This is a genomic window from Kribbella alba (assembly GCF_039529635.1).
GTDB classification, from domain to species: domain Bacteria; phylum Actinomycetota; class Actinomycetes; order Propionibacteriales; family Kribbellaceae; genus Kribbella; species Kribbella alba.
The window spans coordinates 1,670,823-1,727,274 of the sequence record NZ_BAAANE010000004.1 but is presented as its reverse complement, the minus strand read 5'-3'; the positions used below and the strand labels follow the sequence as shown (position 1 = coordinate 1,727,274).

The following is a 56,452-nucleotide window of genomic DNA, read 5'->3' as shown; positions in this document are numbered from 1 at the left end:
GTTGCGGGCGCTACCCCAGCTCGACGGCTTGTCGGTCATGTCGAACTCGATCTTGCCGCCGTTCGCGATCAGCTCATGCGGCAACGCGGTCGAGGTCCACTTCTTGCCGTTGACCTTGACGCCCTTGACGTAGAGGTTCTTCGCGCTGTTCTTCGGGGCGCTGACCACCAGCTTCTTGCCGCCCGGCAGGTTCACCGTCGCCTTGGTGAACAGCGGGGCGCCGATCGCGTACGACGGGGAGCCCACCTGCAGCGGGTAGAACCCGAGCATGCTGAACAGGTACCACGCGGACATCTCGCCGTTGTCCTCGTCGCCCGGGTAGCCCTGGCCGATCTCCGATCCCAGGTAGAGCCGGTTGAGGACCTCCCGGACCTTCTCCTGGGTCTTCGACGGCTGCCCGGCGAAGTCGTACATGTAGGCGATGTGGTGCGACGGCTGGTTGCTGTGCCCGTACTGGCCCATCCGGACGTCGCGCGCTTCCAGCATCTCGTGGATGGTGCCGCCGTAGCCGCCCGTGTGAGTGGCGTCCTCCGGCGTGCTGAAGAACTCGTCGAGCTTCTTCGCCAGGCCGTCGCGACCGCCGTACAGAGCGGCCAGGCCGGCGCCGTCCTGCGGGGCGGAGAACGCCATGTTCCATGCGTTCGTCTCGGTGTAGTCGTTACCCCAGTCGCGCGGGTCGAAGGTGCCCTGAGGGCCACCGGAGTTGCCCCAGACGCCGTCCTCATCTTTGCCCTGGAAGAAGTTCAGCGTCGGGTCGAACAGCGTGACGTAGTTCCGCGCCCGGTTCAGGTAGTACTTGTAGTTGTCCAGGTACTCCTGCTTGCGCGGGTCGTTCTTCTTCGCCTGGTCGTAGAGCGCCTTCGACATGTTCGCGATGCCGAAGTCGTTGATGTAGCCGTCCATCGACCAGCTGAAGCCCTCACTGGTGGTGTTGGCCGTGTAGCCGTTGAAGACGGAGCGGTCGAGTCCCTTGCGCCCGACGTTGTCCGTCGGCGGGCGAACCGCCGCGTTCTTCAGCGCAGCATCGTAGATGGACTGCACGTCGTCCTCTGTAAAGCCCTTGATCCCCTTGAGGTAGGCGTCGGCGAAGGCCACGTCCGAGCTGGTGCCGACCATCAGGTTGGCGTAGCCGGGCGAGGACCAGCGGGAGATCCAGCCGCCGTCCTTGTACTGCTGGACGAATCCGTTCACCAGTGCGGCGGCGTCGTCCTGCGAGAACAGGGAGTACGCCGGCCACACGGTCCGGTAGGTGTCCCAGAACCCGTTGTTCACGTAGGTCTGGCCGGACATGACCTTGGAGCCCGTGGTGGTCGGGGTGTCCACGCCGACCTTCGGGGAGACCGGCGACGCGTAGGTGATCACCGGCTTCTTCGCAGTACCGGTGTTCTCCGAGCCACTGTTCGGGTAGAGGAACAGCCGGTACAGGTTCGAGTAGAGCGTGGTCAGCTGGTCCGCGGTCGCACCTTCGACCTTGATTGTGCGGAGCTTGGCGTCCCAAGCGGCCTGGGCGGCGTCCTTCACCTTGTCGAACTTGCTGCCGGCCGCGAGCTCCAGCTCCAGGTTCTTCTTGGCCTGGGCGGTGCCGAGCAGCGAGGTCGCGATCCGGAGCTGGACCTGCTTCACGTTCGCGTCGAACATGAAGTAGCCGCCGACGTTGGAGCCGCCACCGTTGGCCAGCTTGCCGCTGGCGAGCACCTTCTGGTCGACCACGCCGTACACGAAGAGCCGTCCGGCTCCGGTGGACAGGCCGCTCTTCACGTCGCTGTAGCCGGTGACCACGCCGGTCACCGGGTCGAGCGTCAGGCCGCCGAGGTTGTTCACGTTGTCGAAGATCAGCGAGGCCTTGCCCGCCGGGAACGAGAACCGCAGCATCGCCGCGTGGTCGGTCGGGGCCAGCTCGACCGCGTTGCCGTTGTCGAACGTGACGCCGTAGTAGTACGGCCGGGCGATCTCGTTGTCGTGACTGAACGGCCAGGCCCGGGCCTCGCGGTCCGCGGTCGGGGTGTCCGCTGTCGACGGCATCACCTGGAAGGTCTGCCGGTCACCCATCCACGGGCTCGGCTCATGGCTGATCGAGAACGCCTGGATCTCCGGCTTGTTGTCCGCGTTGTTGCCCTTGGCGTAGTCGTACAGCCAGGAGGTCGACCCGGCGTTGGTCACCGGCGTCCAGAAGTTGAATCCGTGCGGTACGGCGGTCGCCGGGAAGTTGTTGCCGCGGGAGAAGCCACCGGTCGCGTTGGTGCCGCGAGTGGTCAGCGCCAGGTCGGACGGGTGCTTCTTCGCCGTCTTCTGGGCGGCGTCGTCGGGGTTCGTGGTCTTGCTGAGACGGATGTCGTCGATCCAGCCGCGGAAGTCTGCGGGACCCGACGGCTTGTCGTAGCCGACCAGGATCCGCGCGACCGTCTTGCCGGCGGCGACCTTGCCGAGGTCGGCCTCGATGTTGTTCCACTGGTTCGTGGACAGTCCCTTCGCGTCACCCTGACCGCGCGGGCTGAGCCGGAAGCCGTGATGGTCCTTGGCCTTCAGGTCGCTCAGGTAGGTGCCGTCGGTGAACGCGAGGTCCACGGCCGCGTAGGTGCTCGGGTAGCTCAGATCACCCTCGACGTGCTCGGGGAAGATCTTGTACGACAGCCGGGTGTCCTTGCTGACCTGCAGATCCACGTCGGCGATCTTGTTCCACGTGTAACCGCGGCCCTCGGCGGTCTGGTGCCCGGCGTACCGGAAGGACTTCACGCCGGTGAAGCCGGTGCGGGCGCGGGCGTTGTAGGCGCTGGTCGGGCCCGAGTCCAGCCGTGACTCGGCGACCTCGCCCGGAGGCGGCAGCGGAGCGCCGTTGGAGAGGTACCAGTCGGCCAGCTGCACGATGCCTTCGCCGTGGTTCTGCGTGATGTCCAGCTTGAAGAACTTGTACGCCGTGTCGTTGGCGAAGGTGTATTCCTTCGTCTGGAACCGGGTCTCGAAGTTCTCGTTGGTGCGGGTATCCAGCGTGGTCCAGGTGGTGCCGTCGTTGGAGCCGGACACCGTCCAGTTCTTCGGGTCCCGGCCGTCCGCGTCGTTCGCCGACGTCAGCGCGTACTTCCGGATCGTCACCGGCGCGGAGGTCTCGTAGGTCAGCCAGCCGGTCGGCTCGAACACCAGCCACTTGGTGAACTTGTCGCCGTCGGCTGCGTTCGTCGCGATCTCACCGCCCCCGGTGTTCTCGCCGTTGGCCTCGACCTTGGTGACCTTGTCCATCTCGCTGCCGCCGATCCCGGTCGGCGTCGGGCCCTGCACCCCGTCGGCGCGGGGTTTCCCGTCCGGGCCGGTCTCGACCACGTCGGTGTAGCCCGGCTGCGGTTGTCCCGGTTCGAAGGAGGTGAAGTAGGACGAGCCACCCGCAACCGCCTGCTCGGCGGCGGGCTGGGTCGCGGTGGCCTGAGTTGCGGTGGCCTGGGAGGCGGTGGGTGAAGAGGCGCTCGCTGACGTCATGGCAGACATTGTCACAACAAGCCCGAGAGACGTGACGAGCCCCAGAGGGCGGCGGAGATTCATCTACGCTCCTTGCACGGGAAGCCGGCGCACGACCGTCGGCCGTCCACCAGAGAGTTACGCGGCCCCGATGACAAGGTTGTCAGCCCGCGTCCGGGGCGATCCTGCCCACCACATCACGCCGCGTCAAGCCCTCGTCGCCCTGAGTTCGCACGTACCCCGTCAGGGGGTGGGAATGACGTACTCCAGGAAGCGGCGTGCCGCGGGGGTGGCGGCGTGGCCTCGGGGGAGGACCAGGTCTACGCGGCGGAGCAGAGTGGGGGTCAGGGGGATCAGGGCCGGGCGGTTGCGGGCCCCCGGGAGAAAGTCGAGCCCAATGGGGACCAGGGCGATACCGGCGCCGGCGGTGACGAGGTCGAGGACCATCGTCCACTCGTTGACCTCGCAGGCCGTTCGGCGGCTCAGGCCTGCTTCGCGGAAGGCGTTGTCGACCAGCACCCGGACGGCCCACTGCCCGGGAGGCTCGACGAATCTCTCGCCGTCCAGCTCATCGAGCGTGACCGTCTTGCGCCTGGCCAGCGGATGAGTCGAGGCGCAGGCCAGAACGAGCGGTTCGGCGAGGAGAGGCACGACCTCGAGCCCGGGCACTTGTTCGGACACCAGGGAGACCAGTGCGCAATCGAGCCGGCCATCTCCCACCATCTGCAGCATCTGCAACGCCGGGAGTTGGTGCACGGAGATGTCCACCCCGGGGTGATCCACTGCGAACGCGGCCAGCCAGGCGGTGAAAGGCAGGCTGTGCCCGCTGGTCTGCAGCGCGCCGATCCGTAGCGCACCCTTCAGCACTCCGTGCGCATCGTGGACCGCTTGCTGAGCCGCCGCGGCCGCGTCCAACGTACGCCGGGCCGCCGGCAGCAAGGCGGCTCCTTCGGCAGTCAGCCGCACCGGCCGGGTTCCCCGGACGAACACCAGAGCGCCGACCTCCTTCTCCAGCGCGCGGATCGAGGTCGACAGCCCGGACTGGACGATATGCTCCCGCGCCGCGGCCCGGGTGAAGCTGAGTTCCTCCGCGAGCGCGATGAAATGCCGCAGGTGCCGTAGTTCCATGACGACCAGTATCTCCGGCAGAGATGGAAACCATCTCCTCCAGGTCCTCGAAAGCTGGTATCGCTCCGGACGACGGCCTCGTTCAGTTCAGATGTCAGTACGACTTCTTTGATGAGAGGCCTCCGAGTGATGAGTACCGCCGCTCCATCCGCCACCGCCGCACGAGGCTTGCAGGTCCGGCACGCCACCGGGTTCTGGTTCGTCGCCACCGCATTCCTGACGCTGATGGCGTTCGGTACCGTACCCACCCCGCTCTGGCCGATCTACCAGGTGCGGGACCACTTCGGCGCGACCACCGTCACGATCGCGTTCGCGGTGATGGTGGTCGGCGCCGCGTCCAGCTTCCTGCTGCTCGGGCACCTCTCCGACCGGCTGGGCCGGCGACGCATCATCGCGCCGGCACTGCTGGTCGGGATCCTCTCGGCGGCCGTGCTGGCGGTCTGGCCCGCGCTGCCGGGGCTGATCGTCGGCCGGATCCTGACCGGCGTCGCCATCGGGCTGATGGCGTCCACCGCGACCGCCTACCTCACCGACCTCTACCACGAGGCGAAGCCTGAGCAGCTCGGCTCACCTGTCCCAGGGCTCGTGGCGACTGCCGCCAACTTGGGCGGCCTGGCGCTCGGCCCGTTGGTCGCGGGCGCACTTGCGCAGTGGGCCCCGGCGCCCGTGCACACGGCGTACATCGTCTTCGGTGGGCTGATGGCGCTGCTGCTCCTGCTGGTGCTGGCGAGTCCCGAGACCGTCGACACGGAACTGACGGACGAGGCCCGGCCGGTTCGGTTCGCGCTGCGTCCGGGTGGCGGGACCGCGTTCGCTGCCGCCGCGGCCGTCGGGTTCTTCGCTTTCGCTGTGATGGGCCTGTTCTCGTCCCTGGGGGCGATCATCGTGCGTGGCCAGCTCGGCATCACGTCGTACTTCGTCGCCGGGCTGGCGCCGTTCATCGCGTTCGCCGCCTCCGCGGTCGCCCAGTTGGCGCTCGGCCGGCTCACTCAGGGCGTCGTGCTCAAGGTCGGCACCCTGCTCTTCCCGATCGGGCTCGCGCTGACAGCTCTATCGCTCTACCGGCCCACCCTGTGGCTCATCCTGACCGCAGCCGCTCTCGCCGGCGCCGGCGCCGGCCTGCTGTTCAAGAGCGCGGTCACCCAGACGGTCATCGCGGCCGATCCCGCCTCCCGGGCGGGTGTGCTCGCGGCCTTCTTCGTGGTCGCGTACTTCGGCCTCGGGCTGCCGTCGATCGCCTTCAGCCTGGTCATCCAGCACCTCGCCCTCAGGCCGTCGATGATCGGCTTCGCCGCCGTCCTGTCAGTCGGCACGGTCGTTGCCGTCGGCGTCGCTCTGCGCTCCAATCTGCGCTCCTACAGGAACCAATGACCCGGCTGGTGCCCTGGCGGTTGGTGGCCCGGCGGTAGGTTGGCTGCCATGGACGGGTTTGCGGACAGGGTGCTGGTCACCGGTGCGTCCGGCTTCATCGGACGGGCGGTCGTCGCCGCTCTGCGGAAGCGGGACGTCCCGGTCACGGCTGTCGACCGGGAGCCGCCCGACCAGTCCTGGGACTCCGGCGTCGAGGTCGTGACCGGGGATCTCGCCGACCAACAGGTTTGCATCGCGGCGTTCGAGACCCGGCCGCGGGCGGTGATCCACCTGGCGGCGCTGACATCGGTGCTCCGCTCGGTGGACGCCCCGATGCGGACCTTCGCGGAGAACGTCACCATCACCCAGGTGCTGCTCGAGCTCTCCCGGGGCAGCGGAGTCGGCCAGTTCGTGCTCGCTTCCACGAATGCGGTGGTCGGCGACGTCGGTGCTTCCACCATCACCGCCGACCTGCCCCTGCGCCCGCTCACGCCGTACGGCGCGACGAAGGCGGCGGGGGAGATGCTGCTGTCGGCGTACTCGGGCAGCTACGGGTTGAGCACGGCAGCCCTGCGCTTCACCAACGTGTACGGGCCGGGGATGTCGCACAAGGACAGCTTCGTGCCGCGGCTGATGCGCGCGGCGCTCACCGGGACCGGCGTCCCCGTGTACGGCGATGGCCTGCAGCGGCGGGACCTCGTCTACATCGACGACGTGGTCGCGGCGATTCTGCTTGCCCTTGACAACGGGTTCGACGGCCGGGCGATCGTCGGGTCCGGTAGTTCCGTGTCGGTGCTAGAGCTGGTCGAAGCTGTCCGCTCGGTGACCGGCAGTCCGATTCCGGCCGAGCATGTGGACGCCCCTGCGGGGGAGATGCCTGCTGTAGTCGTCGACGTGTCCTCCAGCGCCGGGGCACTCGGCTACAACCCGACCGTGTCATTGGCGGACGGGCTGTCCCGGACCTGGCAGTACTTCCGCGACCAGTGACCCACGTACTGCGAAAGCACTGGCTGCTCGTCGTCTTCCTGGTGGCGGGAACTGCGTTGCGTGTCCTCGCGACGATCGCCTACCGACCGGCGATCATCTATGCGGACTCGGTGCACTACCTGGCGAACATGAAGGAGCTGAAGCCGGACCAGCTCAACCCGATCGGCTACGACCTCGTACTGCGGCCCCTGGTCGACCTGGGCGGTCTCACCTTCGTGGTGATCGTCCAGCACCTCGTCGGCCTTGCCCTGGGAGTCGCGCTCTATGCGCTGGCCAGGCGCCTCGGGGTCTACCGCTGGCTGGCTGCGCTCGCGGCGGCCCCGCTGCTGCTCGACGCCTACCAGGTGCAGATCGAGCAGAACATCATGGCCGAGACCACCTTCGACGCACTGCTCGTCGGCATCCTCTGGTTGCTCCTCGGCTGGGGCGTGCCGGGGTGGAAGCGCGCGGCCGCCGTGGGGCTACTGCTGGGAGCCGCCTTCGCGGTACGGGCGATCGGCATGACTCTGCTTCTCCCTGTGGTGCTTTACCTCGTGGTGGTCGGCTCGGCCTGGCGTCGGCGGAAGGACTGGCCACGGCTCGTACTGCGTACCGGGGCTGCTGTGGCCGGGTTCCTCGTCGTGTTCGGGGCCTATGTGGGCTACTTCCACGCCGAGACCGGCCGGTGGGGGTTCACCGGTGCCGAGAACCAGGTGCTCTACGGGCGGACCGCGGTGGTTGCCGACTGCTCCAAGTTGCCGCTGGACGCGGGCACCCGGTTGTTCTGCCCGACGGAGCCGCTCGGCCAGCGTCTGGGCGTCGACAAGTACGCGCACAACCACTACGGCGATCCCAACTGGCCGCCTGGTCCCCTGCCACCGGGAACGACCAAGCAGCAATTGGCCACGAAGTTCGCCAAGCTGGTGATCGCCCATCAGCCGCTCGACGTCACCAAGGCCGCGCTGACGGACTTCCTCAAGGGGTTCGCCCCGACCAGGACCACCTCGCCGGACGACGTACCGCTGGAGCGGTGGCAGTTCCAGCTCACTTATCCGAACGGTTCAGACCAGCAGACCGCGGACGCGGCGCGCCAGTACGGTGGGACCTCGCCGTACGTGCGGCATGATCCGGCGGCAATCCTCCGGGCCTACCAGCTGAACGGCGGCTACACGCCGGGCCTGGCGCTGGGGATCGCCGCGTTGATCGGTCTCGCCGCAGCTGCCGGGCTCGGCCGGGCCAAGCGGCGGTCCGGACTCCGCGCAGCCGCGCTTCTCCCGGCTGCAGCCGGGATAGTTCTGTTGCTGGGATCTGCCGCGTTCGAGTTCTCGTGGCGCTACCAGCTGCCGGCCTTGGTGTTCTTCCCGTTGGCCGGAGCCATCGGGCTGACCGCCATGCTCGGGCCCGACCAGGCCAGGCCGGCTCTGAAGGCTTATCCGGACGACGTGGACTCGAAGGCGCTGGACGACTTCCGCGAGCGGCACGGCGAACCAGCCTTCGCACCGCTCGTCGTGGTCGTTGCCGCCTACAACGAAGCTGGCGGCATCGGCCCGGTGCTGGAGAACATGCCGAAGACCTGCGCGGGCCTACCTGTCGACGTGCTGGTGGTCGTAGACGGTGCCCAGGACGACACTGCGGAGATTGCCGCCGCTGCCGGCGCGTATGTGTGCAATGCGGCAACGAATCGTGGGCAGGGCGCCGCACTCCGGCTGGGGTATCAGCTGGCCGCGCAGGGCGGCGCGCAGTACGTGGTGACGACTGACGCGGACGGTCAGTACGACAACTCCGAGCTCGACGTGCTGATGCGGCCGATCCTTGAGGGCAAGGCAGACTTCGTCACGGGGTCACGCCGGCTGGGCCAGGAGGACGCCGACAGTCACCTGCGCTGGCTCGGAGTACGGGTTTTCGCTGTTCTCGCCTCGATCCTGACGCGGCGGCGGTTGACCGACACCTCGTTCGGGTTCCGCGCGATGCGGGCCCCCCTGGCGTGTTCGGTGACGCTGCGGGAGCCGCAGTACCAGTCGTCGGAACTGCTGCTCGGCGTACTGGCGAGCGGCGCGCGGGCGGTGGAGCTGCCGATGACGATGCGGCGGCGCGGCGACGGGACGAGCAAGAAGGGCCCGGGCCTGGTGTACGGCGCGAACTACGCGCGGGTGATGACCACTACCTGGTGGCGGGAGTACGTTCTCCGGCGTCGCCCGGTGCTGCGAACACGAACCGGTCGAACAGCACGAACTTCAGGATGAACGTGAAGCCGTTGGCGGCCAGATAGGCGGTGCCGGCAAGCAACGTCCGCCAGGAGTGTGTCTCGGTCATGTTCCGGATCCACGCGTCGGCGACGGTTGTCAGGAACGAGATCACCACCAAGGACCCCAGCGTGATCGCTACGTAGGGCAACAGCTCGCGGGTCGGGTGGGCCGGTCCGGTCCGGCCCCACGCCCAGCGACGGTTGAGCAGGTAGTTCGGCACCGCGCCGGCGGCGAAGGCGATCACGCTGGCCAGGGTCGCTGGAGTACCGATCCAGTAGCAGACCAGGAAGGCGAGCTGGCTGATCGCGGTGGCTACGACCGATGACGCTGAGTAACGGAGCAAGACCTGCACCCGGCCATTCTGCACCTCCGGGTGATCGGCTGGCTTCGAGGTCGGCCGATCGCGTAGTTTCGAGGTGGTTCCATCGGACGGATTCACAGCCAATTCCCAGGCGCGGAGTGGAACTCATCACGTTAGAACCGCGCTGAACAGGATAGGAAAAGAGTGAAAGTCCAACAGTCCAGCTAAGGGAGACCCTGCTCGTGCGCGTACTCGTCCTGGGCGGTGACGGTTACCTTGGGTGGCCGACGGCGCTGCATCTGTCCGACTCCGGTCATGAGACGGCGGTGCTCGACAACTTCGCCCGGCGCGGCTACGACCGTGAGCTCGGCGTCCAAAGCCTGGTCCCGATCGAGGACCTCGACACCCGGATCGCCGCCTGGGAGGAGATCTCCGGACAGCACATCGCGGCCTACGTCGGCGACCTGCTCGACGCCGACTTCGTCTACCGGGTACTGCGGGAGTTCCAGCCCGAGGCGATCGTGCACTTCGCCGAGCAGCGGGCCGCGCCGTACTCGATGATCGACCGGCAGCACGCCGTCTACACCCAGCAGAACAACGTGGTCGGCACCCTCAACCTGATGTATGCCATGGCCGAGATCGACCCGTCGATCCATCTGGTCAAGCTCGGCACGATGGGCGAGTACGGCACGCCGAACATCGACATCGAGGAAGGCTGGCTGGAGGTCGAGCACAACGGGCGCAAGGACCGGATGCTCTACCCGAAGAAGCCCGGCTCGTTCTACCACCTGAGCAAGGTGCACGACTCGCACAACCTGGAGTTCGGCTGCCGGGTCTGGGGGCTTCGCGTCACCGACCTCAACCAGGGCGTCGTTTACGGCCAGCAGACCCCGCAAACCGCGAGGGACAGCCGGCTGGCGACCAGGCTCGACTACGACGCGGTGTTCGGCACCGTCCTGAACCGCTTCGTCATCCAGGCGGTGCTGGGCGAGCCGCTCACGGTCTACGGCGCCGGTGGTCAGACCCGCGGGCTGCTCGACATCCGGGACACGGTCGAGTGCATCCGGCTCGCGGTGGAGAGCCCGGCCGACGCGGGCGAGTTCAGGGTCTTCAACCAGATGACCGAGAGCTACTCGGTCAGCCAGATCGCCGAGAAGGTGGCGGAAGCCTTCCCGGGACCGGTGCAGGTGGACCACCTGGACAACCCGCGAGTGGAGCAGGCCGAGCACTACTACAACGTGAAGCACACCGGCCTGGTCGGCCTCGGTCTCCAGCCGCACCTGCTGTCGGAGACCCTGATCGAATCGCTCATCGACATCGTTGCCGCCAACAAGGACCGCGTCGACGTCGACGCCCTCCTTCCGACCGTGCGCTGGCAAGGCGGCCTGAAGACCACCTGACTTCGGCCGCCGGCCCCTACCGGGTGGCGGCGACGAGAAGAGTGGGGAGTACTGCGAGGAAGCGGTCGCGCTCGCCGCGATCGGCCTGCTCGGCGAGCCACGCGTCGGCATCGTGCTGCGTGATCAGCGCCTTACCGACCGCGGCAGCCGCGGCCGCTTCCAGTTGCTTGACCATCAGCCGGTGGTCCGTGATCACTTCGCTGTGTACTACGACCTCGGCGTCGAGGAATCCCTGGTCCAGCAGGAGGTCGCGGTAGCTCCGGGCCACGCGCGGCGCGACCGTACGCCACTCGAGCCCGAGCAGAACGACGTCGGCCATGTCCTGGTCGCTGCTGTCCAGCATGAGGAAGCCGTAGTCCTGACCAGCGAGCACGATCCGTCCCCCCGGCCTGAGCACGCGCCACGCCTCAGCCAGCGTCGGGAGGGGATCGGCCAAGAGGTGGAGAAGGCGAGCCGCTCGGTACCCGTCGACCGACTCGTCCTCTAGCGGCAACTGGTCCGACCGTGCCACGTGAAACACCGCGTCCGGCGTACGGGCCTGGGCTGCGGTGATCGCGTCAGAGTCCGCGTCGATACCGATCACCTTCAGCTTGTCCTCGGCCAGTTCGGCCACGGCATGACCCGCACCGCAGCCGACGTCGACGACGGTGTCGCCCGGCGCGAGGGCCAGTAGCCGGATGGACTCCGCCCGGAGTGCGGCGGCGTCGGGCCGTTGCTCGATCCGGTCCAGGAAGCTCAGGTCAGCCATGCACACCACGGTGCTACTTCAGGTGCACCTGAAGTCAACCTCGCAGGTTCGTCACACTTTCGCGGCCGCCCGCGTCAGGCTGGGTGGCGGGGTGGTCCCGCAGGTTGTGGAGAACGGAGATCGTCGTGAAGTTCGGTAAGACCGTTGTGTACGTGGAGGACGCGAAGTCGTCGCTGGAGTTCTTCGAGAAGGCCTTCGGCTTGAAGGGGACGTACCACGACCAGGGCTTCGGAGAGGTCGAGACCGGGGGTGACACGAACATCGCGTTCGCGGACTACGCCGTCGGCCAGAGCCACCTGCCGGAGAAGTACACGGTCGGGAGGCCGGACAAGGTCGCCTTCGAGCTGTCCTTGGTCAGCGACGACGTCGAGGGTGTCTTCCGGCGGGCCGTCGAGGCCGGCGCGGAGTCGCTGAAGGAGCCGGAGAAGACGCCGTGGGGGCAGATCTCGTCGTTCCTGCGGCTTCCGGACGGCACCATCGTCGACCTCGCCTCGCCGGTCGCCTTCTGATTCACAGGTGGCGGTCACCGGCCGGTGACCGCCACAGAGGTCAGTCCATCGAGACCTTGTCGAAGGTGGTCGTGGTGAAGCGGACGTCGACGCCCACCTCGTCACCGACCGCCGGCGGTGCCACCGAGGACGGCAGGAAGAGCATGCTCGCCTGCATGTGCGGCGGCTCGGCGAACCACCGCTGCTTGCCCTCGATCGTGAACGGCGACAACGCCATCCCGGCCGCGTCCAGGCTGCCCTTGGCCATCGCGATCGCCCGCTGCCGCACGGTGGCCGCCGCGGTCGGGGCCTCCAGGCCGACACCGTGAGCGGTGCCACCCGACACCACCAGGATGTGGCCGTCACCCGCCACCCGGCGCTGGCGATACCCCACCCGCTCGCCCCGGCGTACGGAGTGGACGTCCAGGACGGTGGCCCGCACGGTGAACGAGCCGCGGTCGCCGAGCCAGAGTGCGGTGCCCATCCGGAGCTTGACGTCCTCGCCCAGGTCGGCCAGCTTCTGGGGCGGGACGTGCGATACCCAGAGGGTGCCGGGCCGGACCGCCCGTGCGGCTTTGGCGAGTTCCTGAGCCTCCCGGATGTTGGCGGACGTGCCGCCCGCGCCCATCGGGAAATGCAGGGACCAGCCCTCGAACCTGATCCGGTCCAGTGCGTTCAGCAGCATCGTGTGCCGCAGTTCGCGCGCGCCGATGCCGTGCCGGTGCATCGAAGTCTGTACCTCGATCAGCACCCGGCTGCCGGCCGGGATCGAGACAAGGTCGGCCAGCCGGCTGACCGTGTGGATGATGTTCTTACCCTGCGGGACCTCCAGGAAGGGCCGCCACGGTGACAGCACGACGACATCGTCCTTGAAGTCCGGCGGGACCTCTAGGTAGGTGCCGACCGCGACGGTCTTCGCGCCGAGCGCGCGCGACTCCGCCAGCAGTCGCGGGTTGCCGAAGCCGTACCCGTTGCCCTTGGCGACCGGGACGATGTCGGGGTTCCACGTGGAACGGAGGTGGTCGCGCCATCGATCGGAATCGATGTGCAGGATCAGGGGCATGATGTCATCGCCGTCTCATGTAGAGGTCGAATGCGGTGTAGAGCGCCTTGTTCAACGGCAGATCCCACTCACCGACGTATTCGACGGCCTCGCCGCCGGTGCCGACCTTGAACTGGATCAACCCGACGTGCGGATCGTTCGGGTCCAAGGTGTCGGTGATGCCCCGAAGGTCGTACACGGACGCGCCCGCTGCGAGCGCATCCGACATCATCCGCCACTGGATCGCGTTGGATCCACGGACGTCTCGCTTGGCGGTCGAGCTGGCACCGTAGGAGTACCAGGAGTGCTCGCCCACCCGGACCCAGATCGTCGAAGCGACCAGATCGCCCTCGTGGTAGGCGTTGTAGAGCCGGAAGTCGCAGCAGTCGGCCGGCTGGTTCGCCATCGCCGCCTGCATCTTGGTGAAGTACGGCAGCGGCCGGGGGGTGAAGTGATCCCGCTCGGCCGTTTCGACGTACAGCGCGTGGAAGGCCTTCAGATCCTCCGGCGTGCCGAGGGTGACCTCGACGCCGAGCTTCTCGGCCTTCTTGATGTTGCGCCGCCACAGCTGGTTCATGCCCTTGAGCAGGTCGTCCGGGGTCTTGCCGGCCAGCGGCACCTGGAACACGTACTGCGGCTGTCCCGCGGCGAAGCCTTCGCCGATCCGGGGGGCCTTCCAGCCGAGCGCCCGCAGCTGAGCTGTCACGGTCGCGCCCGACGGCTCGATCACGTCGGGCCGGACATCGCCGAGCTTGGGTTGCTGGCCGCCGGCGATCGCGTCCTTGATGGTCTTGGCCGTCCAGCGCCGCGTCGCCACCGGCGGCCCCATCCGCAGGCCGAACGCGCCCTGCTCCTGCACGTGGGCGGCGAGCGGACGGAGGAAACGGCCGAGGTCGATCGCATCCCAGTCGATCACCGGGCCCTCGGGGAGGTAGGCGAGGTAGCGCTTCACCTTCGGCATCTGCCGGTAAAGCACGAGCGCGACGCCGACCAGCTCACCCGGAGCGGCCGGATCGAACCAGCCCAGCGACTCGGCCTTCCACTCGCTCTTCACCGCCCCCCAGCCCGGCGTCTGCAGGAAGCTCGCCGCCGGTTGCACCGCCACATAGGCAGCGTGCTCGTCGGCGGAGATGGTCCGGATGCTCAAGTCACTCACGGTCGGTCAGGTTACCGGCCCACGGCGCCAGACCCCAGCGGGCCGATCAGATCGTCCGGTCCGGAACGACGCCACCGCCGACCTGACCGTGGCGGTGGCGCATTCTTCACCGGTCGAGCATTTCCAGGGAGATGTCCCACAGTCGGGTGGCGGCCTCGGGGTCCAGGGCGTGCGCCGCGACGCCGTCGCCCGATGCGCCAGGCACGTTGCCGCCCTCGTCGCCAGGCGCATGGGGCAGCGCCTCGTTGCAGTCCTCGAAGTAGCGACCGCCGACGCCTGCCAGCAGCGGGGAGACCGCGAGCAGGACCGAGGTGGCGGCGCCTTGCTCCACGGTCTTCCATGGGTAGTTGTCGAAGATCTCCTTGAGCCAGGGGTTCGCTTCCGGATCCTGGTGTCGCTGGAGCGCGGTCCGGATGCCGCCGGGCATCAGCGCGTTGGCGGTGATCCCGTCAGGCGCCCAGCGCTTGGTCGCCTCGACCGCGAAGAGCACGTTCGCCGTCTTGGATTGCCCGTACGCCGACCATTCGTCGTACGGGCGGTTCTCGAAGTGGATGTCGTCGAAGACGATCCCCGAGCGCAGGTGCGCGCTGGAGCTCACGGACACGATCCGGGCGTTCCCCGCGGCGGCCAGTGCGGGGTGCAGCCCGAGGGCGAGACCGAAGTGGCCGAGGTGGTTCGTGGCGAACTGGTGCTCCCAGCCTTCGGGGGTGCGGTTCAGCGGTTCGGCCATCACGCCCGCGTTGTTGATCAGGAGATGCAGCGGACCTTCCCAGCTCGCGGCGAACGCTGCGACGGACGCGCGATCCGCGAGTTCGAGCGGCGCCACGAAGACGCCCGGATTGCCGGTCTTGGCGCTGATCCCGGCGGCGGCCTGTCGGCCGGCCTCCAGGTTCCGGACGGCGAGGGTCACCTCCGCGCCGGCGGCTGCCAGCGCGCGGGCGGTCTCGACGCCGATGCCCGACGCGCCGCCGGTGACGACGGCTCGGCGACCGCTCAGGTTTGCGTCCGCGATCACCTCGTCCGCAGTGGACTCGCGGGTGAAGGGGGTGGTGATTCGGCTCATCAGAAGTCCTGTTCCGGGGTACGAGCTAAGCTGAACCGGAGGATCCTCCGGTAAGAGGAAGTTAACTGGAGGATCCTCCGTTTATCAAGCGGGCGCCGGGGTCGGCTAGGTTTTGGGGTCCGGAGCGACCAACATTCGGGCCAGCGCGATCAGGAAGGAGGGGCGGGGATGACCGCGACAGGGGATCGTCCGCTGCGGGCGGATGCCCAGCGCAATCGCGACCTCCTGCTGTCCGCTGCGGTCCGGGCCTTCTCCGAGTGCGGGCTCGACGCGACCCTCGACGCGATCGCCAAGAAGGCGGGCGTCGGCATCGGGACGCTCTACCGCCACTTCCCGACCCGGGAGGCGCTCGTCGAGGCGGCCTATCGGAACGAGCTCGCCGTGGTCTGCGACGCGGCGCCGGAGCTGCTCGCCGCGCTGCCGCCGGCTGAGGCGACCCGGGCCTGGATGGATCGCTTCATCGACTACATGACCCGCAAGATCGGGATGGCGGACGCGCTGCGGGCGGTGATCGCGTCTGGCGCCGATCCGTACGCGCACAGCTTCGAGCTGCTGGTAGGCGCGATCCAGCCGCTGCTGGAGGCGAGCGCTGCAGCTGAGGAGATCCGCTCCGACGTCGCGCCGGGCGACGTACTGATCAGCCTCAGCGGCGTCGCCCTGGCTGCAGGCTCGAACCGCGAACAGGCCGGCCGCCTCCTCGACCTCCTGATGGACGCCCTGCGCTATCGACCCCCGGTCACCTGACGGGATTGGAGCCTGTCGCGGATCACGTAGAGGATGCGGAGGCAGCTTCGTCGACGAGTTCGGCGTACGGGATCATGCGCCAGCCGTAGCGAGCTGTTCCGGTCCGGCCAGCCGGTTTATCGGGCGACCCTAGGCTGGCCCGATGAACAGGGTGGCGTTGGTGACGGGGTCCACGTCGGGGATCGGGGAGGCCACGGCCCGACGGCTCGCGGCGGACGGGCTGACAGTGGTGATCCACTCGCGCAACAGCCAAGACGCCGGGCTCAAGCTGGCCGAGGAGCTTGGCGGGACCTATCTGCGGGCCGACCTGGCGAACGAGGACGAGGCCGCCGGACTGATTCCCCGGGCTCTCGCCGCGCACGGGCGACTGGACGTACTGGTGAACAACGCCGGCATCAGCTGGCCGGTTGCGCATGCTGAGCTGGACGGCCTGAGCGCCGCGGACTGGCGGCGACTCCTCGACGTGAACCTGATCGCCCCATGGCTCCTTTGTACGGCGGCCCTGCCGGCCCTCAGGGAGTCGCGCGGCTCCATCGTCAACGTGACGAGCCATGCCGGAGTGCGGCCGAAGGGCAGCTCGATCGCCTACGCCGCGAGCAAGGCCGCGCTGAATCACGTGACCAAATTGCTCGCGGCCGCGCTCGGGCCAGAAGTACGGGTGAATGCGGTCGCGCCCGGGTTGGTCGACACGGCGATGACAGCGGACTGGACCGCTGCGCAGGAGCTGTGGAAAACGTCCAGTCCGATGCGGCGTGCGGCGCAACCGTCGGACGTGGCCGACCTGATCGCGGCGGTCCTCCAGAGCTCGTATCTCACGGGCGAGGTGATCCTGCTCGACGGCGGTTTGAACCTGCGCTGAGCCGTCTGTATTTGCCGCTGGTCTCCCGGCGGCAGGCGAATCTGGCCGTGCCGCTGGCCGGTGGCAGCAGGCTGATTCAGGGTGACGGGTTTTGTCGGAGGCTCCTTCTACGATCGGGCGATGCCGTCATCGTTGGGTCCGGACTTCAGTCGGCTGTGGACCGCCTTCGCCGTCAGTGCCGCGGGAAGCGCGATCGGTTCAGGGGCGTTGCCGCTGGTCGCGGTGCTAGTGCTCGACGTGAGCACGTTCCAGGTGTCGTTGCTGGCCGCGTTGTCGGCGGTGGCCGGCGCTGCGATCGCATTGCCGTCGGGCGACTTCATCGAGCGGCGCCACAAGCGACCGGTGATGATCACCGCGGACCTGGTCCGGTTCGGGGCGCTGCTGAGCGTTCCAGTCGCTGCGGCGGTGGACCTCCTGACCTATGCCCAGCTCTGCGTGGTCGGCGTCCTGCAGTCCGCCGCGCTGATCGCGTTCACTGCGGCAAGCGGCGCACACCTCAAGGCGTTGGTTCCAGCCGATGGTCGAGCAGAGGCGACCAGCCGGTTCGAGTCGACCACCTGGATCACCCTGAGCGTCGGGCCGCCGATCGGTGGCGCGCTGGTCGGACTGGTCGGCGCGACGGTGACGCTGGCCATCGACGCGATCTCCTTCCTGCTGTCCGCCTTCGGTATCCGCCGGATCCAAGAGCCTGAGCCGGTTCTCGTGCGGCGCAACGACAAGCCCGACATCACCGCGGGCTGGCGGTACATCCTGCGCCATCGCGGATTGCGGTCGTTGTTTTGGAACTCGCAGCTTTTCGGCGGTCCGGTGATGATGGTTTCGCCGCTCCTCGCAGTGTTCATGCTTCGCGATCTGCACATGAAGCCCTGGCAATACGGCCTGGTCCTCGGGCTGCCGTGTCTGGGAGGCGTGCTGGGTGCCTGGCTGGCGCCGCGCCTGACCCGTCGCTTCGGCCTGCACCGGATGCTCATCGTCTTCGGCGTACTGCGCACGCCCTGGTTGCTGTTGTTGCCTTTGGCAACGCCAGGGGTGGACGGGGTCCTGCTGCTGACCCTCGCCGAGCTGGCGTTGCTGGTCGCCGCCGGTGCCTTCAACCCGTCGTTCGCGACCTACCGGATGGAGGTGACCGAGGACGGTTTCATGGCCCGCGTGTTCGCGTCGTGGTCGATCACCTCGCGATCCGTGCAGCCGGCATTCATGGCCGCCGGCGGAGTGCTGGCCGGTCTCACCAGCCTGCGGGCCGCGATGTTCATCGCCGGCGGGTGCTGCCTGCTCAGCGCCTTCGTACTGCCCTGGCGTTCGGCTAGACCAGCTCCATTGCCTGAGCCAGTCTGACCAGGTTGCCCATCACGCCGTCGTTGTCGTCCATCCCGTCCAGATAGGCGATGGCTTCGTCGGGCGGCAGGACCAGCACCTCGAGGACCTGCTCTCCGTGGTCCGGGTTGGTCGGCGCCTGATCGATCACCACATCGGCGACCACATTGATCCAGTACGAAACGGGATGCGGCAGGTGTGGGCGGTAGGGCTCGGGCCTGCGGTGGTCGGCTCGGTGCGCGCCGAGCCAGGTCATCGGCCCGACCAGCCGCGCCCCGGCCTCCTCGAGCAGCTCGCGCCCGGCGGTCTCCTCGATCGACTCATCCGGCTCCCGCGTACCGCCGGGCAGGAACCGCCACCCCAGATCGTTGGCGCAGACGACGATGCCACCCTCGGTCCGCGCCACCACGTGCACATTGCTGATCAGCTCATCCGGCGGCTCGTCCGTACTGAACCGCACATCAAGATCTCCCCACCCCCAAAACCCCGGCGCGAACAGCTCAGGTACCCGCTCAGCCCAAATCTGCATCCCCCGATTCTGCCCGCCCACGCGTCCACCCGCTCGCGGCAGACCACTCAAGGGCAGCCGTCAGTTCAGATGCGCGCGCAGGTAGTCGATGTCCGCCTTCTGCCCGTGGTCGCCGTTCGGTGTCTCCACCACGACCGGCGCACCCGCCGCCTTCACCACCGCGACGATGTCGGCCGGGTCGATCTCGCCCTCCTCGAAGTTGCTGTGCCGGTCGGCGCCGGACCCGAACGGATCCCGCGACCCGTTCGCGTGCACCAGATCGATCCGCCCGGTGATCGCCAGCACCTTGTCGACCACGGACCCCAGCTCTTCCCCGCCCGCATGGAAATGGCACGTGTCCAGGCAAAAGCCGACATTCTCCAGGTTCGGATTCCCCGATGCCTGCACCGCCTCCCACAGCCGCGCGATCCGGTCCAGGTGTCGCGCCATCGCGTTGTCGCCGCCGGCCGTGTTCTCGATCAGCAGCGGCACTGGCAGTTCGGCGCGCTCGATGCACTTGCGCCAGTTGTCGAACCCGGCCTCCGGGTCGTCGCCCTTGCCCACGTGGCCGCCATGCACGATCACACCCTTGACGCCAACCTCGGCCGCCAGGTCCAGCGTCTGCTGCAGCAGCTTGCGGCTGGGGATCCGGATCCGGTTGTTCAGCGTCGCCACGTTCAGCACGTACGGCGCGTGCACATACAGGTCGACGTCCTCCGCTTCCGCGCGGGCCTTCAGCGCCTCGGCCCCCTCGGAGTAGGAGACTTTCGGACCCTTCCAGCCCTGCGGGTCGCCGAGGAAGAACTGGACCAGGTCCGCACCTCGGTCGGCCGCCTCGGCCAGCGGGTCGTCCTGATCGACGTGCGCACCAAGTTTCAAGCTCATGAAGTCACCCTATGACCGCCTGCCGACAGTTCCGAAACCCGTGTCAGGACCAGCCTTTCGAGCGTGTCACCGGCCGGGCGTCGACGGTCGGTTGCTGCACCGGCCGCCCCTCGAACTCCGTGGACAGCACCACGTGCGTGTTGATCTCGCCGTGCTCGCCGAGCCGTTCGAACAACCCCTCCAGATGACGCATGGACGCGACCCGGACCCGCAGCATCGTGCAGGAGTTGCCGCTCAGCTTGTGGATCTCCAGTACTTCGGGGAAATCGTCGGACTTGGTCGTCTTCAGCAGGCATCGGCCCGTCGTGCACCGCATCTGCACGAAGGCGGACAGCGGCTGACCTGCCCGCGCCGGATCCACCTGTGCCTTGTAGCCGACGATGACCCCGGACTCCTCCAGCCGACGTACTCGGTCGGCAACAGCAGGCGGCGACAGGTTCACCCGTCTGCCCAGCTGGTTGTACGACAGTCGCCCGTCAGCCTGCAGTTCGGCCAGGATCTGCCAGTCGGTGGAGTCCAGGTTCCGCTCCTGAAAGGTCATCTCCCCAGAACACCTTCGATATCGGCCCTCCACAAGAACTGACGCCTTACTTCATGCATTCATGACTGCGGCTGGCCTTTCTAGCGTTGATGGCATGTTGATTCCAGTCCTTCTCTCCGCCGCCGTGATGACTGCCGCGATGGGTGTCGCAAGTGCGGTGAGCACCGTCCTCATCGCCGGCCAGCTGAGCCCGGCTGTGGCGGGGCTACCCAACACCGCCGGGGTGCTGGGTACTGCGATCGGCGCCGTCGTGATCGGGCGGCTCACTACCTGGGTAGGCCGGGCACAGGCGCTACGACTGGGGTACGCCGTGGCTGTGGCCGGCGCAGCTTTGACCGTGCTGGCTGCTGTCGGTGCACCCGTGGTTCTGTTGTTCGCCGGCATGCTCCTGCTCGGCGCCGGAAACGCGGCCGCTCTGCTATCGCGGTACGCCGCCGCCGACGCGGCTACGCCAGCACGTAGAGCAGCGGCGATGAGCACAGTCGTCTGGGCCAGTACTGCGGGCGCTGTAGGCGGGCCGCTTCTTCTGGGACTGGCCCAGGACACCGCCCAGTCAGCGGGCCTACCTCCGCTCTCCGGCGCGTTCCTGCTGACAATTGCCGCCGCGTTCGCCGCGGTCCTCACCTCCAGTTGGATCCGGCCGACCAAGGCCGGCCGGGTTGACCGGCAGGAAGTCGAACCACGTCAAGCAGTTCGTAGTACGACATTGCTTGCGGCGGCGGTGATGCTGGTCGGGCACCTGGTCATGGTGGCCCTGACGACCTCCGTGCCGGTGCATGCGCATCACTACGGGCACGGATTGGGCGCGCTCGGCCTGATGCTGTCCGCCCACAGCCTCGGCATGTTCGCCTTCGCGCCCGTGACCGGCTGGTGGATCGACCGCTCAGGACCGCGGCCGGCGATGCTTGCCGGGTTGGTGACCATCACTGCGTCCGCCCTGGTGATTGCTGGACCGGCCGGGATGACCTTCGCGCCGGCGCTGTTCCTCCTGGGCTACGGCTGGAACCTTTGCTACCTGGGCGGCAGCGCGTTGCTCAGCCGGGCGGGGCAGGCGCGACTGGAAAGCAAGGTAGAGGCGTGGGTCTGGGCAGTCGCCGCACTGGCGACCGCGGCGTCGACCTGGCTCTTCGCTGAAGGTGGCTTTGCCCTGTTGTCAGGAATCTCGGTCGTGCTTGCCCTACCGCTGCTCGTAGTAGTCGCTCGTAGTCGCAGTGTTCCCCCGGTGGAACCGCTCCAGTGCCCCCAGGAGCTGTCTAGCCTCGCGTGATGCCCACGCCCGAACCTGGCTGAGGGGTCCGCGGCGGTGGCGGCGGACCATGTGGACAAGGACCTGCGACGGCGATCAGAGTCGGTTCGACCAGCTGGGTCGGCAGAGCCGCTCCGGCCAGGGCGAGGCATACGATGACGAGATGCCTGTGCCACCTGTGTCTGCCGCGTCTGAGCGGCGTGGGTGGCTGGGGCGGTTGCTGGGACGCAAGTGACGTAAGTGACCGCGAAAACGCCGCAGCAGACCTGTGGATAGTGGTCAAGAGGACGTCCGAGCGCTGGTATTCTGTTTGTGTTGCCCGGTCCATCGACCGGGCTCCTTGCTTGACGCCGACGGCGATTGTCGGCGTGGAGCACACCGCATCGCCCTCCTGCCACGGAGAGACCGTGGCCGCCAAGTCCGAAGGAGGTGGAGTTCGCGCATGCGTCGTTATGAAGTCATGGTGATCCTCGACCCTGAGCTCGAAGAGCGCACCGTGGAGCCGTCCCTCGACACGTATCTGAACATCGTCCGCAAGGAAGGTGGCACGGTCGAGAAGGTCGACATCTGGGGCCGTCGCAAGCTGGCCTATGACGTCAAGAAGAAGTCCGAGGGCATTTACGCCATCATCGACCTGACTGCCGAGCCGGCAGTCGTGAAGGAGCTCGACCGTCAGCTCACGCTGAACGAGTCGATCCTGCGCACCAAGGTCATCCGTCCGGACCAGCACTGATCTCTGGGGTCGTCAGCAGCTTCAGTGTCGGTGCCGACCGCTACTGATAGCTGTAGACACAGCCACACCCGAAAGCAGGAGGAACGGCAATGGCAGGCGAAACCGTCGTCACACTGGTCGGCAATCTTGTCGACGACCCTGAACTCCGGTTCACCCCGTCCGGTGCGGCCGTCGCGAACTTCCGTATCGCGTCGACCCCGCGGACGTACGACCGGCAGTCAGGCGAATGGAAGGACGGCGAGTCGCTGTTCCTGAGCTGTTCCGTCTGGCGGCAGGCCGCTGAGAACGTGGCCGAGTCGCTGCAGCGCGGCATGCGCGTGATCGTGCAGGGCCGGCTCAAGTCCCGCTCGTACGACGACCGTGAGGGCAACAAGCGCACGGTCTTCGAGATCGACGTGGACGAGGTCGGTCCCAGCCTGCGCAGCGCCACTGCCAAGGTGACCCGGGCGATGCGCTCGGGCCCCGGCGGCGAGGGCGGCGGCAACTTCGGAGGTGGCGGCGCTCCCGGTGGCGCCCCCGCTGGTGGTTTTGGTGGCGGCCAGGGTGGCGCGTCGCAGAACGACCCCTGGGCAACCCCGCAGGGTGGTGGCGGCCAGGCCGCCCCACAGAACGACCCCTGGGCAGGTCAGTCCGGCGGCGGCTCGATGGAAGAGCCTCCGTTCTGACCTGAGCAGGGCATCAATCAGTCAGAGTGACCATTCCGGCACTTGTGCCGGGCTTTCGTAGTAGGAAGAGAGCACCACAATGGCCAAGATCATTCGGAAGCCGAAGAAGAAGGTCTGCGGCTTCTGCAAGGACAAGGCAACGTACGTCGATTACAAGGACACCGCGCTGCTGCGCAAGTTCATCTCGGACCGCGGCAAGATCCGCGCTCGCCGGGTGACCGGGAACTGCGTGCAGCACCAGCGCGATGTGGCCACCGCTATCAAGAACGCTCGCGAGGTGGCTCTGCTGCCGTACACGAGCACCGCTCGCTGAGGGAGGTCTGAGACATGAAGCTCATCCTGGCGCAGGAAGTCGAGGGCCTCGGAGCCCCCGGCGACATCGTCGAGGTCAAGGACGGCTACGGCCGCAACTACCTCGTGCCCCGCGGTCTGGCCATCGGCTGGACCCGTGGAGCAGAGAAGCAGATCCAGTCGATCAAGCGGGCGCGTGACGCCCGGGCGATCCAGGGCAAGGAGCACGCGAGCGAGGTCAAGAACCAGCTCGAGCAGCTCGGCGTCCAGCTGGACGTGAAGGCCGGCGACACCGGTCGCCTGTTCGGCTCGGTCACCCCGGCGGACGTCGCCGGCGCGATCAAGTCGGCGGGTGGCCCGTTGGTCGAGAAGCGTGCGATCACCATCGGCTCGCCGATCAAGACCACCGGTTCGCACCAGGTCTCGGTGCAGCTGCACCCGGACGTCGCCGCGACCGTCCGGCTCGAGATCGTCGCAGTCTGAGGTTCGTTCCACCCAGAAGGTCCGCTCTCCCCGAGGGCGGACCTTCTGTCATTCCCGGCCGACGACTGCTCGCCGTACGCCGCCGGTCAGGCCCGCCCGGCTCAGCCCTTCCACCGGGCTCGGCCGTTCCACCGGGCTCAGCCCTTCCACCGGGCTCGGCCGTTCCACCGGGCTCAGCCCTTCCACCGGGCTCGGCCGTTCCACCGGGCTCAGCCCTTCCACCGGGCTCGGCCGTTTCGCCGGGCTCAGCCCTTGAGGGGTGCGGGCCAGCTCAGGGGGAGAGGATCGCCGACCCCATCGATCCCTGACTGAGCGACCCTGGGCCACTCGGTCGGACCTGGATCAGGCTGACCGCCACTCTTGTCAGTCGGCTTCTGGACTGACGGGAAGTCCGGCGGCGTCGGGTCATCGTCGGCCGCCTGTGCCAGTGGCACATACAGCACGGCGGCCGCCAGCACAGCAGCCCCCACTCCGCCGGCCGCTGCCGCGCCTCGACTCGCCCGGTTCACTTCTTGTCCAGGGCGTACAGCACCGAGGAGTGGACGACGATCGCGTGATTCCCCGCGATGCCCCAAGGTCGCGCGGTGCCGGCCCCGAGCGCGGTCGGCTTCCCGCCCGGCACGATCGCGACCAGCCCGTTGCCGGCCTGTCCGAAGATCGTCAGCTGGGAGATGGACTGTGGCTGGAAGCGTTCCAGCCGCACGGTCTTCCCGCTGGCGAAGTTGATCAGGCATTCCCCGTACGCCGCGACCTTGCCGGCCTGGTCGGGCACCCATTTCCAGCTCGTCGCGTCGCCGGTGGTCGTCCGGGGGCAGGTGCCGACCACAGCCCCGGTCGACGTCGAGTTCACCGTCGGGATGACCTCGTCGGCCTTCCCGGTGTTCCACAGCACGACCACCCGGCCGGAACTGGCTGCGACGATCTGGTTGATTCCCTTCGCGCCCGTCGGCGGCTTCAGGTTGAGCAGCGCCAGCTCCTTGCCGGTCTGACTCCAGAACAGCGGACCGGCGTACCGGGCCATCAGTGCTTTGTCGCCTTCGGCGAGCAGCATCGTGGACAGTCGGGGCTGGTTCTTGACCGGCTGGAGCTGACCGCCGCTGACCAGGCTGGCGCCCGCATTCCCGGGCAGCACCACCAGTGGCGACGTGCCGAAGAACTGAACCGTCGCGGAGCTCGGTAGCTCGATGGTGGTCGGCGGAGCGGCTTCACCGGCCCAGTACTCAAGGGTGCCGGGGGCGGCGATCGCGACAACCCGCTTGCCGTCGACGGTGGTGTAGGCGGGGCTGCTCGACTGGTCGGGCACCTTGTCCTGCCAGAGCACCTTGCCGTTGCTGTCGAACACCGCGATCTTGTTGTCCCGCGTGACGACCGCGACCTCGCGACCGTCCGGTGACACCGCGGGGTGGGTGCCGTCGGCGATGTCGACGGTCCAGGTCGCGTTCGCGGTCCAGCCCGGCGGTACGGGTCGCGCGGCGAACTGGTCCGGTCCGACGGTTGGCGCGGGCAGGTCGGGCAGTTTGGATGCCACCTTCGGCTTCGCCACAGTGTTGCCCGGGTCCTTCAGGACCAAGAAGTAGAGCAAGGCGCCGCCGACCAGGACCACGGCGAGGGCGGCCGCCGCGATGATCATCCGAAGAGATCTGCCGGTCCCCGTCGTCTCGATCTCCGCTTCAGCGGTCTCCACCTGGCCGTCCGGATGGATGATCAACGGCCACGACTTGCCGCTGGATTCGACCGCTGTGGCCTTCACCGGTCGTCCCAGTTGGCCGGCTCGCTCGGCCACCAGAGTAATGGCCGCCTGCCGCGGGTCGCGATGGTTCACCTGATGGCTGCGGCCGGCGATCTTCACCTCGGCGTTGCGCTCGTCGTACAGCCGGATCGTCACCTTCGGCCAGGACGGGATGCCCTTGTCAGCCACGGTCAGCCCTCAACACAGCCCCAGACTCCTTGCTTCTCGGTGTCGACGCCGCCGCGCGGCCTGCTCGGAGTCACAGACGGTAGCCCGGCCAAGGTCATGATGCCTGGTCCGCTGACCCGGAAGCGATGTTATCCACAGGCAATTCCGACGCGGTCGGGCCTGTGGATAGTCCGACGCAAGCGAAAGTGGATAGCGAGACAATACTGATGGCAACCGCTTGGAAACGCCGCGAGACGAGGGGCAATGACGCAGCAGCAGAACTCATGGACACGGCCGGTGGCGCTTGGTGTGGCGCTCGAGCAGGGGCAACCGGCAGCAGCTCAGCAGCCGCTGCGGGGGGCCGCTGCTCCCCAGCCGGGTGTGACCGAGCCACTCGAGCACGAGCGGTTGCCGAAGTTCGCGATCCCGGCCGCTGACACCCTCTGGTGGGTCGGCGTGCACGGCGGTGCGGGTGAGTCGACGATGGCGCAACTGCTGCCCGGCAGCCGCGCGGCAAAGCATCGCTGGCCCATCCCACCACCACCCGTCCCGGCGTCGACTGTGCTGGTCGCTCGCACGCATGCGTACGGTCTGCGCTCCGCTCAGCGGGCAGCGGCCGAGTGGGCGTCCGGAGCGGTCCAGGGGGTCCTCGTGCTGGGGCTGGTCCTGGTCGCGGATGCGCCCGGCCGACTGCCGCGGGTGCTCGACGACTTCGCCGACATCGTGGGCGGCGGGGTGCCACGAGTCTGGGACGTGCCGTGGATCGAGGAGTGGCGCCGTGGCGAGGAGCCTGGCCCGGAGAACACGCCCGACGAGGTCTTCGAGGTCCTCGAGTCCATCTACGCCCTGCACGGATCGAACCCCTCGACCTTCCCGACCCAGTACTGAGAGGAATCCAGCATGCTGACCCGAGCGATTCTCCTGATGGCCCCGATGGGCAGCACACCACCACCAGGTGTGGCCGACAAGTTCCAGACGCTGCTCGACTGGGTGACGTGGATCGCCTTCAGCGTCTGCATCCTCGGCGTCGTCATCGCGGGCGCGATGATGGCACTGGGCCAGCGGCGCGGCGAGGGTGGCGAACACGCCGCCCGCCTGGGTTGGGTGTTGGCCGCCTGCATCGTGATCGGCTCGTCCTCGATGCTCGTCAAGGGCCTCGGCGGCTGACCGTGGCGGCGTTGACCGGCGGAGCGGCGGGGGACCGCAGTGGCGGCGGCTGATCGCGCCGCGGCCGCCCCGAGGACCTACGGGAACTGGCGCAGACCGGCATCGGCAGGCATAGCCGGTCTCGGCGCTCTCGGCACCGGACTGATGCTGGGCGGCCTGGTCCTGATCCTGATCGCCACCATGACCGGCGGAGTCCTCGGCGCCGTGATCAGCGCCGGCGGGGTGGGCGGGTGCCTGCTGTTGATGGTCACCAAGGACAAGCACGGTCGGTCCGCGGTGCAACGGATCTCGAATCGTCTCGGCTGGGAGTGGGCGAAGATGGCTCGGCGCAACGACTATCGGTCAGGCCCACTCGGTCAGGCTCGGTGGGGCAGATTTCAGCTCCCTGGACTCGCGGCTGCCTCACAGCTGAGCGAGTTCCAGGATTCCTACGGGCGGCCCTTCGCGCTGCTGCACTATCCGAGCACCAGGCACTACACCGTCGTCATCAACGCCGAGCCCGACGGAGCCTCGCTGGTCGACGAGGAGCAGATCGACGTCTGGGTTGCGCGATGGGGCCAATGGCTTGCCTCGCTCGGTCATGAACCGGGCATCGTGGCTGCCTCGGTGACAGTGGAAAGCGCCCCGGATACAGGGATCCGGTTGCGCCGCGAGGTCGCTCGCAACCTCCGGCACGATGCGCCGCCGATCGCCCGGGCGATGCTGGCCGAGGTGGTCCAGACCTATCCGGAGGGTTCGGCTCTGCTGACCGCTCGCGTTGCGCTGACCTTCAAGGGCACCGATCGCGGCGGCAGGAAACGACCGGACACCGAGGTCGGTCGTGAGCTCGCGGCCCGGCTGCCTGCTCTGACCCAGTGCCTCAGTGCGACCGGCGCCGGCGCGGCCCGTCCTGTCACGGCGCAAGAGCTGTGCGAGGCGGTGCGGATCGCCTACGACCCGGCCGCCGCGGTGTTGATCGACGAAGCGCGGAGCCACGGCACCCCGCCCGAGCTCGAGTGGCCTGATGTCGGGCCGGCCGGCACCCGGACATTCTGGGACAGGTACAGGCATGACACGGCCTGGTCCGTGACCTGGCAGATGTCCCAGGCGCCGCGAGGCGAGGTCTACTCGTCCGTACTGGCGCAACTGATCGCGCCCCACCCTGACGTTGATCGCAAGCGCGTCACCTTGCTCTACCGACCGCTGGACGCGGCAACCGCGGCCCGGATCGTCGAGGCAGACAAGCGCAACGCTTCCTTCCGCGCAACCAGCTCGGCGCGTCCATCCGCGCGCTCCATGGCTGAGGCCCGGGCTGCCGACCGGACCGCGCAGGAGGAGGCTCGCGGCGCCGGCCTCGTCAACTTCGGCATGGTCGTCACCGGGACCGTCCTGACCGCGGAGAAGATCCCGGACATGATCGCGGCGATCGACAACCTCGCCGCAGGCGCCCGGGTCCTCCTGCGCCCCGCGTTCGGCTCCCAAGACTCGGCCTTCGCCGCAGGACTCCCACTGGGCATCGTCCTCTCCAGCCACCTCTCCGTCCCGTCCGCGATCCGGGAGGCCCTGTGACTAGTCGTGGCGGGGAGCCGCCGCGCGGTGGCAGCCGGCCGATGGCGCGTGGCTGGACCGGCCCAGGCGGTGGCTATTCGAGCTACCTCCAAGCACCGGACGAATGGCGCGGCACCACCGTCCAGGTGTGTGGCCTCTGGCCGTTCGCGGCAGGCACCGGCAGCCCCATGATCGGCGTACCGCTCGGCCGGAACATCCAATCCGGCTCCACCCTCTGCTGCGACCCCATCAACTGGTTCACCCGAGCCAAACTCATCTCCAACCCGTCGGCCTTTGTCCTCGGTCGCCCAGGCTCGGGGAAATCGACCGTGGTGCGTCGGATGGCGTTGGGGCTTGCTGGGTATGGCGTTCAGCCGTTGGTGCTGGGAGATCTGAAGCCCGACTACAAGGACCTCATCGAGGCGCTCGGCGGTCAGGTGATCGAGTTGGGCCGCGGACGCGGTCATCTGAATGTCCTCGACCCGGGCGAGTCACGGAAGGCCGCGCTGCGGTTGACCGGCAGTGCGCGGCAGGCGATCCAGGCCGACGCCCACGGTCGCCGCCAGACAATGGTCTCGGCGCTCATCTCGATCATGCGGTCGGCACCTCCGTCGGACCGCGAGGAGACGATCATCGACGAGGCCCTCAAGGTGCTCGACGAGCGCCACGAAGGCACGCCGGTACTGCGGGACCTCCTGCAGGTGATCCAGGAAGCGCCGGACCGGGTCCGGGACGTCGCCCTGGACCGCGGCAACCTCGAGCGCTATCGGCAACTCACCGAAGGCCTCGAAGCCTCGCTGATCGGTCTGGTCGGTGGTGGGCGGCTGGGCGAGATCTTCTCGGAGCAGACCGATCACCCGATGGCGATGGACCGGCCGGTCGTGTTCGACGTGTCCAACATCGACGACTCCGAGACGAACCTGCAGGCGGCCGTGCTGCTGGCCTGCTGGTCCTACGGCTTCGGTGCGGTCGCCGCCTCGCAGGCCCTCGCTGATGCGGGCCTGGAACCCCGGCGGCACTACTTCGTCATCCTCGATGAGCTCTGGCGTGTGCTCCGGGCCGGGCGCGGCCTGGTCGATCGGGTCGACGCGCTGACCCGGTTGAACCGGCAGCGGGGTGTCGGCATGGCGATGATCTCCCACACGATGTCCGACCTGCTCGCGCTGGAACATTCCGAGGACCGGATGAAGGCCAAGGGCTTCGTCGAACGGTCCGGCATGGTGATCTGCGGCGGCCTGCCGCGCGCGGAGATGGAGAACCTGACCGCGGTGGTGCCCCTGTCCGACGAGGAGCAGAACATGCTCATCGGCTGGCAGGACCCGCCCGCCTGGGACCCAGCCACCGGCGTGGAGGCAGCACCGCCTGGTCGGGGCAACTTCCTGGTCAAGGTCGGCGGCCGCCCGGGCATCCCGGTACATGTCGGATTGACCTCGGTCGAGCGCGAGGTCAACGACACCAACAAGCTCTGGAGAACCGGCGCCGACGGCCGGCCGTTGAAGCTGGAGATCGCCGACGACGGCAGTGAGGAGATCGTCGAGGAGTACACGCTCGACGCGCCGGCGACGCCGCTGCCCGACACGCTGATGCCGCCGTCTGACGCCTCGGCGATGCCGTCCGATGCCTCGGCGATGCCGTCCGATGCCTCGGCGCCGCCGCCGTCCGGCGACTTGGCGACGATGCCGCCCGAGGAGCTGGCGACGATGCCGCCGCCCGACTCGTCCACCCGCGTAGCTGCTAGGACGGGAGCTGAGGACTAGTGGCCCAGGGCAAGAGAAGTACAGGCCCCGGCGGTCTGTCCGCCGAATCGCTGTTGCTCTTCATCGGCATCGGCCTGTTCGCCGTCGTGGTCGGCGGCATCTGGACATCACTCAAACTCGCCGCCGCGACCGGCAACAGCCAACCGGTGAACGTCAATCCGATCGACGCCCTGACGGACCTGATCGATGGCACGCTCCGCTGGTCCGGTGCAGCGACGGGCGCGTTGATCCTGCAGTTGCTTGTGCTGGGTCTGCTTGCCGGCGTCGGCTTGTCCGTGGTCCGCCGACTGCGGAGCTCCGCGTCCAGAGTGGATAGGTCAGCCCAGCTGATGTCGAGCCGCCAGGACGTCCGCAAGCTGACCCGTGAGGGCGCCCGGCAGATCGCGGATCGCCTCGGTGTCGGTCACGCCGGCCCCGGCGTACTGATCGGGCGAACCGTCCGGGACAACGTCGAGCTGTTCGGTTCGTGGGAGGACCTGCACGTCGATATCTGGGGTCCACGGGCGGGCAAGACCACCGCCCGCGCAGTACCGGCGATTCTCGACGCGCCGGGTGCGGTGATCGCGACCTCGAACAAGCGAGATCTTGTGGATGCCACTCGTGATCCGCGATCGACTCGCGGCCCGGTCTGGGTGTTCGATCCACAGGAGGTCTGCGGCGAGGAACCGAGCTGGTGGTGGAACCCGCTCAGCTACGTGACCGACGAGGTGAAGGCACGGCAGTTGGCGGAGCACTTCGTCGCGGCGCAGCGTTCCGAGAACGCGCGCACGGACGCCTTCTTCGATGCCGCCGGCACCGATCTGCTGGCCGGTCTGCTGCTCGCGGCCGCGGTTGCGAAGCGCCCGGTCACGCAGGTCTACAGCTGGCTCGCCGACCAGCGGAACGACGAGCCGGAGCGCATCCTTCGGTCCGTTCCCGGGCTGCATCTGTCCGCCGACGCGCTCTCCGGCGTCATCAACGCGCCCGACAAGCAACGCGCCGGCGTGTACGGGACTGCCCAGCAGAGCGCGCAGTTCCTGCTGAACCGCAAGGTCACCCGATGGGTCGTCCCGCACGGCAACCGGCCGCAGTTCAACCCGCACGAGTTCGTCCGCGAAGGCGGCACGCTTTACAGCCTGTCCAAGGAAGGCGCCGGTACTGCGGGCCCGCTGGTCACTGCTCTGACGGTGGCCGTGGTCGAGGCCGCCCAGGACTACGCGAAGAGCTGTCCGGGCGGGCGGATGCCGAATCCGTTGCTGGGGGTGCTCGACGAGGCGGCGAACGTCTGCCGCTGGAAGGACCTTCCGGACCTCTACAGCCACCTCGGCTCCCGCGGCATCGTGCTGATGACGATCTTGCAGTCCTGGGCGCAGGGCGTGGAGTGCTGGGGCGAGCGGGGCATGGAGAAGCTCTGGTCAGCGGCGAACATCCGCGTGTACGGCGGTGGCGTGTCCGACGCGAACTTCCTCGAGCGGCTCAGCAAGCTGATCGGCGACTACGACATCCTGTCCAGCTCGGTCACCTACACCAAGGGCGAACGTGGGATCAGCAAGCAGACCCAGCGGCACCACATCATGGAAGTATCGGACCTCGCCTCGATGCCGCCCGGCCGGGCGGTCGTGTTCCCGTCCGGAATCCCAGCCACGATGGTGAGGACCGTGCCGTGGATGGGTCGCCCCGACGCTGATGTGGTGATGGCATCCCTCGCCCGGCACGATCCGGCGGCCGCCAGTTCTTCGGTTGCACCGCAGAGCGCATGGATCGCCGCCGGTCGTCCACAACCTGGGGTCTTGCAGGCCGCCGGGCCGGTGCCTGTCTGGGAGCAGAGCGAGGAGCAGCAGCGTGGATGGTGAACAGGAGCTCTTCTACCCCCACGTCGCCGCCTTCGTGGAGGACAAGCTCATCTACCTCTACAGCCGGCGCCTCGGTCAGCAGTTCGTCTGGTGCCCCGAGTGGTTCCGGCACGCCGAGGCGCTCAGCCGGCTCGACGCGATCTGGCGAGCCTGGGAAAACCTCCGCCTTGATCCCGCGACCGGCATCTCGGTCTGGTGGCGCGACCATGCGGACCCACAGATGTCGGCGCTGCTGGATCCGGACGGTCCGTTCGCGGCCTGCCGTGGGCACCACAGCGAATACCCGATCGCCCCGCTACCCGTGGAGCAACCGCCCGCCGGCCTCTTCTTCGACCAACGCCGGCCGAACCTGCGCGGAATCTGACTCCACCCAAGGAAGAGCCCGTACTGCGCACAGGCGTACGGGCACATTTGAGCCCGGACTCGCCGACCGCGAACCACCCAGTCCGGCGCTGACCTGCTCAGCGGCGACTGAGGTTCCCTGGGAGAGCGGCTAGCGGACGGCGCCGGTCACTAGCCAGGCGTCGCGGCGCTCCCTTAGCAGCAGCGTCAGCAGCCGCAGCAGCATGAACCCACCGAACGCCCACCACAGCGCGACCACCCCGCGGTCGAACCACAGCACGCTGAGCGCCAGCGGCACATAGAGGACGAGCGCGATCACGCCAGCCACGGCGAGGTAAGGCCCATCGCCTGCACCGATCAGGACGCCGTCCAGGACGAACACCACGCCGTTGATCGGCTGCCAGATCGCAGCAACCAGCAGTACTGCGCCGAGGGTGCTCCGCACCTCTTGGTCGGCCGTGAACCAGGGCACGTACAAGTCCCGCAGACCCCACAGTGCGAGTCCCCCCACGAAACCCGACGCCAGGCCCCACCACATCATCCGGCGGGTGATCACCCGCGTGCTGTCGACGTCACCCGCGCCCAGTGAGCGGCCGGTCAACGCCTGCGCGGCAATCGCGATCGCGTCCAGCGCGAGCGCGAGGAACGACCAGAGCGTGAAAGCGACCTGATGCGCGGCGAGTGACGTCGTACCGAGGGAAGTTGCGACGAACGTGGCCAGGACGATCGCCACCCTCAGCGTCAATGTGCGTACGACGAGGGGTATGCCCGCTTGTGCGGAGGCGAGGATGCCTGGGCGGTCCGGTCGGAGTTTGGCCCCGTCTCTTCGAGCTCCGCGAACTACCACTGCAACTAGCGCGACCCCGGCCGCTGTCTGGGCGATCGCGGTACCCAGCGCAGAGCCGGAGATGTTCAGGTCGAGCCCATAGACGAGCAGAAGGTTCAGCCCGATGTTGGCCAGGTTGGCGGAGATCGCTACGACCATGGGTGTCTTGGTGTCCTGCAGACCGCGCAGTACGCCGGTAGCGGCCAGCAGCAGGAGCATCGACGGGATGCCGAAGCAGGAGATCCGCAGGTAGGTCACCGCATAGTCCGCAACATCCGGCGACGGGTTAAACGCAGCTGTAGCCGCCGGAGCTAGCAGTAGACCAGCAATAGCCAGTACTACGCCCAGCAACAGCGCGAGCCAGAGTCCGTCGATGCCCTGCGCGAGTGCCCCCCGATGATCGCCCGCGCCGATCCGCCTGGCCACCGCCGAGGTGGTCCCATACGCCAGGAAGACGCAGATCCCCACCAGGGTCTGCAGGATCGTCCCAGCCACCCCGAGCGCGGCCAGCTGTGGAGTACCGAGATGGCCGACGATCGCCGAGTCCGCCAGCAGCATCAGCGGCTCGGAGACAAGCGCGAAGAATGCCGGGACGGCCAGCCTCAGGATCTCCCGGTCCTGGCTACTCACGCCGGCCGAGTCGGTAGCCGGTAGTACGGCCTGCCGGCGCGGCCCTTCGCCGGCGTTCTGGTAATGGGCATGGGCTTCATTGTGCCTGGCGGCCCCTGTGCACAGAGCACCGGACCTGTGGGTATCGAATCTTTTTCTTCTCCACAGTTGTGTGCAGACAAAACCGCAGGTCAAAGCAGGGTTGCGGAACTCTTTCCGTAGATATCCACAGGGATATACCCAACCTGTGCACACCTGTTCGCGGGGTTTCCCACAGCTCTTCCACAGGGGGTGTGGATGACCGGCTACCCGGGTTCGGAGCAACGGGCGTACGGTCGCGTGACTGACACCGTCCGCCCGCAGTCTCGGGGGCGAGTCCGCCTGCGGATGATGCCAGCGAAACTGTCGGCACTGCCGGTTACGATTCGATCAGGTGTTCGAGTGGTGATGGATCCGGGGCCGGCTGCGGGCAGAGTCCGGGGTGCGATTCGGGTGTGGGACGAGGAGGTCGGACGAGTGAGCGTTGCGGAGTTCCGCGGGGGACAGGACGGCGGCCACGAAGAGCGCCGTCCGGAGATGGGCTTCGACCGCACCCCACCCCAGGACCTTGCGGCCGAGCAGTGCGTGCTCGGCGCGATGATGCTCAGCAAGGACGCGATCGCCGACGTGATCGAGACGATTCGCGGCACGGATTTCTACCGTCCGGCCCACGAGATCGTCTTCGACGCGATCACCGATCTCTACGCCCGCGGTGAGCCGGCCGACGCGATCACCGTCGCGGCCGAGCTCACCAAGCGTGGCGAGATGGCCCGCATCGGTGGCGCGCCGTACGTTCACACCCTGGTCGCCTCCGTCCCGCTCGCGGCCAACGCCGGGTACTACGCGCACATCGTCCGGGAGAAGGCGATCCTGCGCCGCCTGGTCGAGGCCGGCACCAAGATCGTCCAGATCGGCTACGCCGGCGAGGGCGAGGTCGACGACGTGGTCGACCAGGCGCAGGCCGAGATCTATCAGGTCACCGAGAAGCGCACCACCGAGGACTATGCGCCGCTGAAGGACATCATGGAGGGCGCCCTCGACGAGATCGAGGCGATCGACTCCCGCGGCGACGCCATGGTCGGCGTCCCCACCGGCTTCACCGACCTCGACGAACTCACCAACGGCCTCCACCCCGGCCAGATGATCATCATCGCGGCGCGCCCGGCCATGGGAAAGGCGTTGGCCCTGGACACACCCCTGCCGACACCCACCGGCTGGACCACGATGGGCGAGGTCGCCGTCGGCGACGAGTTGATCGGTGCAGACGGCCGAGCCACCAAGGTCGTCGCCGCCACCGAGATCATGCACGACCGCCCCTGCTACGAACTGACCTTCTCCGACGGCACCAGCCTCACCGCCGACGCAGAGCATCAGTGGGTGACTGAGACCAGAGCATCGCGAAAATCGCGCTGGGCGGCGGAGAACAACTACAACCGGGCCCGCGACCAGCGCCATTTCGCCGCTGTGCGAACCACCGCCGAGATCGCAAGGACGCTTCATTGTGCCGGATCGGAGCAGCGGATCAACCACTCGATCCACAACGCTTCTCCGCTCGATCTGCCGGATCAGCCGCTGCCCTTGGCCCCCTATGCTCTGGGCGTCTGGCTGGGTGACGGACATTCGGCTTCGGCGCGGTTCACGTCGGCGGACCCTGAAGTGGCGATGTTCATCGAGGCCATCGGTCTGGTGGTTCGGAAGCAATCCGGTCTCAACTACTCGATCCAGTTCGCCAAGGAGGCCCGACCCGCGCGATCCTGCGTTGTCTGCGGTGTGACCTTCGTGCCGAGGTCGGCTGAGGTTCGCACCTGCGGTCAATCTTGCGGCGGCAAGGCGCGTTTCCTCTCGGCTCCGATGGCGGCCCCGACGTGCCCTGACTGCGGCGGCCTCTATGCCGGGGGGCTGCGGTGCCAGTCCTGCCATGAAGATCACGGCACCGTTCAGGCCGTTCTCCGCAAACTGGGAGTCCTCGGTGACAAGCACATCCCGGCCATCTACCTGAGGGCCTCCGAGCAGCAGCGACGGGATCTGCTGGCGGGTCTGATGGACACCGACGGGACGGTCAGCCCGACGGGCAGTTGCCAGATCACTTTGACCAATGAACGACTGGCACTAGATGTCTACGAGCTGATCGTCAGCCTTGGCTACAAATGCGGTCACCGGAAGCGCGCCGTCAACGGCAGGACGGCTGCCTCCTCGACTGGCCACGTCCTCACCTTCAGCACGGTCGATGACGTCTTCAAGCTGTCCCGCAAGATGATCGTGCACAAGGAGCGTCGCCCTGAGTCAACGATTCGCATCGGCAACCGTCTGGTCAAGCAAGCTCGACTGGTCGAGAGCGTTCCGATGCGCTGTGTCGAGGTCGACAACGACGATCATCTCTACCTTGCTGGTAAGGCGATGATCCCCACGCACAACTCGACGCTGGGGCTGGACTTTGCGCGGTCGGCTTCTATCAAGCATGGGCTGACGTCGGTGATCTTCTCGCTGGAGATGAGCCGGAACGAGATCACCATGCGGTTGCTGTCGGCCGAGGCGAAGGTGCCGCTGCACCACATGCGCAACGGCAAGATGACCGACGAGGACTGGGCCCGGCTGGCGCGCAAGATGGGCGAGGTGTCGGAGGCACCGCTGTTCATCGACGACTCCCCGAACCTCACCATGATGGAGATCCGGGCGAAGGCGCGCCGGCTCAAGCAGCGGCACGACCTGAAACTGATCGTGATCGACTACCTGCAGCTGATGACGTCGGGCAAGAAGGTCGAGTCCCGCCAGCTGGAAGTCTCCGAGTTCTCCCGCTCCATCAAACTGCTCGCCAAGGAACTCGAAGTCCCGGTCATCGCCATCTGCCAGCTCAACCGAGGCTCTGAACAACGCTCCGACAAACGCCCCATGGCCTCCGACCTCCGCGAATCCGGGAGCTTGGAGCAGGATGCCGACGTCGTCATCCTGCTTCACCGCGAGGATGCGTATGAGCGGGAGTCGACTCGGCCCGGCGAAGCGGACTTCATCGTTGCCAAGCACCGCAACGGACCGACTGCTGACGTGGTGGTCGCGTTCCAGGGTCACTACTCGCGCTTCGTGGACATGGCCCACGACTCCTGAGGCGTTGAGCTCGCAGTCCGGGTCAGTGCCCGTCCGTGAGTTTCTAGACGGTCAGGTGGAAGCCGGCTGCGAAGTTCAGGGTGACGGCGGACATCAGGTACATCAGCCACAGCCCGGTCACCACGCGGATCAGGCCGAGGATGGGTTCGAAGAGGTCGGCGCCGAGTGCGATGAAGAAGTCGGTGACATAGATCGCGGCCAAACCGATGAACAGCAGGCCGACCGGCCAGTCCCCGCCATGGAAGAAGACGGTCGCGCCGAGTGCGGACAAGACCGTGAAGGCGACCGACATGCCGACGTTCGGACGCGGGTCGTTTCCCCGGTAGCGGTTCCAGCCGAGTGCGAACCAATGGATGCCGTACGCCGAGAACGCGAGCGCCGCCATGTAGAGGATCTTGTCCGAGGCGAAGACCTGGAACCAGGTCAGGCCGACGAACAGGATCAGGCCGGTCACCAGCTGGCAGAAGCCTGGCATCCACAGGCCCCAGACGCCGAGCGAGCGGTCGACTCGTTCATCCCGCTCGGGAAAGCCGAACAGTTCCTGCGTTCCCCAGATCAGGTAGCCGACGCCCAGGCCGAAGAAGCCCAAGGCAAGCGGCGGAAACTGCGAAGCGGCGAAGGTGACACCCACCATGGCCTCCGGTGATCGGATGTTCGGTGGCGGCGGAACGAAGGGCGCGCTGGAAGGCGACCGTGAGCTGCCGAGCTGCCGAGCTGCTCAGCTTCGGGGGATGCTTGCCTCGCGGACGACGTCGAGGGCGCGAGTCAGGTCGTTGAGCCCGACGCGGCCATCGACAGAGGCCGTGCGCGCCCAGTACTCCAGGTCTGACGCGACCGCTGTGGCCGCCATGCGGCCGGCTTGCTCCGGGGTCAATTCGTCCTCAGCGTCCATGCGACTCATCCTTGGGGTGGCGGTTTCTGTTGGGGGTTCAACCAGCAGGGTTTTTGCCCATGAGTCCAGCGTCGCGCGATCCCGCGGCCACGGCATCACCGGTGGCGGCAGTCGTATCTCCGTGGTGACTGCAGTAACCGGATTCCTGCTAGCCGGTATCGCTAGAGCCAGTCTTTGCGCCTGAAGGCGATGTAAAGAGCCGTGGACAGCCCCACGATGAGGGCGGCCGAGGTGGCGAAGCCCGCTGCGGTGCCGAAGCCGGGGTAAGGAAGGTTCTGACCGTAGAAGCCGGTGATCGCCGTCGGTACGGCGATGATCGCCGCCCAGCCGGTCACCTTCTTGGTGATGACGTTGAGCCGATTCCCCTGGATCGCCAGGTTGGTTTCCAGGATGGTGGCGACCAGATCTCGCAAACTCTCGGTCCACTCGGTGACCCGCAGCACGTGGTCGTAGACGTCCTGGTAGTAGGGGGTCAGCTCCTCGGTGACCAGCCCTACATCGCGTCTCATCATCGTATTGACGACCTCGCGCATCGGCAGCACGACTCGACGCAGTTCGACCAGGCTCTTGCGCAACTCGAAGCTACGACGCTGGACCTCGACGTCGTGTGGCCGGTCATCGAACAGCAGCTCATCAAGCCCCTCGATCTCGTCGTCGAGGGACTGCACGGTGTCGAAGTGACCGTCGACGATGAGATCCAGTAGACCGTGGACGAGTGCGCCGACGCCGTGCTTGGTCAGGTCCGCGTTCTCGTCCCACCGCGACAGGAGTTCGTCGATCGGGAAGTCGTCGTTCCTGACTGTTACCAGGGCCGCGGGGGTGATGAAGGCGGCGATCTCGCTGGTGCTCAGCTGTCCGGAGGCTACATCGAGATGCACCGCGTAGGCCGTGAGGAAGTGATGGCCGAGGTAGCGGTCCAGCTTCGGCCGCTGCCGGCCGCCGGTGGCGGCCTCGACCGCCAGCGAATGCAGCCCCAGCTCGTCGGCCACGAGCTGAAGCCCCTCCAAGTCACGGGCGTAAAGGTCGACCCAGACCGCTGCGGAGTCTTCTGCCACGTGTTCGGAGACGTCGTGCAGCGGGAAATCCTCTTCGGTGAGGACTCCGTTGCGATAACAGCGGGTGCGCGGCATCCGTCAGTCGTTGACGGTACGTCTCGACGGCCGTGCGTCTTCCAGCCCACGTCGCTTCGGCTGCGTGCCGGCGCGGAGTACGAGCAGGCTGAGGCAGGCGAAGAAGGCGTACAACACGAATGGAAGGCTGCGGCGCAGGTTCGGGCTGCCGTTCACAGCCTGCGCTACCAAGCCGGACCCGACTGCGGAGATGGCGAGGAACGCGCCGGCCAGCACGATCAGGCGAAGGCGTCTGACCCGGTTCGCAAGGCGGCCGGCAGACGGGAAGGCGGCGAACCGGCGTGGCGGCCAATGGTGGATGAGAGCCATGTCAGAGTTCCTTCTGCGGTCGGGTGCCGTCAGCGATGAGGCCGGGTGGAGTGGGCAGTGCGGATCTCGTGGTTGCCGCCTCACGGCGACGGATCGCCTGCCTGGCCACGAAGAGGGCACTCAGGCCCAACAAGATGACGACCGTCAGTCCGACGTCGTAGGCGACGTGATACGCCAGCGTGCTGCCGGGAACAGGCAAGTCGCCCTGAGCCAGGCCGCTCCATAGTTGGGAAAGGGAACCGGTCCGGAGGGCGTGGGGAAGGTTCAACACGGTCAGGACGATGCCGTTGATGCCATCGAAAGCCGCGTGCAGCATCGCGACGAGAAGAAATGCGGCAACGGCAACGAGCCGCGCCGATCGGCGGCGGGGAGCGGCGGGCGCCTCGGCCCGGAGGAGGGTCAGGTCTGGCGAGGAGGTGGGGACTGCTCCGCGTCTGCGCGAGCGGCGCACGGCCACCCAACCGGACGGGTAGGCGGCGAACCAGGCAGCCGCCGCTACCGCAGTCCATACGCCGTGGCCGAACGGGGCGAGGACCGCTCGCAGCACCTCTGTGTCGACCAGCGAGGCCAACGAGAGTCCCTGCGGCGTGAGCATGGCGTTGAAGGCGTAACCAGCTGACTCGAGTGCCGCGAAGCCGAACCCCACCGATGCGCCGAGCACAAGACCGCCACGGACTGTCCGGCCGGTTAGCATCCGGGCGCACCACAAGAGGGCAGCCAGCTTGGCGGCCTCCTCGATCAGCCCGACCTCGTAGTACATCCCGAGGTTCTGATGGACGACCAATTGTTCCAGGGCGGCGGCGGCAAGCAGGCCCCCGAGGCCGCCCACCGTTGCGGCGCGCACGACCATCGTCGTGCTGACCTGAGGCACGCCGCCGGCGAACCGGTGTTCCCAGGCAACAATCAAGCAGGTGACCGGCACCAGGAAACTGCCGATCAGAATGACCGCCGGCACGAGGGTCAGATCGCGGGTGAGCTGGGTGACCAGCACCGCCGCACCCCACATCATCAGGCCGATCCGAAACACCCGCGGCCAGAGGAAACGCGGGTTCACCAAGCGGTTCAGTCCGCGCCGGAGGATTTGCCGCCCGGTCAGCGCGGTCAGACGCACCGAGGGCGGCTGGGTGACAACCGCTGCGACCATCGGCGATACCGCCATCGCCGATCTGCCGGATGCTGCCCAGGCGACCTGCCGTCGGGACTCTTGTTCATCCCTGGCGTGGCGGGCTTCCGGCTCCATGTGTTCCACGATCGGCGAACGGCCCGACCTGCGTCTTCACGGCCAGCGGCCAACTCCACTACCTGCTAGCAGGCCTCCGGGCCTGCGGCTGCAGCCCTCGACGAGCCCGGGGCTCTGGGCCGCAGGAGGCTACGAAGCCGAACCAGTCGAGCCGGCTTCTCTGGCTCGGCGCGGCCTCGCTCGCGGTCGGCGTACTGACCCGCGGCCGGGACTGATCACCGCCTGATCACGGCCTGGTCACCGCCTGACAACCGCCCCGGACGAACGGAGATCGACTGCCGGTCGACCGAGCGTCCGGGTCAGCTCGGCGAGGTCGTACAGCGAGGTGGGGCCGCCTTCCTCGTACGCCGAGAGGTCGAGCGCCTCGCCGCGATCACCCAGGGTCGCGGCGAGCGCGTCGCGCACCGCGAGCGGACTCGGCATCCACTCGGAGACGGCGTTGAGCTGGCGGAACCCCGGGCTGAGGTCGAGCGCGCGTTCGACCAGCCCGAGGACGTCCCGTACGTCGATGGTCGCCAGGCTGCAGAACGGTAGGTCGATCCGGCTGAGTCGATCGGCGTCGACGGGTGGCGTGTCCTCCGGTACCACGACCCCGAGCCGGAGGACGGTCATCGCCAGGTCGGGGTGAATGCGCTGGAAGTACGCGCAGACCTCTTCCATCAGTGCCTTCGACAGGCCGTAGGCATCGCGAGCGTCGCACGGGTGGTCGGCTGGGATCGGCAGTTGCCTAGGGAGGAACTCGGGCGAGAGGCAGCCCGCCGCGGCGATCGAGCTCGCCACCACGAACCGGCGCACCCCACGGTCGACGAGATACCGCAGCAGCCGTCGCGTCCCGATCACGTTCACCGCCAGCCCGGCCTCCTCGCTCGTCCCACCGGTCTCTGCAGCGAGGTGAACCACCGCGTCGATCTCGTATGCGTCCAGCTGCGCGAGATCCTCGTCCGACGTGAAATCACCGAGCACCGTCGCGCCAGGCTGCCCGGCCGCAGCGGCAACAGGTGGCCGGCGGGAGAGGGTGACGATGCGATGCGTGGGCGACAGGTGCTGGGTCAGCCGCGAACCGACGAACCCGGATGCACCAGTGATGAGGATAGTGGCCATGTCACCCGAGCCTACGGATCAGGACGAGGAAATATCGGCCGTCTCAAACGAGGCGGCCGATGGTCGCGGGCGTCCTGACCTCGGCGAGCGCGGCGGCATGAGCGGCACCGAATCCCTCCGAGCGGGCGGCGATCCGGCCGCCTGACACTCGGATCGCGTACTCGAGGTCGTTGCCGACCACCTGGGCACCAGCAGCCGTGGCGAATTCGCCGGACTCGTCGTGCACGAGCTGCAGCTCAGGGAGCGCCGACGACGGAAAAGCTTGCCTTAGGCAACCAGACAGTTCCGCAACGGTCAGCCGCGCCAAGGGTCCGAGCTCCGCGGGCCGCGAAGAGACGAGCGCGACAGTCACCGCGGTGCCCGGCGACACAGCTCGTACTGCGTCCTCGGCTGCGGCTAGGCGGTTCAGTCCCAGTACGACGAAGAGGCCATCCGGCCCGAGTCGAGCCGGTGTGTTGCGGAGGGCGTCGACGACCGGAGGTGGAGCCCACGCCTCGTTGTCCGGTCGGATGGCGGGCAGGGTCGGAGGTCGCTGCCAGTGGTCGTCCAACTCGAGACTCGCCAGTTGAGCGCAGGCCTTCGCGACGGTGATGGGCTGCACGAATCCCGGCGCGGCGGCGGTCAACTGCCCCGCACCCTGCAGAGTGCTCAAGACGACCTCCGCCAGGCCGACGAGCCGACCCCCTTCCACCCGGGTCGGCCTAACCGGACTCGAACCAGCCGAGCCGACCCCGCCCGAGCTGACCCCGCCCGAGCTGACCCCGCCCGAGCTGACCCCGCTCCAACGGCTGTGAGCCGGATCGGCCTGGCGCTCGCGATTCTCGGGCTGGAGGCGCTCGAGCGTCAGCCCGAGGAGGATCGCGTTGAGTTTCATCAACTGGGCGTACTGCCAGCGCGTGTCGTCGTCAGCAAGAACCTCCGTCGCGAGCTCCGCTCCGAGCCGATATCCCCCCTGCGTGGGAGTCGCGAGCTCCGCTCCGAGCCGATATCCCCCCTGCGTGGGATCAGTGTCATCGCCGGAATCGACGAGCCGCCCGAGCCAGACGTCCGCGAACGCAGCAAGTGCTTCCGCGCGACTCACTCCCGGCTCGACGGCCGCGGTGCGAGGGTGCTCGGCGAGGTCGGCCAGTACGGACAGATAAAGGGCGCGCTTGCCGGCGAAGTTCGAGTAGATCGCGCCCCTGGTCAGGTCGGCGCGATCCGCGATGTTGTCGATCTTGGCATCGCGGTAGCCGCGCTCGGCGAACTCGGCCCGCGCGGCGGCGAGAACCTTCGCCCGGGTTTGCCCCTGCGCCTCGGCCCGGGTCAGTCGGCTCATCCGTCTCCCTCGATCACCAACTCAAGATACCTTGACCATCCAGATGTTGTTACCATCTGGATGTCATCATCATCACCTGAGGAGAACGGCGGTAGAGACCGTGGCCGACGGCCTGCTGAAGTGCACGTTCTGCGGCAAGGATCAGCAGCAGGTCAACAAATTGATCGCCGGCCCCACCCCTTTGTGCATCTGCGACGGCTGCGTCAGCCTCTGCAACGAACTCATCGCCGAGGAGGACCTGGGTGATGAGTTCGAGGAGAACGGCCCGAAGAAATTGCCGAAGCCGCGGCAGATCCATGAGTTCCTCGACCAGTACGTGATCGGTCAGCCGCACGCGAAGAAGGCGCTCGCCGTCGCGGTCTACAACCACTACAAGCGAATCCACCAGGACCCTGCCCAGTTCAAGAGGCCCGGCTCCGACGAGCCGGTCGAGATCGGCAAGTCGAACATCCTGCTGATCGGGCCGACCGGCTGTGGCAAGACGCACCTTGCGCAGACCCTGGCCCGGATGCTCGAAGTGCCGTTCGCGATCGCCGACGCGACCGCGCTCACCGAGGCCGGTTATGTCGGTGAGGACGTCGAGAACATCCTTTTGAAGCTGATCCAGGCCGCAGATTACGACCTGAAGAAGGCCGAGAGGGGCATCATCTACATCGACGAGGTCGACAAGATCGCCCGCAAGAGCGAGAACCCGTCGATCACCCGCGACGTGTCCGGCGAGGGCGTGCAGCAAGCGCTGCTGAAGATCCTCGAAGGCACGGTTGCGTCGGTCCCACCCCAAGGCGGCCGCAAGCACCCCCAGCAGGAGTTCCTCCAGTTCGACACCTCGCGGGTGCTGTTCATCCTCAGCGGCGCGTTCGCCGGTCTGGAGCAGATCGTCGAGCAGCGCACCCGACCGACGAGTATCGGATTCGGCGCAACAACCGCAAGGAGGACGAACGCCGAGGTGTTGCCGCAGGACCTCCTGAAGTTCGGCCTGATCCCCGAGTTCGTCGGCCGGCTACCGGTCCTCACCACGGTGGCGTCGCTGGATCTGGAGGCGCTGACCAGGATCCTCACAGAGCCGCGAAACGCGCTGCTGAAGCAGTACCGCAGGCTCTTCGAGCTGGACGGCGTCGAGCTGGAGTTCACCGCGCAGGCCATCGAGGCGATCGCCGAACTGGCCTTGCTGCGCCGCACCGGAGCTCGCTCACTGCGGGCGATCCTCGAGGAGGTCCTGCTTCCCGTGATGTACGAGGTGCCGAGCCGCGACGACATCGCCCGCATCGTGATCGACCGCGACACCGTCCTCGGCAACGTCAACCCGACCCTCATCCCACGCGACCAGCCCCGCAAACGCGAACCCCGAGACCGCTCCGCCTAGGCATCTCGCCGGCGAGGGCGGACGGGAAACTGCTCGGCCGTCGGTACGACCACCTCTATGTCGATCGGCCTGGCGACAAGACCGGGCACGGCAGTCTTGCCGACGTGCTCGATGTGATGTGGCAAGTCGCCCAGGTCCGGCTCGAGCCGCGCACGGATCCGTTCGAACCACGCCGGCCACAAGACGTCGTACTGGAGCACCCCAGCAGCGACGCTCAGAGCCCCGGGGCTCACAGGTCTGTCGCTCACAGGTCTGTTGCGCACAGGTCCGGCACCCGTAGGTTCGCTGCTCACAGGGCGGCCGTGACGTCGACCTCGACCAGCTGGCCGGGGAAGCCGAGTTGGGCGACGCCGAGCAGCGTGCTGGCGGTGTTGAACGCGGGTGTGAGCGGGGAGTCGTTCAGCTGGGCCCAGACCGCGCTGAGATCTTCCCGCGCCGAGCTGACCACATAGATGACAGTCCGTACTACGTCCTCCGGCCGGGCGCCGGCCGATTCGAGCGCGGTCAGAATGTTCTGGATGACCTGGTCGGTCTGGCCCGCGAGCCCGCCTTCCGCGAGGTCGCCCGACTCCCGCAGCGGGCACTGCCCGGCGAGGAACACGAGTCGGTCCGCCTCGACCTTGGTCACGTGGTGATACCCGGGTGTCGCATGCAGCCCGGGCGGGTTCGTACACTCGATCGCCATGCCCCGAGGCAACGGCACCGGCGACCCGGCGTCAACTGGATATTTCGTTGCTCCACAGCGGGAACATCCTGCGCTTGCCGCCACCAACGCGGTCACCCCTGCGCCGTCGGTCGGATGACGAGCTCGTTGACGTCGACCTCTGCGGGCTGGTCTATCGCGTAGTTGATCGCGTCGGCGATGGCCGTGGCCGGAATCGCAATGTCCATCTGGCCCCGGACTGCCGAGCGGACGTCTGTGTCGTTGATGCCGTCAGTCAGCTCGCTTCGGGTCAGGCCAGGACTGACCACGGTCACCCGGATGTCCCGGCTCTCCTGCCGGAGACCTTCGGAGAGCGCTCGTACGGCGAACTTGGTCGCGCTGTAAACCGCCGCGGTGGGATCGACGCGAAGCCCGGACACCGAGGAGATGTTGACGATGTGCCCGCTGCGCTGATCGCGCATGATCGGGAGCACGGCCGCGATGCCGTGCAGGACACCGCGGAGATTGACGTCGATCATCTGGTTCCATTCGTCGACGCGCAACGCCTCGACCATCGACAGCGGCATCACGCCCGCGTTGTTCACCAGTACGTCGATCCGCCCGTGCTGGTCGTGTGCCGCAGCCACGAACTCCTGCATGCTCTCGAGGCTGGTCACGTCCAGTTCGCGATGCCCCGAGCCGATTTCCTTGCCGATCGCAACGAGGCGGTCGATCCGCCGTGCGCCGAGGAAGACCTGATGACCCGCGGCGGCCAATCGTCTGGCGGTGGCCTCGCCGATTCCACTGCTCGCGCCGGTGACCAGGACAACTTTGCTGTTCATGCCGTCGAGCATGGTGCCGCGGCTGCAGCTGAGGCAGGCCGGATCTTCCTGGGTGCGGCACAGCTAGGGTGTGAATTCCCGAATCACCGAGCGTCGGTTGATCATGCCGGCCGCGGAGGTGTCGAGCCTGCGGTGGCGGGGTCGTCGGTTGATGAACGCTCGAGGAGATGCCGGCGGAGGAAGGACAGTTCGGCTTCGACAGCTTGCTCGTGACCACCAAGGAACGGCTCGTAGTGACCGCCGGGCATGCGTACCAGCTCCGCCTGCGGTGCACGGCCCGCAGCGGCGACAGCGGGCGCGGCCAATGCGGACTGGTCCTGATCGCAGACCAGCACCAATAGCGGGCACTGCACCTGAGCTGCGTAGCGACCAGGCTTGTAGGAGGTTGCCGCTGGCACCGATCGAGCCGCGACTGCCTGCTTCCAGTCCGGGTACTTGTTGCCGGGATTGAGGGCCTCATCACCCCTGAGCGAGTCCGGGGTGGTCAGCAGCGCGACCGTCCCCGGCTTGCCGACGAGTGGTACCAGCAGGGGATCGCGCCCTAGCAGGCCGCCAAGCGCGTCGAGGATTATCCGGCCGGTGAGCCGCAGCATCGCGAGCGGCTTCTGGTAGCGCGCCGCGTTCCGGGTTGCCGCCGGGCCGTCGGCATTCGGCGTCTGCGCGATCGCCGCGGCGAGTCGTGGGTTACGTGCCGCGACCTCGAAGACATAGCCGCCGGAGAGGGAGAAGGCCCAGACAGCAAGCTTGTTCGGGTCGACGCCGGGCAGCGTCGCGGCGTACTCGACAGCGGCCTCCAGGTCGGCAACCTGATCCCGGATGCGCGCGACCTGGCGGGGTCGGCCGCCGCTCTCACCCAGCCGGCGATAGTCGAACGCGAGGACCGTGAACCCGGCCTCGTTGAACCGCCGCGCGAACAGTTCAGTGCCCGGCTCCTTCGTCACCCCGAACCCGCCGGTCATCACCACGCACCCGCCGTTCGTCCCCGGATAGTGCCACCCCACGCACTCAACGTCCCCGCTGGCGAACCGCACCTTCCCGCGCTGCACAGCCATACCCCACCAACCTCACCTAGTGTCAGCAGACACCAAAAGTGAACCACGCGGTTCGCAATCTGTCCACGGCCCCCTCGCGTGCCACCGCGGCACTCGAGGGGTGCTGTCGGCCCGACCCGATGCCGGGTTCTTCGACCGATAGCGGCTTCATTTGGCGCCAGTCGACGAAAAGGGCGACAGCTATCACCCACAGCTCGGCCGAGGGCCGCTGAGGTGTGGGTTGTGGTCAGGAGAGGGCGGACTCTTCTCGGTCCAGGGCTCGGGTCAGTGCTTTGAAGCCGGCTTCGATCCCGGCGGCGTCGCCGCTGGTGCGCCATTCGATCAGGAAGCCGCGGAGGGTGCCGAGGATCAGCTCTGCGACCTCGAACTTGCGCTCGACGGACCAGTGCTCCGGGCAGGCCGCCAGCAGGGTCGGCAGGTACTGCTTCGACGCCTCTCGCGCCAGATCCGCGTAGTGAGCGGGGTCGTACATCGCCAGACCAATCGCCTGATCGAGCACCCAGGACTCCGGACCGACAAGAACCGGCCAGACCGCGCGCGCCCAGTCGCCCAGCGGTCGGCGATCCGCTCCTGGGGTCGACGCTGTCGCCGCGGCCAGGGCGTTCCAGATCCGTCGCTCGCGCAACCGGAGTACGGCCCGCGTGAGGAGATCCTCAACTCCGTCGAAGTGGTAGAGCAGCACCTTGTGCGTAGTACCGGCCGCCCGCGCCGCACGACGGAGTGAGAAGTCCACCAGCCCGTTGACGCCGAGATCGTCAGAGACCCGCTCGAGGAGTTCCTGCCGCCTGGCCTCACCACGTGCCGACCCCGCCGACCGCCGGTAGCCGGCCCGCTCCGATGGACCGGCCTGATCCGATGGACCGGGCTGATCCGATGGACAGGGCTGATCCGATGAAGCAGCCGACTCCGGCTGAACCTGCTGCCCCGGCGAGCCCTGCTGCTCCACCGTGCCCGGCCGCGCTGATGAGTCCGTCGGTCGTTCGTAGGCCGTTGGTTTTGATGAGTTCTGCTCTGCCGCCCCGTCCACTGCGCCAGTATCCACGGCCGCCACCCGGTCCGTACTACGCTCAGGTGGGTGAGCGAGTTGGGCGAGTTCCTCCGGGCCAGGCGTTCGCAGGTGAGTCCGCGGGATGTTGGCATGCCCTTGTCGGGTGGTCGCCGCGTCGCGGGGCTGCGCCGGGAAGAGGTCGCCGTCCTTGCCGGGGTGAGCGCCGACTACTACACCCGGCTCGAGCAGGGGCGTGAGCGAAACCCGTCCGGCCAGGTCATCGACGCGATCGCCAGAGCTCTGCTGCTGACTTCCGACGCCCGGTTGCACGCCTACCGATTGGCCGGGCTGCTCCCGAAGCCGGAGACTTCGAGGCAGTACGAGGTGGACCCCGGGTTGCTGGAACTGATGGACGCGTTCCCGACAGCCGTTGCCTACATCATCAACCGGCGACTCGAGGTCCTCGCCTCGAATGCGCTCGCCGATGCGCTCCTCGCCTCGCTGGCGGATCCGCAGAACATGGTCCGCACGCTCTTCCACGATCCGGCCGCCCGGGAGCTCTTCGCGGACTGGGAGAACATCGCGCGCGATTCAGTGGAAGCTTTGCGGCTGGCGAGCGGGGAAGACCCCGATGTCGCCCTGCTCGTCGACGAACTCAATGCCGGCAGCAACGAATTCGCCGTGCTCTGGAAACATCACGGTGTCAGCAGCCTGGGCAGCAAGGTCAAGACGTTCAACCACCCGGATGTCGGCCGGATCACGCTCACCTACCAGACCTTCGACGTCCAGAACGCACCCGGCCAGTTCCTCCTGGTGGGAACAACCACCCCTGGGAGCAAGGACGCGGAATCCCTTGCTCTCTTAGGTTCCCTGTACGCCGAGGCGCCCGGCGGCGGCACTCCCAGCGCGCACAGCTGACCGCGACCTGCCGGCACTGTGAGGGTATGCCCCGAGTCCGGGGGTGAGCGCAGTACGGGTTCAGGTGAAGTGGCGGACGTACCTTCTTTGCCAAGGCGTTTCGACGGCGTGGTGGTCGTAGTGGTGGCGTACGAAAGCGACTGCCTCCGCAGCGGGAACCCCGTCGAGGACGGAGATGCAGGCGAGGGCTGTGCCGGTCCGACCGCGTCCTCCGCCGCAGGCGAGTTCGACTCGGTCGACGTCCGCTCGTGTCAGCGCCTCCGCGAGCACCGTTCGGGCCTCGCTGCCGTCGCTGGGCAGCCGGAAGTCGGGCCACTTGAGCCACCGGCACTCCCAAGACATGGCGGGCGGCGGCTTGCCCAGGAGGTAGACGCCGTAGGTGGGCTCCAGACCCACGGGCTCCGGCTGCCTGAGTCCGCGGCCGCGAATCAGCCGTCCGGAAGGAAGCCTGAGTACACCCGGCCCAGCCGGATCCCACCCCGCGGTCATCCAGCCACCGTAGTCCAGCCCCATCCGGCGCGAGAACTGCTTTGCCCCGGAGTCACCTTGGCCCCGGAACGGAAGACCGTCCCGGGGCCGGGTGCGCAGTACGCGTCGAGCCTGGAAGCCGTACTGCGGGCTGCGTGCGAGGTGTCAGGCGGTGAGGCGCGCCTCGGTGGACTTGGAGAAGAGGTGGAGCTTGTCGGCCTGCGGTGCGAGGTGGACGATGGCGCCCTTCTCGCTGTGCATCCGGGTGCCGATCCGGGCGATGATCTGCTGGTTCAGGCTGGTGTGTTCGGCGGTGCCGTAGAGGTAGGCGTCGGAGCCGAGTTCCTCGATCACGGCGACCTTCACCGGCAGACCTTCGTCGGCGAGGTGGAACGCCTCCGGCCGGATCCCCAGCATCAGCGTCTTGTCGTCACCGGCCTTGGCCAGCAGGGCGCGCTCGATCGGTACCACGTAGTCGCCGATCCGGGCGCCTCCCTCGGTGATCTCGGCCTCGATCAGGTTCATCGCGGGCGAGCCGATGAAGCCGGCCACGAAGAGGTTCTTCGGGGCGTCGTAGAGGTTCAGCGGGGTGTCGACCTGCTGGAGCAGGCCGTCCTTCAACACGGCGACCCGGTCGCCCATCGTCATGGCTTCGATCTGGTCATGCGTGACATAGACCGTGGTGACGCCCAGTCGGTGCTGGAGCTCGGCGATCTGAGTCCGGGTCTGGACCCGGAGCTTGGCGTCGAGGTTCGACAGCGGCTCGTCCATCAGGAAGACCTGCGGGTCGCGGACGATCGCGCGGCCCATCGCGACGCGCTGCCGTTGACCACCGGACAGAGCCTTCGGCTTGCGGTCGAGGTACTCCTCGAGACTGAGCAGCTTGGCGGCTTCCTGGACGCGCTTGGCGCGCTCCTCCTTGTGGATGCCCTGCATCTTGAGGGCGAAGCCCATGTTGTCGGCCACGGTCATATGCGGGTAGAGCGCGTAGTTCTGGAACACCATCGCGATGTCCCGCTCCTTCGGGGGCCGGAACGTGACGTCGCGGTCGCCGATGTAGATGGATCCCTCGTTGACCTCTTCCAGGCCCGCGAGCATCCGCAGAGCTGTGGACTTTCCTGAACCCGACGGGCCGACCAGGACCATGAACTCGCCGTCGGCGATGTCCAGCTCCAGCTTGTCGACGGCCGGGGCCTCGGTACCGGGGTAGACCCGGGTTGCTCCCTTGAACGAGACAGTTGCCATGTCGCGCTTCCTTTCCTTCGCCGGCAGGAACGTGCCGGACGATCCGTAGCAAAGGCGCCCCAGGAACGGGTGTCTGAAGGAATCCTCGATCCCCTTTGATGATGTATCAACAAAGATCGCCGGCCCGGCATTCCCTCCCATTGACAAGTGAGATTTTTATATACAAACTCTTTTTTGTGATCAGAGACGTGATGCACCTGGAGCAGCTCGAGCAGGCCGAGGCCCTGTTCAAGCCGCAACGCATCGAGGTACTGCGCAGACTGGCCGATCCGCACACCTGTGGCGAGGTGGCCGAGCAGCTCGGGCAGACCCCGCAGCGCGTCTACTACCACGTCAAGCGCCTTGTCGAGGCCGGCCTGGTGACCCTGGTGGAGGAGCGCAAGGTGCGCGGCGTCCATGAGGGCATCTACCAGGCGACGGCCCGTTCGTACTGGTTGTCGCCCCGGCTCGTCGGCCGGATCGGCGGCCTCCGCAAGGCCCAGGACGAGCTGAGCCTCGGCTACCTGCTGGACCTGATGGAAGAGGTCCAGACCGACATCGCCGCGCTGGACCGGGCAGCTCCGGAGCTGCCGTCCATCGGGGTGTCCGGTGAGATCCGGGTCCCACCGGACCGGCGTCGGGAGTTCTTCCAAGACCTGCAGACCACGCTGCAGGACCTGTTCTCGCGCTACGGCGGCTCCGAGGGCGACGCCTTCAAGCTGGCCGTGGCCTGCTACCCCAAGGGAGAAGAAGACCATGAGTGAACCGTTGATCCTCCAGGCCCGGGCCCAAGCCGGCATCAAGGAGGTCCGTCAGGCACTGACCGAACCGGCCGTGTTGAACCAATGGCTCGGGGAGTACGCGACCGTCGAACTGCCGGAGCGCTTCGAGTTCTGGGGCAGGTGCGTGCCGGAAGGCGACGCGCCGCACCAGCGTGTGCTGCACTTCGACGACAACACCCTGCGCATCGCCTGGCTGCTGGATGGCCAGGAGACCACCACCGAGTTCGCCCTCATCGAGGAAGATGACGACTCCACGGTGGTCAAGCTGACCCAGAGCCACTTCGACTTCGCGGAGGCGATCAGTGGCAGCAGCATCCGCGGCGTACTGCAGACCTTCTGGTCACTCGCCCTGGCGAACCTGGTGGATCATCTCGAGGGTCGCGAGCTGACCCACCGGCCGGACTTCACTTCCTCGGACTTCCGTGGCGAGGTCCTGATCGACGCGCCCGCCGCGCAGATCTACGAGTCGCTCACCGACTCGGACAAGGCCAGCGCCTGGTTCGGCTTCCCGATCGGCATCGAGCCGTACGCCGGGGGGCGGTTCGCGATGGGCGGGTTCGACGCCGGCCCGGCCGCGAAGGTGGTTGAGGTCGTCGAGGGCAACAAGATGTCGGTCGACTGGGGACCAGCCGGGATCAGCACCTGGGAGCTGGCCGAGTCCGAGGGCAAGACCCGGCTCACCTTCGTGATGAGCGGCTTCGACACCGACAACCCGCCGTACGCCGCGTGGCTTGGCTGGCTCAGCGGCCTGTCGCAGCTTCGGCGCTACAACGAGCAGTCCGACTGGCAGCCGATCTGGGCCTGACTGCCAGCCAGCTCTGGCCTAGTAGGTACCACCGGGATGGATGAAGTCGGCCATCAGATCGAGCAGGGCGGTCACCGCTCTGCTCGGTCGGTTGCCGCTCGGGGTGATCGCTGACAGCGTCCAAGTCAGGTCGGCGTCAGTGAGCCGCAGCCGGCTCACCCCCCGCAGATCCTCCACATCTAGCTGCGGTACTACGGCAACGCCCAACCCCGCGCGCACGTAGTCCGGCACGGTGGAAAGGTCCGGGACCTCCACCTGGACCCGCCGCGGCTGGCCCGCGTTGTCGAAGGCTCGGTCCACCATGGTTCGGTTGCCGAAGCCGGGCAACATGTCCACGAACCGTTCGCCGGCCAGGTCCTCCAGCTTGATACCCGCGCTCGACGCGAGCCGATGGTTCGAGGGAAGGAGCACGACGAACGGAACGGCGGCCAGTTCGTGTGTCTCCAGGCCCGGCAAGTCCGGCCTGCCCAGACCCACTAGCGCCAAGTCCAACCGCCCGTGCCGGACATCGTCCGCCAGACCGCTCGACCCAGTCGGCGAGGTCGTCACATGGACGTCGACCAACGGGTAGCGCTGGTAGAAGGCGCCGAGGAGTTCGGCGAGATCCACCAACCCGAGCCGGCTCATGGTGCCGATCCGGATGCTGCCGCGCAGTCCGGCAGATGCCTCCTCGACCACGGACCGAGCCCGGTCCAGTGCCTCCAACGCGGCCTTCGCCTCGGGCAACAAGGCCTCACCGGCCGGGGACAACGCCACCCGTCGGGTCGACCGGTCGAACAAGGTCGTCTTCAGATCCGTCTCCAGAGCACGGATGGCGGCCGAGACGGTCGACTGCACGGTGAAGAGTCGCTGAGCGGCGCGGGTGAAGCTGAGTTCCTCAGCCACCGCCACGAAGTACTCCAACTGTCTCGAGTCCATGAGCGCAATTATCGCCCACCTCGATAAGAGAGTGCGAGAAGATTCGTTGGACTCGATAGATGTTCCGAGCGAACCTGAAGACATGACAACTCTCACCGGACCCCGCGCGCTCGACCAGGCCGGCACTCGTGTGCGGATCGCCCACGGCACCGGCTTCTGGATGATCGCCGCCGCGTTCCTGATCACCATGGCGTTCTCGACGGTTCCGACGCCGCTCTACGCGATCTACCAGCGTCGCGACGGTTTCCCGGCCTTCATGATCACGGTCATCTTCGCCACCTACGCCGTCGGCGTGATGGTCAGCCTCTACCTCGCGGGACACGTCAGCGACTGGCTCGGCCGGCGCCGGGTCGCTCTGCTCGCCGTCCTGGCCGAGGCGGTGGCCGCAGTGATCTTCCTGCTCTGGCAGGCCGTGCCAGGTCTGCTGGTGGCGCGGTTCATCTCGGGCATCGGCGTCGGCATCCTCACCGCGACCGCGACGGCTCACCTGTCCGAGTTGCGCCAGATTGCTCGGCCCCAGGAGGACCGGAGCCGATCGGCGCTGATCTCGTCGATGGTGAACCTCGGCGGGCTGGCGTTCGGCCCGCTGGTCGGAGGAATCCTCGCGCAGTACGTGTCGGCCCCGCTGGACCGGCCGTACGAGGTGTTCCTGGTGTTGCTGCTGCTCAGCGCGGTGGGAATCACGCTCGTTCCGGAGACGGTGGAGCGCCTTGAGGTGCGTCCGGCGTACCGGCCACAGCGGGTGGCGCTGCCCAGCGGCGCGAGGCCGCTGTTCTTCGCGAGCGCTGCGGGCGCCTTCGCGGCCTTCGGGATCTTCGGACTGTTCACCTCGCTCGCGCCGACCTTCTTGGCCGGAACTCTGCACCAGACATCCCGACTGCTCGCCGGGGCGGTGACGTTCGCGGTCTTCGTCGCCGGCGCGCTCAGCCAGGTGGTGTTCGTGCGCTTGACCCGGCGGCACCAGTTGCGGCTCGGCCTGGTGTTGATGTCGGTCGGCCTCGTCGGTATCGCCGTCGGAGGACTGATTCCCAGTCTCTGGCTGTTCGTGCTCGGTGGAGTTGTGGCGGGCGCAGGAGCCGGCCTGGTCTTCCGTGGCGCCGTGGCCACTGCCGCGTCCTTGGCTGATGAGGGCTCCCGGGGTGAGGTTCTCGCAGCGCTCTTCCTGATCACCTACGTGGGCCTGGCGGTGCCGGTGCTCGCCATCGGAGTCGGGGTCGCGCTGCTGCCGGCCCAGCTCGCCCTGCTGATCTTCTCCGCCCTCATCTTCGTCTTGGTCAGCCTCGCCGGCCGCCGCATGCTGGCCGCCCACCGCCCCTGAACCCCACCGCTCCTGAATCCATCGGACCTGAATCCATCGGACCTGAATCCATCGGACCTGGACCCCACCGGACGGGTCCGGAGCGGACCGCCAACACTCATCAAGTCCCCTGCGCATCGGGCGCTGAGCGTAGTGCGCCGCCCCAGGGCGAGGTTGATGAGTGTTGGCGGTCCGCTAGCGTGCTGTCATGGGTGAAATCGAGGCGGCGAGTGTTCGGGTCGGGGAGTTGCAGGCCTATCTGGCACGTCCCGAGGGGGTGCGGGGCGGGCCCGGGATGTTGCTGCTGCCGATGATCACGGGGATCGGCGAGCAGATTCGCGATTGGGCGGACGAACTCGCCGGGCGGGGGATCACCGCGCTGACCTGGGATCCGTTCAAGGGGCGTAGTACGGACAACGCGTCGCGGGAAGAACTGTCGGGGCTGCTGAGCAAGATGGACGACGACACCGCGCTCGCTGAGCAGACGATGTTGCTCGACCACCTGCTGGGCGAGCTCGGCTGCAGCAAGGCGGGCACGATCGGCTGGTGCCTCGGTGGTCGCTTCGCCTTGTTGCTGTCGGCAAGGGATCACCGGCTGGCGAACGTGGTCGCGTTCCACCCGACGGTGCCGTCGAAGCTACCGCCGCACCACTTCTACGACGCGATCGGCGAGGCCGGCGGCATCACGGCGCCGGTGATGGTGCTCTACCCGGGCGCCGACGCCGCAGTACCCGTTGCCGATTTCGAGGCGCTACAGACAGTGCTGCAGGCGCGCGCCACCGGGGCCACGATCACGCACTTCTACCCGGGCGTGGATCACGGCTTCTCCGACCGCTCCCGCCACGGCAAGGAGCTCAACGCCGAAGCGTTCAAGCTCGCCTGGCCTCAGGCGCTCGCCTTCATCGACACCACGACGGCCTAGGCGGCGACCGCGCGGCGGTGAGCAGTCGGACTCGTGCCGCGGAGTCGCTTGAAGGCGACTGACAGGGCGAAGGCATTGGCGTAGCCGACGCGACGCGCGATCGCCTCCACGGTGTCGGTCGTCTCCCGCAGCAGGTCCGCGGCCAGCGCGATCCGCCAGCCGGTGAGGTACGCCATCGGCGCCTCTCCCACCAGCCCGCTGAACCGTCGCGCCAGGCTGGCGCGGGAGACGCCGGTGCGATCCGCCAGCTCCACCACGCTCCACGGGTACGCCGGGTCCTCGTGCAGCAGGCGCAACGCCAGGCCCACGACCGGGTCACTCTGCGCCCGGTACCAGCCTGGCGCATGTGACTCGGGCCGCGCGAACCAGCCTCGCAAGGTGGTGATCAGCGCCAGGTCGAGCCATCTGTCGAGCACGCTCTGCTGACCCGGTTCGTCTCGCTGGATCTCGCCGAGCACCATCGCCATCACGTGTCCGGCGAGGTCGGCGGCCGGAACCACCAGCACCGACGGCAGCGCCGAGAGGAGCCGACGGCTGACGTCGCCCTCCAGCTGATAGGTGCCGCTGACAACCATCGCCGCGCCTTCGACGCGACCGCCATAGGTCCGTACGCCGAGCCGCGCACTGTAGTCGATGGGTGCCCCTGGCAACGGTTCGCAGACGCCGCCCGGGTGGATGCGTAGTTGTGGTTCGGTGCCGGGCGCATCGGCCACGACGTACGGTTCGGGGCCGTTGAAGATCGCGACGTCGCCCTCTTCCATCCGGAGCGGCTCGATGCCGGCGCGCGTCACCCAGGCGGAACCGCGCACGAGCGTCGCGAGTGCCAACTGGGCCTGATCGCGGATGTCCAGCGCCCAGGGCGGATCCATGATGGTCAGGTTGAACACGCCGCCGCGTGCACGGGTGCCGGCGAGCAGGTCATCGAGCACGTCCATGTGTCGCACCTTACTCCCTCCCTGAGACTCTCAGACATCGAATTGCGCGAGACAACCATGGTTTGTCTCATCCGATCGCGATGAACTTGAGCCATGACAACGACACCGATCCTCATCCTGAGTGGCAAGGGCAAGACCGGCCGACGGGTGGTCGAGCAACTCACCGCCCGCCGAGTCCCGGTCCGGCTGGCCTCGCGATCGAGCGAGCAGCGATTCGACTGGTACGACGACACCACGTGGTCCGCCGCGATCGACGGGATCGATACGGCGTACCTGGCACCGCCGGTCGGGCCGACGGGTCTCGCCCGGGCCGGGCAGTTCATCAAGCGCGCGGCGGAGGAAGGCCTTCGCCGGGTCGTCCTGCTGTCCGGCCGCGGCGTCGGCAGCCCGGGCCGCGATTTCGCGGTCTACCAGAGCAGCCTCGAGCTCGAGTGCGCGGTCAAGGACAGCGGTGCCGACTGGACGATCGTCAGGCCCGCTTGGTTCGCCCAAGGCTTCAGCGAAGACTTCATGTACGACCATGTGATGGCCGGCGAGATCCGACTCTCGGCGGGCGACGGCGGTGAGGCGTGGATCGATGTCGACGATGTCGGCGATGTGATG

56 protein-coding genes (2 of these 56 only partly in view) are annotated in these 56,452 nt (G+C 67.6%); 27 read left to right on the top strand and 29 right to left on the bottom strand.

Annotation, left to right across the window (positions count from 1 at the left end):
• Nucleotides 1–3,468: the 5' portion of a GH92 family glycosyl hydrolase gene (locus ABD210_RS15085; protein WP_344111964.1), read on the bottom strand. Its footprint begins 543 nt before the window's first position; 3,468 of the gene's 4,011 nt are visible here — the first part of the coding sequence; its start codon is at nt 3,466–3,468; its stop codon lies beyond the left edge, outside the window.
• A gap of 222 nt (nt 3,469–3,690) precedes the next feature.
• On the bottom strand, nt 3,691–4,575 hold the full coding sequence (locus tag ABD210_RS15080) for a LysR family transcriptional regulator (protein WP_344111962.1): 885 nt from the start codon (nt 4,573–4,575) through the stop codon (nt 3,691–3,693).
• 129 nt (nt 4,576–4,704) lie between these two features.
• Here ABD210_RS15080 and ABD210_RS15075 point away from each other — a divergent pair, with 129 nt between their 5' ends.
• The 3 genes from ABD210_RS15075 to ABD210_RS15065 are packed head-to-tail and all read left to right on the top strand — an operon-like array spanning nt 4,705 to nt 9,134.
• Nucleotides 4,705–5,946, top strand: coding sequence for an MFS transporter (locus ABD210_RS15075; protein ID WP_344111960.1), 1,242 nt, complete (start codon nt 4,705–4,707; stop codon nt 5,944–5,946).
• Between the two features lie 48 nt (nt 5,947–5,994).
• The gene (locus tag ABD210_RS15070; RefSeq protein WP_344111958.1) at nt 5,995–6,912 is read left to right on the top strand and encodes an NAD-dependent epimerase/dehydratase family protein; all 918 of its coding nucleotides are present in this window, start codon (nt 5,995–5,997) and stop codon (nt 6,910–6,912) included.
• Complete coding sequence (locus ABD210_RS15065; protein ID WP_344111957.1) at nt 6,909–9,134, top strand: glycosyltransferase family 2 protein; 2,226 nt, start codon at nt 6,909–6,911, stop codon at nt 9,132–9,134. The genes ABD210_RS15070 and ABD210_RS15065 overlap by 4 nt, the downstream gene beginning before the upstream one ends.
• Here the strand turns inward: ABD210_RS15065 and ABD210_RS15060 are convergent.
• Nucleotides 9,052–9,489, bottom strand: a complete 438-nt coding sequence (locus ABD210_RS15060; RefSeq protein WP_344111956.1) for a GtrA family protein — start codon at nt 9,487–9,489, stop codon at nt 9,052–9,054. The two genes, ABD210_RS15065 and ABD210_RS15060, sit on opposite strands and share 83 nt — an antisense overlap.
• Nucleotides 9,490–9,680: 191 nt before the next feature.
• Between ABD210_RS15060 and ABD210_RS15055 the strand changes: the two genes are divergently transcribed.
• On the top strand, nt 9,681–10,838 hold the full coding sequence (locus ABD210_RS15055) for an NAD-dependent epimerase/dehydratase family protein (protein ID WP_344111954.1): 1,158 nt from the start codon (nt 9,681–9,683) through the stop codon (nt 10,836–10,838).
• Between the two features lie 16 nt (nt 10,839–10,854).
• On the opposite strand, the gene ABD210_RS15050 is transcribed toward ABD210_RS15055, so the two are convergent.
• A complete protein-coding gene (locus ABD210_RS15050) occupies nt 10,855–11,586 on the bottom strand; it encodes a methyltransferase domain-containing protein (protein WP_344111951.1) in 732 nt (243 codons plus the stop codon).
• A gap of 125 nt (nt 11,587–11,711) precedes the next feature.
• On the opposite strand from ABD210_RS15050, the gene ABD210_RS15045 reads away from it, so the two are divergent.
• Nucleotides 11,712–12,095, top strand: a complete 384-nt coding sequence (locus tag ABD210_RS15045; RefSeq protein WP_344111950.1) for a VOC family protein — start codon at nt 11,712–11,714, stop codon at nt 12,093–12,095.
• Between the two features lie 40 nt (nt 12,096–12,135).
• On the opposite strand, the gene ABD210_RS15040 is transcribed toward ABD210_RS15045, so the two are convergent.
• The 3 genes from ABD210_RS15040 to ABD210_RS15030 all read right to left on the bottom strand — a co-directional run bounded on the left by ABD210_RS15040 (nt 12,136) and on the right by ABD210_RS15030 (nt 15,335).
• A complete protein-coding gene (locus tag ABD210_RS15040; protein WP_344111948.1) occupies nt 12,136–13,137 on the bottom strand; it encodes an alanine racemase in 1,002 nt (333 codons plus the stop codon).
• 4 nt (nt 13,138–13,141) lie between these two features.
• Complete coding sequence (locus ABD210_RS15035; protein WP_344111946.1) at nt 13,142–14,272, bottom strand: lipid II:glycine glycyltransferase FemX; 1,131 nt, start codon at nt 14,270–14,272, stop codon at nt 13,142–13,144.
• A gap of 106 nt (nt 14,273–14,378) precedes the next feature.
• The gene (locus ABD210_RS15030; protein ID WP_344111945.1) at nt 14,379–15,335 is read right to left on the bottom strand and encodes an SDR family NAD(P)-dependent oxidoreductase; all 957 of its coding nucleotides are present in this window, start codon (nt 15,333–15,335) and stop codon (nt 14,379–14,381) included.
• Nucleotides 15,336–15,503: 168 nt separating this feature from the next.
• Here ABD210_RS15030 and ABD210_RS15025 point away from each other — a divergent pair, with 168 nt between their 5' ends.
• From ABD210_RS15025 to ABD210_RS15015, 3 genes are all read left to right on the top strand, one after another.
• A complete protein-coding gene (locus tag ABD210_RS15025) occupies nt 15,504–16,079 on the top strand; it encodes a TetR/AcrR family transcriptional regulator (RefSeq protein ID WP_344111944.1) in 576 nt (191 codons plus the stop codon).
• 142 nt (nt 16,080–16,221) lie between these two features.
• On the top strand, nt 16,222–16,938 hold the full coding sequence (locus ABD210_RS15020) for an SDR family NAD(P)-dependent oxidoreductase (RefSeq protein WP_344111943.1): 717 nt from the start codon (nt 16,222–16,224) through the stop codon (nt 16,936–16,938).
• Between the two features lie 120 nt (nt 16,939–17,058).
• Complete coding sequence (locus tag ABD210_RS15015; RefSeq protein WP_344111941.1) at nt 17,059–18,273, top strand: MFS transporter; 1,215 nt, start codon at nt 17,059–17,061, stop codon at nt 18,271–18,273.
• Here the strand turns inward: ABD210_RS15015 and ABD210_RS15010 are convergent.
• The 3 genes from ABD210_RS15010 to ABD210_RS15000 all read right to left on the bottom strand — a co-directional run bounded on the left by ABD210_RS15010 (nt 18,242) and on the right by ABD210_RS15000 (nt 20,186).
• Nucleotides 18,242–18,712, bottom strand: a complete 471-nt coding sequence (locus ABD210_RS15010) for an NUDIX hydrolase (protein ID WP_344111939.1) — start codon at nt 18,710–18,712, stop codon at nt 18,242–18,244. The two genes, ABD210_RS15015 and ABD210_RS15010, sit on opposite strands and share 32 nt — an antisense overlap.
• Before the next feature lie 129 nt (nt 18,713–18,841).
• Complete coding sequence (locus ABD210_RS15005) at nt 18,842–19,645, bottom strand: deoxyribonuclease IV (RefSeq protein WP_344111938.1); 804 nt, start codon at nt 19,643–19,645, stop codon at nt 18,842–18,844.
• 43 nt (nt 19,646–19,688) lie between these two features.
• Nucleotides 19,689–20,186: an Lrp/AsnC family transcriptional regulator gene (locus ABD210_RS15000; RefSeq protein WP_344111936.1), complete on the bottom strand. Its 498-nt coding sequence runs from the start codon at nt 20,184–20,186 to the stop codon at nt 19,689–19,691.
• A gap of 94 nt (nt 20,187–20,280) precedes the next feature.
• On the opposite strand from ABD210_RS15000, the gene ABD210_RS14995 reads away from it, so the two are divergent.
• The 5 genes from ABD210_RS14995 (at nt 20,281) to rplI (ending at nt 23,604) form a co-directional block, all read left to right on the top strand.
• Complete coding sequence (locus tag ABD210_RS14995) at nt 20,281–21,453, top strand: MFS transporter (protein WP_344111934.1); 1,173 nt, start codon at nt 20,281–20,283, stop codon at nt 21,451–21,453.
• Between the two features lie 421 nt (nt 21,454–21,874).
• Complete coding sequence (gene rpsF, locus ABD210_RS14990) at nt 21,875–22,165, top strand: 30S ribosomal protein S6 (protein WP_344111933.1); 291 nt, start codon at nt 21,875–21,877, stop codon at nt 22,163–22,165.
• Between the two features lie 89 nt (nt 22,166–22,254).
• Nucleotides 22,255–22,830, top strand: coding sequence for a single-stranded DNA-binding protein (locus tag ABD210_RS14985; protein ID WP_344111931.1), 576 nt, complete (start codon nt 22,255–22,257; stop codon nt 22,828–22,830).
• Between the two features lie 79 nt (nt 22,831–22,909).
• On the top strand, nt 22,910–23,143 hold the full coding sequence (gene rpsR, locus ABD210_RS14980; protein ID WP_012924539.1) for a 30S ribosomal protein S18: 234 nt from the start codon (nt 22,910–22,912) through the stop codon (nt 23,141–23,143).
• 14 nt (nt 23,144–23,157) lie between these two features.
• Complete coding sequence (gene rplI / locus ABD210_RS14975) at nt 23,158–23,604, top strand: 50S ribosomal protein L9 (RefSeq protein WP_344111930.1); 447 nt, start codon at nt 23,158–23,160, stop codon at nt 23,602–23,604.
• Between the two features lie 48 nt (nt 23,605–23,652).
• Here the strand turns inward: rplI and ABD210_RS14970 are convergent, their stop codons facing one another.
• Together ABD210_RS14970 and ABD210_RS14965 are read right to left on the bottom strand one after the other, a co-directional pair.
• Entirely contained in the window at nt 23,653–23,808 is a 156-nt protein-coding gene (locus ABD210_RS14970; RefSeq protein ID WP_344111929.1) for a hypothetical protein, read from the bottom strand.
• 301 nt (nt 23,809–24,109) lie between these two features.
• Nucleotides 24,110–25,522: a PQQ-binding-like beta-propeller repeat protein gene (locus ABD210_RS14965; RefSeq protein WP_344111928.1), complete on the bottom strand. Its 1,413-nt coding sequence runs from the start codon at nt 25,520–25,522 to the stop codon at nt 24,110–24,112.
• Nucleotides 25,523–25,765: 243 nt separating this feature from the next.
• On the opposite strand from ABD210_RS14965, the gene ABD210_RS14960 reads away from it, so the two are divergent.
• The 6 genes from ABD210_RS14960 to ABD210_RS14935 are packed head-to-tail and all read left to right on the top strand — an operon-like array spanning nt 25,766 to nt 32,148.
• Nucleotides 25,766–26,389 (top strand): DUF6668 family protein, encoded by a 624-nt coding sequence (locus ABD210_RS14960; RefSeq protein ID WP_344111926.1) that lies wholly within the window; start codon nt 25,766–25,768, stop codon nt 26,387–26,389.
• A gap of 12 nt (nt 26,390–26,401) precedes the next feature.
• Nucleotides 26,402–26,668 (top strand): conjugal transfer protein TrbC, encoded by a 267-nt coding sequence (locus tag ABD210_RS14955; protein WP_344111924.1) that lies wholly within the window; start codon nt 26,402–26,404, stop codon nt 26,666–26,668.
• A gap of 39 nt (nt 26,669–26,707) precedes the next feature.
• Nucleotides 26,708–28,216, top strand: a complete 1,509-nt coding sequence (locus ABD210_RS14950; protein WP_344111923.1) for an SCO6880 family protein — start codon at nt 26,708–26,710, stop codon at nt 28,214–28,216.
• Nucleotides 28,213–29,952, top strand: a complete 1,740-nt coding sequence (locus tag ABD210_RS14945) for an ATP/GTP-binding protein (protein WP_344111922.1) — start codon at nt 28,213–28,215, stop codon at nt 29,950–29,952. The genes ABD210_RS14950 and ABD210_RS14945 overlap by 4 nt, the downstream gene beginning before the upstream one ends.
• Nucleotides 29,952–31,784, top strand: a complete 1,833-nt coding sequence (locus tag ABD210_RS14940) for a type IV secretory system conjugative DNA transfer family protein (protein WP_344111919.1) — start codon at nt 29,952–29,954, stop codon at nt 31,782–31,784. Before ABD210_RS14945 ends, ABD210_RS14940 begins: the two co-directional genes overlap by 1 nt.
• Complete coding sequence (locus ABD210_RS14935; RefSeq protein WP_344111918.1) at nt 31,774–32,148, top strand: DUF4913 domain-containing protein; 375 nt, start codon at nt 31,774–31,776, stop codon at nt 32,146–32,148. Before ABD210_RS14940 ends, ABD210_RS14935 begins: the two co-directional genes overlap by 11 nt.
• A gap of 129 nt (nt 32,149–32,277) precedes the next feature.
• Here ABD210_RS14935 and ABD210_RS14930 read toward each other — a convergent pair whose 3' ends face one another.
• The gene (locus tag ABD210_RS14930) at nt 32,278–33,582 is read right to left on the bottom strand and encodes an MATE family efflux transporter (RefSeq protein WP_344111915.1); all 1,305 of its coding nucleotides are present in this window, start codon (nt 33,580–33,582) and stop codon (nt 32,278–32,280) included.
• Between the two features lie 276 nt (nt 33,583–33,858).
• Here ABD210_RS14930 and dnaB point away from each other — a divergent pair, with 276 nt between their 5' ends.
• Nucleotides 33,859–36,702, top strand: a complete 2,844-nt coding sequence (gene dnaB, locus ABD210_RS14925; protein WP_425552664.1) for a replicative DNA helicase — start codon at nt 33,859–33,861, stop codon at nt 36,700–36,702.
• A gap of 43 nt (nt 36,703–36,745) precedes the next feature.
• On the opposite strand, the gene ABD210_RS14920 is transcribed toward dnaB, so the two are convergent.
• The 7 genes from ABD210_RS14920 to ABD210_RS14890 form a co-directional block, all read right to left on the bottom strand.
• Nucleotides 36,746–37,333, bottom strand: coding sequence for a hypothetical protein (locus tag ABD210_RS14920; RefSeq protein WP_344111914.1), 588 nt, complete (start codon nt 37,331–37,333; stop codon nt 36,746–36,748).
• Between the two features lie 87 nt (nt 37,334–37,420).
• Nucleotides 37,421–37,594: a hypothetical protein gene (locus tag ABD210_RS14915; RefSeq protein ID WP_344111913.1), complete on the bottom strand. Its 174-nt coding sequence runs from the start codon at nt 37,592–37,594 to the stop codon at nt 37,421–37,423.
• 161 nt (nt 37,595–37,755) lie between these two features.
• A complete protein-coding gene (locus tag ABD210_RS14910; protein ID WP_344111912.1) occupies nt 37,756–38,724 on the bottom strand; it encodes a magnesium transporter CorA family protein in 969 nt (322 codons plus the stop codon).
• 3 nt (nt 38,725–38,727) lie between these two features.
• Nucleotides 38,728–39,033: a hypothetical protein gene (locus tag ABD210_RS14905; protein ID WP_344111910.1), complete on the bottom strand. Its 306-nt coding sequence runs from the start codon at nt 39,031–39,033 to the stop codon at nt 38,728–38,730.
• Nucleotide 39,034: 1 nt separating this feature from the next.
• Nucleotides 39,035–40,273, bottom strand: a complete 1,239-nt coding sequence (locus ABD210_RS14900; RefSeq protein WP_344111909.1) for a PrsW family glutamic-type intramembrane protease — start codon at nt 40,271–40,273, stop codon at nt 39,035–39,037.
• A 237-nt stretch (nt 40,274–40,510) separates the two neighbouring features.
• A complete protein-coding gene (locus ABD210_RS14895) occupies nt 40,511–41,374 on the bottom strand; it encodes an NAD-dependent epimerase/dehydratase family protein (RefSeq protein WP_344111908.1) in 864 nt (287 codons plus the stop codon).
• 43 nt (nt 41,375–41,417) lie between these two features.
• On the bottom strand, nt 41,418–42,692 hold the full coding sequence (locus ABD210_RS14890) for a TetR/AcrR family transcriptional regulator (protein ID WP_344111907.1): 1,275 nt from the start codon (nt 42,690–42,692) through the stop codon (nt 41,418–41,420).
• Between the two features lie 100 nt (nt 42,693–42,792).
• Here ABD210_RS14890 and clpX point away from each other — a divergent pair, with 100 nt between their 5' ends.
• Nucleotides 42,793–44,055 (top strand): ATP-dependent Clp protease ATP-binding subunit ClpX, encoded by a 1,263-nt coding sequence (gene clpX / locus ABD210_RS14885; RefSeq protein WP_425552663.1) that lies wholly within the window; start codon nt 42,793–42,795, stop codon nt 44,053–44,055.
• Here clpX and ABD210_RS14880 read toward each other — a convergent pair.
• The 5 genes from ABD210_RS14880 to ABD210_RS14860 all read right to left on the bottom strand — a co-directional run bounded on the left by ABD210_RS14880 (nt 44,052) and on the right by ABD210_RS14860 (nt 47,325).
• Complete coding sequence (locus ABD210_RS14880) at nt 44,052–44,288, bottom strand: GrpB family protein (protein ID WP_344111904.1); 237 nt, start codon at nt 44,286–44,288, stop codon at nt 44,052–44,054. The genes clpX and ABD210_RS14880 overlap by 4 nt on opposite strands.
• Before the next feature lie 56 nt (nt 44,289–44,344).
• The gene (locus ABD210_RS14875) at nt 44,345–44,740 is read right to left on the bottom strand and encodes a RidA family protein (protein WP_344111903.1); all 396 of its coding nucleotides are present in this window, start codon (nt 44,738–44,740) and stop codon (nt 44,345–44,347) included.
• A 92-nt stretch (nt 44,741–44,832) separates the two neighbouring features.
• Nucleotides 44,833–45,540, bottom strand: a complete 708-nt coding sequence (locus ABD210_RS14870) for an SDR family oxidoreductase (RefSeq protein WP_344111902.1) — start codon at nt 45,538–45,540, stop codon at nt 44,833–44,835.
• A gap of 101 nt (nt 45,541–45,641) precedes the next feature.
• Nucleotides 45,642–46,592 carry an alpha/beta hydrolase gene (locus ABD210_RS14865; RefSeq protein ID WP_344111901.1) on the bottom strand — a complete coding sequence of 317 codons (951 nt, stop codon included), beginning with the start codon at nt 46,590–46,592 and terminating at the stop codon, nt 45,642–45,644.
• Nucleotides 46,593–46,818: 226 nt separating this feature from the next.
• Nucleotides 46,819–47,325 (bottom strand): TetR/AcrR family transcriptional regulator, encoded by a 507-nt coding sequence (locus tag ABD210_RS14860; RefSeq protein WP_344111899.1) that lies wholly within the window; start codon nt 47,323–47,325, stop codon nt 46,819–46,821.
• A gap of 342 nt (nt 47,326–47,667) precedes the next feature.
• Between ABD210_RS14860 and ABD210_RS14855 the strand changes: the two genes are divergently transcribed.
• Entirely contained in the window at nt 47,668–48,498 is an 831-nt protein-coding gene (locus ABD210_RS14855) for a helix-turn-helix transcriptional regulator (RefSeq protein ID WP_344111898.1), read from the top strand.
• Between the two features lie 60 nt (nt 48,499–48,558).
• Here the strand turns inward: ABD210_RS14855 and ABD210_RS14850 are convergent, their stop codons facing one another.
• Nucleotides 48,559–48,894 (bottom strand): phosphatase domain-containing protein, encoded by a 336-nt coding sequence (locus ABD210_RS14850; protein WP_344111897.1) that lies wholly within the window; start codon nt 48,892–48,894, stop codon nt 48,559–48,561.
• Between the two features lie 237 nt (nt 48,895–49,131).
• Entirely contained in the window at nt 49,132–50,211 is a 1,080-nt protein-coding gene (locus ABD210_RS14845; RefSeq protein ID WP_344111896.1) for an ABC transporter ATP-binding protein, read from the bottom strand.
• 176 nt (nt 50,212–50,387) lie between these two features.
• Between ABD210_RS14845 and ABD210_RS14840 the strand changes: the two genes are divergently transcribed.
• Nucleotides 50,388–50,954 (top strand): ArsR/SmtB family transcription factor, encoded by a 567-nt coding sequence (locus ABD210_RS14840; protein ID WP_344111895.1) that lies wholly within the window; start codon nt 50,388–50,390, stop codon nt 50,952–50,954.
• Nucleotides 50,947–51,777, top strand: coding sequence for an SRPBCC family protein (locus ABD210_RS14835; protein ID WP_344111894.1), 831 nt, complete (start codon nt 50,947–50,949; stop codon nt 51,775–51,777). Before ABD210_RS14840 ends, ABD210_RS14835 begins: the two co-directional genes overlap by 8 nt.
• 18 nt (nt 51,778–51,795) lie before the next feature.
• On the opposite strand, the gene ABD210_RS14830 is transcribed toward ABD210_RS14835, so the two are convergent.
• Nucleotides 51,796–52,695, bottom strand: coding sequence for a LysR family transcriptional regulator (locus ABD210_RS14830; protein ID WP_344111893.1), 900 nt, complete (start codon nt 52,693–52,695; stop codon nt 51,796–51,798).
• Nucleotides 52,696–52,777: 82 nt separating this feature from the next.
• On the opposite strand from ABD210_RS14830, the gene ABD210_RS14825 reads away from it, so the two are divergent.
• Both ABD210_RS14825 and ABD210_RS14820 read left to right on the top strand, forming a co-directional pair.
• Nucleotides 52,778–54,013, top strand: coding sequence for an MFS transporter (locus ABD210_RS14825; RefSeq protein WP_344111892.1), 1,236 nt, complete (start codon nt 52,778–52,780; stop codon nt 54,011–54,013).
• Nucleotides 54,014–54,200: 187 nt separating this feature from the next.
• On the top strand, nt 54,201–54,914 hold the full coding sequence (locus ABD210_RS14820) for a dienelactone hydrolase family protein (protein WP_344111891.1): 714 nt from the start codon (nt 54,201–54,203) through the stop codon (nt 54,912–54,914).
• Here the strand turns inward: ABD210_RS14820 and ABD210_RS14815 are convergent.
• Nucleotides 54,911–55,849 carry an AraC family transcriptional regulator gene (locus ABD210_RS14815; protein WP_344111890.1) on the bottom strand — a complete coding sequence of 313 codons (939 nt, stop codon included), beginning with the start codon at nt 55,847–55,849 and terminating at the stop codon, nt 54,911–54,913. The two genes, ABD210_RS14820 and ABD210_RS14815, sit on opposite strands and share 4 nt — an antisense overlap.
• Nucleotides 55,850–55,942: 93 nt before the next feature.
• On the opposite strand from ABD210_RS14815, the gene ABD210_RS14810 reads away from it, so the two are divergent.
• On the top strand, nt 55,943–56,452 hold the 5' portion of the coding sequence (locus ABD210_RS14810; protein ID WP_344111889.1) for an NAD(P)H-binding protein. Its footprint extends 336 nt past the window's final position; 510 of the gene's 846 nt are visible here — the first part of the coding sequence; its start codon is at nt 55,943–55,945; its stop codon lies beyond the right edge, outside the window.

Coding starts and splice junctions, on each gene's coding strand:
- ABD210_RS15080 (WP_344111962.1), bottom strand. CDS start 4,575: ATGGAACTACGGCACCTGCGGCATTTCATCGCGCTCGCGGAGGAACTC.
- ABD210_RS15075 (WP_344111960.1), top strand. CDS start 4,705: ATGAGTACCGCCGCTCCATCCGCCACCGCCGCACGAGGCTTGCAGGTC.
- ABD210_RS15070 (WP_344111958.1), top strand. CDS start 5,995: ATGGACGGGTTTGCGGACAGGGTGCTGGTCACCGGTGCGTCCGGCTTC.
- ABD210_RS15050 (WP_344111951.1), bottom strand. CDS start 11,586: ATGGCTGACCTGAGCTTCCTGGACCGGATCGAGCAACGGCCCGACGCC.
- ABD210_RS15040 (WP_344111948.1), bottom strand. CDS start 13,137: ATGCCCCTGATCCTGCACATCGATTCCGATCGATGGCGCGACCACCTC.
- ABD210_RS15030 (WP_344111945.1), bottom strand. CDS start 15,335: ATGAGCCGAATCACCACCCCCTTCACCCGCGAGTCCACTGCGGACGAG.
- ABD210_RS15025 (WP_344111944.1), top strand. CDS start 15,504: ATGACCGCGACAGGGGATCGTCCGCTGCGGGCGGATGCCCAGCGCAAT.
- ABD210_RS15020 (WP_344111943.1), top strand. CDS start 16,222: ATGAACAGGGTGGCGTTGGTGACGGGGTCCACGTCGGGGATCGGGGAG.
- ABD210_RS15015 (WP_344111941.1), top strand. CDS start 17,059: ATGCCGTCATCGTTGGGTCCGGACTTCAGTCGGCTGTGGACCGCCTTC.
- ABD210_RS15005 (WP_344111938.1), bottom strand. CDS start 19,645: ATGAGCTTGAAACTTGGTGCGCACGTCGATCAGGACGACCCGCTGGCC.
- ABD210_RS15000 (WP_344111936.1), bottom strand. CDS start 20,186: ATGACCTTTCAGGAGCGGAACCTGGACTCCACCGACTGGCAGATCCTG.
- ABD210_RS14995 (WP_344111934.1), top strand. CDS start 20,281: ATGTTGATTCCAGTCCTTCTCTCCGCCGCCGTGATGACTGCCGCGATG.
- rpsF (WP_344111933.1), top strand. CDS start 21,875: ATGCGTCGTTATGAAGTCATGGTGATCCTCGACCCTGAGCTCGAAGAG.
- ABD210_RS14985 (WP_344111931.1), top strand. CDS start 22,255: ATGGCAGGCGAAACCGTCGTCACACTGGTCGGCAATCTTGTCGACGAC.
- rpsR (WP_012924539.1), top strand. CDS start 22,910: ATGGCCAAGATCATTCGGAAGCCGAAGAAGAAGGTCTGCGGCTTCTGC.
- rplI (WP_344111930.1), top strand. CDS start 23,158: ATGAAGCTCATCCTGGCGCAGGAAGTCGAGGGCCTCGGAGCCCCCGGC.
- ABD210_RS14960 (WP_344111926.1), top strand. CDS start 25,766: ATGACGCAGCAGCAGAACTCATGGACACGGCCGGTGGCGCTTGGTGTG.
- ABD210_RS14955 (WP_344111924.1), top strand. CDS start 26,402: ATGCTGACCCGAGCGATTCTCCTGATGGCCCCGATGGGCAGCACACCA.
- dnaB (WP_425552664.1), top strand. CDS start 33,859: ATGACCGGCTACCCGGGTTCGGAGCAACGGGCGTACGGTCGCGTGACT.
- ABD210_RS14915 (WP_344111913.1), bottom strand. CDS start 37,594: ATGGACGCTGAGGACGAATTGACCCCGGAGCAAGCCGGCCGCATGGCG.
- ABD210_RS14910 (WP_344111912.1), bottom strand. CDS start 38,724: ATGCCGCGCACCCGCTGTTATCGCAACGGAGTCCTCACCGAAGAGGAT.
- ABD210_RS14905 (WP_344111910.1), bottom strand. CDS start 39,033: ATGGCTCTCATCCACCATTGGCCGCCACGCCGGTTCGCCGCCTTCCCG.
- ABD210_RS14900 (WP_344111909.1), bottom strand. CDS start 40,273: ATGGAGCCGGAAGCCCGCCACGCCAGGGATGAACAAGAGTCCCGACGG.
- ABD210_RS14895 (WP_344111908.1), bottom strand. CDS start 41,374: ATGGCCACTATCCTCATCACTGGTGCATCCGGGTTCGTCGGTTCGCGG.
- ABD210_RS14890 (WP_344111907.1), bottom strand. CDS start 42,692: ATGAGCCGACTGACCCGGGCCGAGGCGCAGGGGCAAACCCGGGCGAAG.
- ABD210_RS14875 (WP_344111903.1), bottom strand. CDS start 44,740: ATGGCGATCGAGTGTACGAACCCGCCCGGGCTGCATGCGACACCCGGG.
- ABD210_RS14870 (WP_344111902.1), bottom strand. CDS start 45,540: ATGAACAGCAAAGTTGTCCTGGTCACCGGCGCGAGCAGTGGAATCGGC.
- ABD210_RS14865 (WP_344111901.1), bottom strand. CDS start 46,592: ATGGCTGTGCAGCGCGGGAAGGTGCGGTTCGCCAGCGGGGACGTTGAG.
- ABD210_RS14845 (WP_344111896.1), bottom strand. CDS start 50,211: ATGGCAACTGTCTCGTTCAAGGGAGCAACCCGGGTCTACCCCGGTACC.
- ABD210_RS14835 (WP_344111894.1), top strand. CDS start 50,947: ATGAGTGAACCGTTGATCCTCCAGGCCCGGGCCCAAGCCGGCATCAAG.
- ABD210_RS14830 (WP_344111893.1), bottom strand. CDS start 52,695: ATGGACTCGAGACAGTTGGAGTACTTCGTGGCGGTGGCTGAGGAACTC.
- ABD210_RS14825 (WP_344111892.1), top strand. CDS start 52,778: ATGACAACTCTCACCGGACCCCGCGCGCTCGACCAGGCCGGCACTCGT.
- ABD210_RS14820 (WP_344111891.1), top strand. CDS start 54,201: ATGGGTGAAATCGAGGCGGCGAGTGTTCGGGTCGGGGAGTTGCAGGCC.
- ABD210_RS14815 (WP_344111890.1), bottom strand. CDS start 55,849: ATGGACGTGCTCGATGACCTGCTCGCCGGCACCCGTGCACGCGGCGGC.